The 57,671-nt window shown below is 73.5% G+C and carries 55 protein-coding genes (2 of these 55 only partly in view); 31 read left to right on the forward strand and 24 right to left on the reverse strand.

What is annotated here, in order from left to right:
• From ABEA81_RS03240 to ABEA81_RS03285, 10 genes are all read left to right on the forward strand, one after another.
• On the forward strand, window positions 1–1,181 hold the 3' portion of the coding sequence (locus tag ABEA81_RS03240; protein WP_345603108.1) for a hydrogenase maturation protein. The gene continues 523 nt to the left of window position 1, outside the view; only the last 1,181 of its 1,704 coding nucleotides appear in the window; its start codon lies off the left edge, out of view; it ends in the stop codon at window positions 1,179–1,181.
• Between the two features lie 37 nt (window positions 1,182–1,218).
• Window positions 1,219–1,848, forward strand: a complete 630-nt coding sequence (locus tag ABEA81_RS03245) for a Maf family protein (protein WP_345603109.1) — start codon at window positions 1,219–1,221, stop codon at window positions 1,846–1,848.
• Window positions 1,849–1,898: 50 nt separating this feature from the next.
• Window positions 1,899–3,479, forward strand: coding sequence for a cation:proton antiporter (locus ABEA81_RS03250; RefSeq protein ID WP_345603110.1), 1,581 nt, complete (start codon window positions 1,899–1,901; stop codon window positions 3,477–3,479).
• Between the two features lie 24 nt (window positions 3,480–3,503).
• Window positions 3,504–4,394 (forward strand): sulfurtransferase, encoded by an 891-nt coding sequence (locus tag ABEA81_RS03255; RefSeq protein WP_345603111.1) that lies wholly within the window; start codon window positions 3,504–3,506, stop codon window positions 4,392–4,394.
• Window positions 4,391–4,834: a SufE family protein gene (locus ABEA81_RS03260; RefSeq protein WP_345603113.1), complete on the forward strand. Its 444-nt coding sequence runs from the start codon at window positions 4,391–4,393 to the stop codon at window positions 4,832–4,834. Before ABEA81_RS03255 ends, ABEA81_RS03260 begins: the two co-directional genes overlap by 4 nt.
• A gap of 106 nt (window positions 4,835–4,940) precedes the next feature.
• Window positions 4,941–5,810: a TIGR04222 domain-containing membrane protein gene (locus tag ABEA81_RS03265; RefSeq protein WP_345603114.1), complete on the forward strand. Its 870-nt coding sequence runs from the start codon at window positions 4,941–4,943 to the stop codon at window positions 5,808–5,810.
• A gap of 247 nt (window positions 5,811–6,057) precedes the next feature.
• Window positions 6,058–7,827, forward strand: a complete 1,770-nt coding sequence (locus ABEA81_RS03270; RefSeq protein WP_345603115.1) for an acetyl/propionyl/methylcrotonyl-CoA carboxylase subunit alpha — start codon at window positions 6,058–6,060, stop codon at window positions 7,825–7,827.
• A gap of 87 nt (window positions 7,828–7,914) precedes the next feature.
• Window positions 7,915–8,379 (forward strand): GNAT family N-acetyltransferase, encoded by a 465-nt coding sequence (locus tag ABEA81_RS03275; RefSeq protein WP_345603117.1) that lies wholly within the window; start codon window positions 7,915–7,917, stop codon window positions 8,377–8,379.
• Between the two features lie 473 nt (window positions 8,380–8,852).
• Window positions 8,853–9,086 (forward strand): hypothetical protein, encoded by a 234-nt coding sequence (locus ABEA81_RS03280; RefSeq protein ID WP_345603119.1) that lies wholly within the window; start codon window positions 8,853–8,855, stop codon window positions 9,084–9,086.
• Window positions 9,087–9,213: 127 nt separating this feature from the next.
• Window positions 9,214–10,002, forward strand: coding sequence for an ESX secretion-associated protein EspG (locus tag ABEA81_RS03285; protein WP_345603121.1), 789 nt, complete (start codon window positions 9,214–9,216; stop codon window positions 10,000–10,002).
• 3 nt (window positions 10,003–10,005) lie between these two features.
• Here the strand turns inward: ABEA81_RS03285 and ABEA81_RS03290 are convergent, their stop codons facing one another.
• Window positions 10,006–10,365 carry a hypothetical protein gene (locus tag ABEA81_RS03290; protein WP_345603123.1) on the reverse strand — a complete coding sequence of 120 codons (360 nt, stop codon included), beginning with the start codon at window positions 10,363–10,365 and terminating at the stop codon, window positions 10,006–10,008.
• 686 nt (window positions 10,366–11,051) lie between these two features.
• Between ABEA81_RS03290 and ABEA81_RS03295 the strand changes: the two genes are divergently transcribed.
• On the forward strand, window positions 11,052–11,561 hold the full coding sequence (locus tag ABEA81_RS03295) for a DUF559 domain-containing protein (RefSeq protein WP_345603124.1): 510 nt from the start codon (window positions 11,052–11,054) through the stop codon (window positions 11,559–11,561).
• Between the two features lie 4 nt (window positions 11,562–11,565).
• Here the strand turns inward: ABEA81_RS03295 and ABEA81_RS03300 are convergent, their stop codons facing one another.
• Entirely contained in the window at window positions 11,566–12,015 is a 450-nt protein-coding gene (locus tag ABEA81_RS03300; protein WP_345603125.1) for a gamma-glutamylcyclotransferase, read from the reverse strand.
• A 74-nt stretch (window positions 12,016–12,089) separates the two neighbouring features.
• Between ABEA81_RS03300 and ABEA81_RS03305 the strand changes: the two genes are divergently transcribed.
• A complete protein-coding gene (locus ABEA81_RS03305) occupies window positions 12,090–13,493 on the forward strand; it encodes an NAD(P)H-quinone dehydrogenase (RefSeq protein WP_345603126.1) in 1,404 nt (467 codons plus the stop codon).
• Between the two features lie 101 nt (window positions 13,494–13,594).
• Here the strand turns inward: ABEA81_RS03305 and ABEA81_RS03310 are convergent, their stop codons facing one another.
• Window positions 13,595–14,830: an amidohydrolase gene (locus ABEA81_RS03310; protein WP_345603127.1), complete on the reverse strand. Its 1,236-nt coding sequence runs from the start codon at window positions 14,828–14,830 to the stop codon at window positions 13,595–13,597.
• Between the two features lie 425 nt (window positions 14,831–15,255).
• Here ABEA81_RS03310 and ABEA81_RS03315 point away from each other — a divergent pair, with 425 nt between their 5' ends.
• Genes ABEA81_RS03315 through ABEA81_RS03325 form a run of 3 tightly spaced genes read left to right on the forward strand, consistent with a single transcriptional unit; the run spans window position 15,256 to window position 19,275 of the window.
• Window positions 15,256–16,875: a serine/threonine-protein kinase gene (locus ABEA81_RS03315; RefSeq protein ID WP_345603128.1), complete on the forward strand. Its 1,620-nt coding sequence runs from the start codon at window positions 15,256–15,258 to the stop codon at window positions 16,873–16,875.
• 10 nt (window positions 16,876–16,885) lie between these two features.
• A complete protein-coding gene (locus tag ABEA81_RS03320; protein ID WP_345603129.1) occupies window positions 16,886–17,674 on the forward strand; it encodes a purine-nucleoside phosphorylase in 789 nt (262 codons plus the stop codon).
• On the forward strand, window positions 17,674–19,275 hold the full coding sequence (locus ABEA81_RS03325; protein ID WP_345603130.1) for a phospho-sugar mutase: 1,602 nt from the start codon (window positions 17,674–17,676) through the stop codon (window positions 19,273–19,275). Before ABEA81_RS03320 ends, ABEA81_RS03325 begins: the two co-directional genes overlap by 1 nt.
• Before the next feature lie 77 nt (window positions 19,276–19,352).
• Here the strand turns inward: ABEA81_RS03325 and ABEA81_RS03330 are convergent, their stop codons facing one another.
• Entirely contained in the window at window positions 19,353–20,102 is a 750-nt protein-coding gene (locus ABEA81_RS03330; protein WP_345603131.1) for a GDSL-type esterase/lipase family protein, read from the reverse strand.
• A gap of 63 nt (window positions 20,103–20,165) precedes the next feature.
• On the opposite strand from ABEA81_RS03330, the gene ABEA81_RS03335 reads away from it, so the two are divergent.
• Window positions 20,166–20,627: a flavodoxin family protein gene (locus ABEA81_RS03335; RefSeq protein ID WP_345603288.1), complete on the forward strand. Its 462-nt coding sequence runs from the start codon at window positions 20,166–20,168 to the stop codon at window positions 20,625–20,627.
• Here ABEA81_RS03335 and upp read toward each other — a convergent pair.
• The gene (gene upp, locus ABEA81_RS03340) at window positions 20,624–21,247 is read right to left on the reverse strand and encodes a uracil phosphoribosyltransferase (RefSeq protein ID WP_345603132.1); all 624 of its coding nucleotides are present in this window, start codon (window positions 21,245–21,247) and stop codon (window positions 20,624–20,626) included. The genes ABEA81_RS03335 and upp overlap by 4 nt on opposite strands.
• A gap of 10 nt (window positions 21,248–21,257) precedes the next feature.
• The gene (locus tag ABEA81_RS03345) at window positions 21,258–21,716 is read right to left on the reverse strand and encodes a winged helix-turn-helix transcriptional regulator (RefSeq protein WP_345603133.1); all 459 of its coding nucleotides are present in this window, start codon (window positions 21,714–21,716) and stop codon (window positions 21,258–21,260) included.
• Window positions 21,717–21,784: 68 nt separating this feature from the next.
• Between ABEA81_RS03345 and ABEA81_RS03350 the strand changes: the two genes are divergently transcribed.
• On the forward strand, window positions 21,785–23,197 hold the full coding sequence (locus ABEA81_RS03350; RefSeq protein WP_345603134.1) for an MFS transporter: 1,413 nt from the start codon (window positions 21,785–21,787) through the stop codon (window positions 23,195–23,197).
• Window positions 23,198–23,232: 35 nt separating this feature from the next.
• On the opposite strand, the gene ABEA81_RS03355 is transcribed toward ABEA81_RS03350, so the two are convergent.
• Entirely contained in the window at window positions 23,233–24,732 is a 1,500-nt protein-coding gene (locus ABEA81_RS03355) for a metallophosphoesterase family protein (RefSeq protein WP_345603135.1), read from the reverse strand.
• Between the two features lie 429 nt (window positions 24,733–25,161).
• Between ABEA81_RS03355 and ABEA81_RS03360 the strand changes: the two genes are divergently transcribed.
• From ABEA81_RS03360 to ABEA81_RS03370, 3 genes are all read left to right on the forward strand, one after another.
• The gene (locus ABEA81_RS03360) at window positions 25,162–25,398 is read left to right on the forward strand and encodes a hypothetical protein (RefSeq protein WP_075940218.1); all 237 of its coding nucleotides are present in this window, start codon (window positions 25,162–25,164) and stop codon (window positions 25,396–25,398) included.
• 188 nt (window positions 25,399–25,586) lie between these two features.
• Entirely contained in the window at window positions 25,587–26,549 is a 963-nt protein-coding gene (gene deoC, locus ABEA81_RS03365) for a deoxyribose-phosphate aldolase (protein WP_345603136.1), read from the forward strand.
• Window positions 26,546–27,979 carry an aldehyde dehydrogenase family protein gene (locus ABEA81_RS03370; RefSeq protein ID WP_345603290.1) on the forward strand — a complete coding sequence of 478 codons (1,434 nt, stop codon included), beginning with the start codon at window positions 26,546–26,548 and terminating at the stop codon, window positions 27,977–27,979. Before deoC ends, ABEA81_RS03370 begins: the two co-directional genes overlap by 4 nt.
• Window positions 27,980–28,119: 140 nt before the next feature.
• Here ABEA81_RS03370 and ABEA81_RS03375 read toward each other — a convergent pair whose 3' ends face one another.
• Entirely contained in the window at window positions 28,120–28,620 is a 501-nt protein-coding gene (locus ABEA81_RS03375; RefSeq protein ID WP_345603137.1) for an NUDIX hydrolase, read from the reverse strand.
• A gap of 117 nt (window positions 28,621–28,737) precedes the next feature.
• Here ABEA81_RS03375 and ABEA81_RS03380 point away from each other — a divergent pair, with 117 nt between their 5' ends.
• On the forward strand, window positions 28,738–29,232 hold the full coding sequence (locus ABEA81_RS03380) for a pyridoxamine 5'-phosphate oxidase family protein (protein ID WP_345603139.1): 495 nt from the start codon (window positions 28,738–28,740) through the stop codon (window positions 29,230–29,232).
• A 24-nt stretch (window positions 29,233–29,256) separates the two neighbouring features.
• Here the strand turns inward: ABEA81_RS03380 and ABEA81_RS03385 are convergent, their stop codons facing one another.
• Entirely contained in the window at window positions 29,257–32,064 is a 2,808-nt protein-coding gene (locus ABEA81_RS03385; RefSeq protein WP_345603141.1) for a M56 family metallopeptidase, read from the reverse strand.
• Window positions 32,065–32,130: 66 nt separating this feature from the next.
• Window positions 32,131–32,688 (reverse strand): hypothetical protein, encoded by a 558-nt coding sequence (locus ABEA81_RS03390; RefSeq protein ID WP_345603143.1) that lies wholly within the window; start codon window positions 32,686–32,688, stop codon window positions 32,131–32,133.
• 243 nt (window positions 32,689–32,931) lie between these two features.
• Between ABEA81_RS03390 and ABEA81_RS03395 the strand changes: the two genes are divergently transcribed.
• From ABEA81_RS03395 to ABEA81_RS03420, 6 genes are all read left to right on the forward strand, one after another.
• Window positions 32,932–33,213 (forward strand): NAD(P)H-dependent oxidoreductase, encoded by a 282-nt coding sequence (locus ABEA81_RS03395; protein ID WP_345603145.1) that lies wholly within the window; start codon window positions 32,932–32,934, stop codon window positions 33,211–33,213.
• Window positions 33,214–33,270: 57 nt separating this feature from the next.
• On the forward strand, window positions 33,271–34,620 hold the full coding sequence (locus ABEA81_RS03400; protein WP_345603147.1) for an MFS transporter: 1,350 nt from the start codon (window positions 33,271–33,273) through the stop codon (window positions 34,618–34,620).
• Window positions 34,617–34,877 (forward strand): helix-turn-helix domain-containing protein, encoded by a 261-nt coding sequence (locus ABEA81_RS03405; RefSeq protein ID WP_425570430.1) that lies wholly within the window; start codon window positions 34,617–34,619, stop codon window positions 34,875–34,877. The genes ABEA81_RS03400 and ABEA81_RS03405 overlap by 4 nt, the downstream gene beginning before the upstream one ends.
• Before the next feature lie 10 nt (window positions 34,878–34,887).
• Entirely contained in the window at window positions 34,888–35,760 is an 873-nt protein-coding gene (locus tag ABEA81_RS03410) for an aldehyde dehydrogenase family protein (protein ID WP_345603149.1), read from the forward strand.
• Window positions 35,761–35,785: 25 nt separating this feature from the next.
• Window positions 35,786–37,009: a primosomal protein gene (locus ABEA81_RS03415; protein WP_345603151.1), complete on the forward strand. Its 1,224-nt coding sequence runs from the start codon at window positions 35,786–35,788 to the stop codon at window positions 37,007–37,009.
• A 146-nt stretch (window positions 37,010–37,155) separates the two neighbouring features.
• On the forward strand, window positions 37,156–38,457 hold the full coding sequence (locus tag ABEA81_RS03420; protein WP_345603153.1) for a M20 metallopeptidase family protein: 1,302 nt from the start codon (window positions 37,156–37,158) through the stop codon (window positions 38,455–38,457).
• 13 nt (window positions 38,458–38,470) lie between these two features.
• Here ABEA81_RS03420 and ABEA81_RS03425 read toward each other — a convergent pair whose 3' ends face one another.
• Complete coding sequence (locus ABEA81_RS03425; RefSeq protein WP_345603155.1) at window positions 38,471–39,124, reverse strand: response regulator transcription factor; 654 nt, start codon at window positions 39,122–39,124, stop codon at window positions 38,471–38,473.
• An 11-nt stretch (window positions 39,125–39,135) separates the two neighbouring features.
• Window positions 39,136–40,326: a sensor histidine kinase gene (locus tag ABEA81_RS03430; RefSeq protein ID WP_345603157.1), complete on the reverse strand. Its 1,191-nt coding sequence runs from the start codon at window positions 40,324–40,326 to the stop codon at window positions 39,136–39,138.
• A 131-nt stretch (window positions 40,327–40,457) separates the two neighbouring features.
• Between ABEA81_RS03430 and ABEA81_RS03435 the strand changes: the two genes are divergently transcribed.
• Both ABEA81_RS03435 and ABEA81_RS03440 read left to right on the forward strand, forming a co-directional pair.
• The gene (locus ABEA81_RS03435) at window positions 40,458–41,924 is read left to right on the forward strand and encodes a glycosyltransferase family 39 protein (RefSeq protein WP_345603159.1); all 1,467 of its coding nucleotides are present in this window, start codon (window positions 40,458–40,460) and stop codon (window positions 41,922–41,924) included.
• A 28-nt stretch (window positions 41,925–41,952) separates the two neighbouring features.
• On the forward strand, window positions 41,953–42,915 hold the full coding sequence (locus ABEA81_RS03440; protein ID WP_345603161.1) for an ABC transporter substrate-binding protein: 963 nt from the start codon (window positions 41,953–41,955) through the stop codon (window positions 42,913–42,915).
• Here the strand turns inward: ABEA81_RS03440 and ABEA81_RS03445 are convergent.
• Entirely contained in the window at window positions 42,905–43,993 is a 1,089-nt protein-coding gene (locus tag ABEA81_RS03445; RefSeq protein WP_345603163.1) for an adenosine deaminase, read from the reverse strand. The genes ABEA81_RS03440 and ABEA81_RS03445 overlap by 11 nt on opposite strands.
• A gap of 170 nt (window positions 43,994–44,163) precedes the next feature.
• On the opposite strand from ABEA81_RS03445, the gene ABEA81_RS03450 reads away from it, so the two are divergent.
• Window positions 44,164–45,213 (forward strand): PA containing protein, encoded by a 1,050-nt coding sequence (locus ABEA81_RS03450; RefSeq protein ID WP_345603165.1) that lies wholly within the window; start codon window positions 44,164–44,166, stop codon window positions 45,211–45,213.
• Between the two features lie 18 nt (window positions 45,214–45,231).
• Here ABEA81_RS03450 and ABEA81_RS03455 read toward each other — a convergent pair whose 3' ends face one another.
• From ABEA81_RS03455 to ABEA81_RS03490, 8 genes are all read right to left on the reverse strand, one after another.
• Window positions 45,232–45,651 (reverse strand): nitroreductase family deazaflavin-dependent oxidoreductase, encoded by a 420-nt coding sequence (locus ABEA81_RS03455; protein WP_345603167.1) that lies wholly within the window; start codon window positions 45,649–45,651, stop codon window positions 45,232–45,234.
• Between the two features lie 101 nt (window positions 45,652–45,752).
• The gene (locus ABEA81_RS03460; RefSeq protein WP_345603168.1) at window positions 45,753–46,847 is read right to left on the reverse strand and encodes a F420-dependent hydroxymycolic acid dehydrogenase; all 1,095 of its coding nucleotides are present in this window, start codon (window positions 46,845–46,847) and stop codon (window positions 45,753–45,755) included.
• A 53-nt stretch (window positions 46,848–46,900) separates the two neighbouring features.
• Entirely contained in the window at window positions 46,901–48,175 is a 1,275-nt protein-coding gene (locus tag ABEA81_RS03465; RefSeq protein WP_345603170.1) for a thymidine phosphorylase, read from the reverse strand.
• A 95-nt stretch (window positions 48,176–48,270) separates the two neighbouring features.
• A complete protein-coding gene (locus ABEA81_RS03470) occupies window positions 48,271–48,669 on the reverse strand; it encodes a cytidine deaminase (protein WP_345603172.1) in 399 nt (132 codons plus the stop codon).
• Entirely contained in the window at window positions 48,662–49,921 is a 1,260-nt protein-coding gene (locus ABEA81_RS03475) for an ABC transporter permease (RefSeq protein ID WP_345603174.1), read from the reverse strand. Before ABEA81_RS03475 ends, ABEA81_RS03470 begins: the two co-directional genes overlap by 8 nt.
• 150 nt (window positions 49,922–50,071) lie before the next feature.
• Window positions 50,072–51,160 (reverse strand): ABC transporter permease, encoded by a 1,089-nt coding sequence (locus ABEA81_RS03480; protein WP_345603176.1) that lies wholly within the window; start codon window positions 51,158–51,160, stop codon window positions 50,072–50,074.
• Entirely contained in the window at window positions 51,157–52,710 is a 1,554-nt protein-coding gene (locus ABEA81_RS03485; RefSeq protein WP_345603178.1) for an ABC transporter ATP-binding protein, read from the reverse strand. Before ABEA81_RS03485 ends, ABEA81_RS03480 begins: the two co-directional genes overlap by 4 nt.
• Window positions 52,711–52,817: 107 nt before the next feature.
• A complete protein-coding gene (locus ABEA81_RS03490) occupies window positions 52,818–53,933 on the reverse strand; it encodes a BMP family lipoprotein (protein WP_345603292.1) in 1,116 nt (371 codons plus the stop codon).
• Window positions 53,934–54,166: 233 nt separating this feature from the next.
• Here ABEA81_RS03490 and ABEA81_RS03495 point away from each other — a divergent pair, with 233 nt between their 5' ends.
• Complete coding sequence (locus ABEA81_RS03495) at window positions 54,167–55,324, forward strand: D-alanyl-D-alanine carboxypeptidase family protein (protein ID WP_345603180.1); 1,158 nt, start codon at window positions 54,167–54,169, stop codon at window positions 55,322–55,324.
• Between the two features lie 99 nt (window positions 55,325–55,423).
• Here the strand turns inward: ABEA81_RS03495 and yhjD are convergent, their stop codons facing one another.
• The 3 genes in view from yhjD to ABEA81_RS03510 are tightly spaced (at most 31 nt apart) and all read right to left on the reverse strand, a layout consistent with a single transcriptional unit that may run on beyond the window.
• The gene (gene yhjD, locus ABEA81_RS03500) at window positions 55,424–56,458 is read right to left on the reverse strand and encodes an inner membrane protein YhjD (protein ID WP_345603181.1); all 1,035 of its coding nucleotides are present in this window, start codon (window positions 56,456–56,458) and stop codon (window positions 55,424–55,426) included.
• Between the two features lie 12 nt (window positions 56,459–56,470).
• The gene (gene trpS / locus ABEA81_RS03505) at window positions 56,471–57,490 is read right to left on the reverse strand and encodes a tryptophan--tRNA ligase (RefSeq protein WP_345603183.1); all 1,020 of its coding nucleotides are present in this window, start codon (window positions 57,488–57,490) and stop codon (window positions 56,471–56,473) included.
• A 31-nt stretch (window positions 57,491–57,521) separates the two neighbouring features.
• On the reverse strand, window positions 57,522–57,671 hold the 3' portion of the coding sequence (locus ABEA81_RS03510; RefSeq protein ID WP_345603184.1) for a hypothetical protein. The gene runs 24 nt beyond the window's last position; 150 of the gene's 174 nt are visible here — the last part of the coding sequence; its start codon lies beyond the right edge, outside the window — the gene reads right to left on this strand; its stop codon occupies window positions 57,522–57,524.

The following is a 57,671-nucleotide window of genomic DNA, read 5'->3' on the forward strand; positions in this document are numbered from 1 at the left end:
CGATGCGCCAGGTCGACCGCCGCTTCTCGTGGTCCGACCCCACCGAGGACGTGCTGCGGCGCATCCGGGCGGCCGACGGCTCGCCCGGCGTCCGCACCGAGCTGGCCGGGCTCCCGGTGTCGGTGTTCGACGCGCATCGCGGGCCTGCCACGCCCGGCGAGCCGGGCACGATCGCCCTGCGGCGCCACGGGGCGGTGCTCGTCCGCACCGGCGACGGAGCGCTCTGGATCGGGCACCTCCGCCCGATCGGCGACGGCCCCCGCGTCAAGCTGCCCGCCACCGCGGTTCTGCGGGACCGGCTCGGCGGCGTCCCGGAGTCGCTCGAGCCGCTCGGCGCGCCGGGCGGCGGCTACCGGGAGATCACCTACCAGCGCCACGGCCCGGTCGGCGTCGTCGGCTTCGACTTCTACAACGGCGCGATGTCCACGGCGCAGTGCCACCGGCTCGCGGCGGCGCTGCGGGCCGCGGCGGCCCAGGACACGTCGGTGCTGGTCCTGCGCGGCGGGCAGTTCTTCTCCAACGGGATCCACCTCAACGTCATCGAGGCCCGCCCGGACTCGGCCGCCGAGGCCTGGCGGAACATCAACGCGATCAACGACGTCTGCCGCGAGATCATCACGTGCACGCACCAGCTCGTGGTCGCCGCGGTGGGTGGCAACGCCGGTGCCGGCGGCGTGATGCTCGGCCTGGGGGCCGACCAGGTGCTGGTGCGCGCGGGCGTGGTGCTCAACCCGCACTACCGCACGATGGGCCTGTCCGGTTCGGAGTACTGGACGTACACGCTGCCCCGCCGGGTCGGGGCCGCCGAAGCGCAGCGGCTCACCGGGGAGTGCCTCCCGATCGGCGCCGCCGAGGCGGTGTCCACCGGCCTCGCCGACGCCGTGCTGCCCGGCTCGCCGGACGAGTTCGACGCCAGGGTGCTGGAGCACGCGTTCCGGCTGGCCACCGCCGACGGACTGGCCCAGCACCTCGCGGCGAAGGCGGCGGCCCGGGCGGCCGACGAGCGGCAGCGGCCGTTGGAGACCTACCGGATCCGCGAGCTGGCCGAGATGAGCCGCGACATCTTCGACGACCGGTACTGCTTCGCGTCCGCCCGGCACGCGTTCGTGACGAAACGGCCGGCACCCGCGGCGGAGCAAGCCCGGCACGCCGAGCTGGTGTCCCCGGCGGCGGGCTCGTAGCGGGCGGCGGGCCGGCGGTCTCGTAGGCTGACCGGCCGTGCGTGTCGTGCTGGCCTCCGCCTCCCCCGCCCGCCGGGCCGTGCTTCGAGCCGCGGGTGTCGACCCGCTGGTCGAGGTCGCCGACCTGGACGAGGACGCGCTGCTCGCGGCGATGCCGCAGGCCGCACCCGCCGAGAAGGTGACGCACCTCGCCGCCGCGAAGGCCACCACCGTCGCCCGGCGCATCGGCCACGACCACCCCGACGCGGTCCTGATCGGTTGCGACTCGATGCTGCACGTCGGCGGCGAGCTGGTCGGGAAGCCGGGTGACGCGGACACCGCCCGCCGCCGCTGGAAGGCGATGACAGGCGGCACCGGCGAGCTCGTCACCGGCCACGCCGTGCTCCGCTTGGAGGCGGGCGAGATCGACCGGGTCGCCGAGGGGCACGCCGTCACGACGGTCCGGTTCGCCGAACCGAGCGACAGCGAGCTGGAGGCCTACCTCGCCACCGGCGAGCCGCTCGTCGTCGCGGGCGCGTTCACGCTCGACGGCCTGGGCGGGTGGTTCGTCGAGGGCATCGACGGCGACCCGTCGAACGTGATCGGGATCAGCCTCCCGCTGGTGCGGCGACTGCTGTCGGCCGTCGGCGTCCGCGTCACCGATCTGTGGAGCGGACCCACCGGCTGATCCAGGACCTCCCGTCCGGGCAGGTCCGACGACCGAGGCAGGCTGTGCCCGTGGAGGTACTGCTGCTCGTCGTCGGCCTGATGCTCGCGGCCGTGCTCCTGGTCGGGGTCGGCGACCGGACGCGGCTGCCGTGGCCGGCGCTGATGGTGCTGCTCGGGGTCGTGGTCGCGGCCGTGCCGGGACTGCCGGACGCGTTCGACCTCGATCCCGACCTGATCCTCCCGCTGTTCCTCCCACCGCTGCTCTTCGCCACGGCCCAGCGCACGTCGTGGGCGCTGTTCCGGGCCCGCTGGCGCAGCATCGCGCTGCTCGCCGTCGCGCTCGTGGCCGTGACGATCGCGGCGGTGGCCGGCACCGCGCTCGCGCTCGTGCCCGGCATCACGCTCACCGCGGCCTTGGCGCTGGGCGCGATGGTCGCACCGCCGGACCCGGTGGCGGTCGAGGCCGTCGCCGGGCCGGTCCGGATGCCACGCCGGTTGCTGTCGGTGCTGCAGAGCGAGGGCCTCTTCAACGACGCCACGGCGCTCGTCGTGTTCCAGACCGCCGTGCTCGCCACCGTCCAGGGCAGCGAGCTGTCGCCCTCCGGCTTGCTGGTGCGGTTCGTGCTCGGCGTGGTCGCCGCGGCCGCGCTGGGGATCCTCTTCGCCGGCATCGCCCGCTGGATCACCGACCGGGTAGCCGACCCCACCGGCCGCAGCGCGCTCACCCTCGTGCTGCCGTTCGCGGTCTACCTCGCCGCCGAGGAGCTGCACGCGTCCGGGGTCGTCGCCGTCGTCGTGGTCGCGCTCCAGCTGCGCGCGGCCAGCGCCGTGGACGAGGCGGCGGAACGCCTCGTGCAGCGATCGTTCTGGGACGTGGTCGAACTGCTCGTCACGGGCGTCGCGTTCGGCCTCATCGGGCTGGACCTGCGGCAGGTGGTCGAGGCGGCCGGACCGGACCTGCCGCAGATGCTCGGGCACGCCGCCGTCGTCTGCGGGGTGGTGGTCGGCATCCGGGCGGCCTGGATGGCCGGAGCGTGGCTCCTCGTCCGGCGCGCGCCCACCGCGTTGGCCGCGCCCGTCACCGGCCGCGAGGCCGTGGTGCTCGGCTGGTGCGGGATGCGGGGCCTGGCGACCCTCGCCCTCGCCCTCGCGCTCCCGGTCGCCACCGTGGACGGACCGTTCCCGGCCCGCGCGGAGCTCGTGGTGATCGGGTGCTTCGTGCTGATCGTGACCTTGATCGGGCCCGGGCTCACGCTCCCGCTGCTCGTGCGGCTGCTCGGTGTGCAGGCGGACGCGGACGCGGAGCGGGCGGCCGAGGAGGAGCTCACCCTGCGGGCCCGCCGCGCCGCGCTCACCCGCATGTCGCGGCGTGAGCGCACCGCCGACCTGCCGGACGAGGCGGCCACGGCGCTGCACGAACGGATGGGGCGGCTCGAGGCGCTGCTACGCGGCGACCCGCCGACCACCGAGGAACGCGACCGGTTCGAGGCCCGGCGCCGCGGCCGGGCGCTCGCGATGGAGGTCCAGGCGGACGCGCTGGCCGCCGCCCGTGAGGAGGTGCTCGCGGCGCGCCGCGAGCCCGGTGTCGACCCGGAGGCGGCCGACCGGGTCCTGCACCGGCTCGACCTGCGGACGGTCCTGCTCGACTGAAACGACAGGACTAACCTCTCCGGCATGGGACTGCCCAACGACACCGACCCGAAGCTGGCCGTGTACGCGCACCCGGAGCGCCTGGTCACCACCGAGTGGCTCGCCCAGCACCTGGATGACAGCGGACTCGTCGTCGTGGAGTCCGACGAGGACGTGCTGCTCTACGACACGGGGCACATCCCGGGCGCGGTGAAGGTCGACTGGCACACCGAGCTGAACGACCCGGTCACCCGCGACTACGTCGACGGCGAGCGCTTCGCCCAGATCTGCGCGGAGCGCGGCATCGCGCGCGACACCACGGTCGTGTTCTACGGTGACCGCAACAACTGGTGGGCCACCTACGCGCTCTGGGTGTTCTCCCTGTTCGGGCACCCCGACGTGCGGATCCTCGACGGCGGCCGCGCCAAGTGGGTGGCCGAGGGCCGCGAGATGACCACCGAGCAGCCCAAGCCGACCCCCGTGGACTACCCGGTCGTGCAGCGCGACGACTCGCAGATCCGGGCGTTCAAGGAGCAGGTGCTCGACCACCTCGGCAAGCCGCTGGTGGACGTGCGCTCACCGGGCGAGTACTCCGGCGAGCTGCTGCACATGCCTGACTACCCGCAGGAGGGCGCCGTGCGCGGCGGCCACATCCCGGGCGCGGCGAGCGTGCCGTGGGCCCGCGCGGCGGCCGAGGACGCCACGTTCAAGCCGCGGGCCGAGCTCGAGGCGATCTACCAGCAGGAACAGGGCCTGTCGCCGGACGACGACGTCATCGCCTACTGCCGCATCGGCGAGCGGTCGAGCCACACCTGGTTCGTGCTGACCCACCTGCTCGGCTTCTCGAAGGTCCGCAACTACGACGGCAGCTGGACAGAATGGGGCAACTCGGTCCGCGTGCCGATCGTGCAGGGCTCGGAGCGCGGATCGGCATGACGGCAACCCTGCCTCCGCAGCTCGCGGAGCTGGTCGACGACTTCGCGGGCGTCGGGCCGAAGGACCGGTTGCAGCTGCTGCTGGAGCTCTCGCAGGAGCTGCCCGAGCTGCCGGACCGCTACGCCGACGCGGCCGACACGATGGAACAGGTGCACGAGTGCCAGTCGCCGCTGTTCCTGGCGGTCGAGGTGGACTCCGACCCCGAGCGGCGCGTGCACCTGTTCTTCTCGGCCCCGAAGGAGGCGCCCACCACGCGCGGCTTCGCGTCGATCATGCACGCCGGCCTGGACGGCGAGGCGGCCACCGACGTGCTCGCGGTCCCCGACGACTTCTACACCGCCCTCGGCCTCGGCGAGGCGGTGAGCCCGCTGCGGTTGCGCGGCATGGCCGCGATGCTCGCGCGGATCAAGAAGCAGGTCAGGGCCGCGACGGCAACCTGAGGCCGCCTTTCCCGCAACCTCAATTCCTTGTGAAGAACGTTCCGCGCACCAGGTGTGGGCCGCAACACTGTGGTCCGTCTCATGAAGACGGCCCAGGAGGTGTTCGATGGCCCTCGCAGCTACCGCTGAGACCTGGGGCATCGCCGGTTCGACCTTCCTGTCCGCCTACCTCCTGATCGCCACGACGGTCGGGGCAGGCGGCATCTGCGCGCGACGTGCGCTCGCCGAGCCGGGAGCCACGAAGCCCATCGACGACCTCACCGACCGGCCCCACGACGTCGCGTACCTGGCCGGCGGCGGCGAGCTGGCGGTCTGGTCGGCCCTGTGCGCGATGCACCTGCGCGGCACGCTCAGGGCCGCCGACGGCACGGTGCGGGCGGTCGGGCGCCTCGAGCCCGCCGCCGACCCGCTGGAGGAGGCGATCCACGACACGGCGGCCACCCCGGTCGGGCGGCGCCGCCTCGTGTTCCACCACTCGGTGCGGCCCGCACTCGCCGCGCTCGAGGAGCGGCTGGTGGCCGGTGGGTTCCTGCTGTCCGACGACCGCCGCAGGCGGATCCGGCGGGTCGGGTTCTGGATGCTCGGGGTCGCCGCGCTCGGGCTCCTGCGCGTGCTGGCCGACATCGCCGAAGTTCGACCGGTCGGGCTCCTCGTCACCGCGCTCCTGATCGTCACGGCCGTGGCCGTGGTGCAACTCACCCTGTCGCCCCGGCGCACCCGGCGCGGCAACCGCGCGCTTGCCGCGCTGCGCGACCGGCACCGTGCACTCGCACCGGACGGGGAACCGGACTGGCAGTCGCGAGGGCCCGCCGGCGCCGCACTGGGGATCGGGCTCTTCGGCACGGGGGCGCTCGCGGCGTCCGCGCCCGGTCTCGCCAGGGAGATCGCACCCCAGGTGAGGGCCACGCGGACCTCGGGTCTCGCCGTCAGCGGAGGGGGTGACGGCGGAGGTGGCGGTGGCGGCAACCGGGGGTGAGCCGCCGCCGCCGGGGGATCGGCCGAGGTGATCGCGACGCCTGACGCAACCGCACGTCGGGCACGGTCGCAACCACCTCGCCCCCGCAGCGTCGTCTCGAGGGGTGACGGGGCTGCGGGGGACGGGTCCGGCCGGACCGGCATCGGTCACACCACGGTCCGTTGATCGCGCATCGATCCCTAAACTCCCGGGTAACCACTGCGCCGGGGCACAGGTTCCCGGGGCACGCCACTCCAGGAGGCCGACCGTGCCGCGTTTGAGCAAGGTCCTCGTGGCCAACCGCGGGGAGATCGCTGTCCGGGTCGTCCGGGCATGTCGCGACGCCGGGATCACGAGCGTCGCCGTGTACGCGGACCCCGACCGCGACGCGCCGTTCGTCCGGCTGGCGGACGAGGCGTTCGGGCTGGGCGGCAGCACGGCGGCCGAGTCCTACCTCGACTTCGACAAGGTGATCGACGCCGCCCGCAAGGCGGGTGCCGACGGGATCCACCCCGGCTACGGCTTCCTCTCCGAGAACGCCGGCTTCGCCCAGGCCGTGATCGACGCCGGCATCACGTGGATCGGGCCCACCCCGCAGGCGATCCGCGACCTCGGCGACAAGGTCACCGCGCGGCACATCGCCACGCGGGCCGGGGCCCCGCTGGTGCCGGGCACGTCCGAGCCGGTCTCCGGCCCGGATGAGGTGGAGGCGTTCGCCGAGGAGCACGGGTTGCCGATCGCCATCAAGGCCGCGTTCGGCGGCGGCGGCCGCGGCATGAAGGTCGCGCGGGAGAAGAAGGAGATCCGCGAGCTCTACGAGTCGGCGGTCCGCGAGGCCGTCGCCGCATTCGGGCGCGGCGAGTGCTTCGTGGAGCGCTACCTCGACAAGCCGCGCCACGTCGAGGCGCAGGTGCTCGCCGACACCCACGGCAACGTCATCGTCGTCGGCACCCGCGACTGCTCGCTGCAGCGCCGGTTCCAGAAGCTCGTGGAGGAGGCGCCCGCGCCGTTCCTGTCCGACGAGCAGCGGGCCACGATCCACGAGGCCGCCAAGGCCATCTGCAAGGAGGCCGGCTACCACGGCGCCGGCACCGTCGAGTTCCTGGTCGGCCAGGACGGGCTCATCTCGTTCCTCGAGGTCAACACCCGGCTCCAGGTGGAGCACCCGGTCTCGGAGGAGACCTCGGGGCTCGACCTCGTGCGCGAGCAGTTCCGCATCGCCGAGGGCGAGGTGCTCAACCTGCTCTCCGACCCGGAGCCGCGCGGGCACTCGATCGAGTTCCGGATCAACGGCGAGGACGCGGGCCGCAACTTCCTGCCCGCTCCCGGCACCGTCTCCGCGATCACGCTGCCGTCCGGACCCGGCGTGCGGGTCGACGCGGGCGTCGAGGCGGGCTCGGTCGTCGGCGGGCAGTTCGACTCGCTGCTGGCCAAGCTCATCGTCACGGGTTCGGACCGGGCGCAGGCCCTGGAGCGCTCCCGCAGGGCGCTCGCCGAGTTCCAGGTGGAGGGCATGGCCACGGTGCTGCCCTTCCACCGCCTCGTCGTGGACGACCCGGCGTTCGCCGCTGCTTCCGACGAGGACTTCACCGTGCACACGCGCTGGATCGAGACCGAGTGGGACAACACGGTCGAGCCGTTCACCGGAGGCGAGGGCGCCGACGCCGAGGCGGCTCCGCGGCAGACGGTCGTGGTCGAGGTGGGCGGGCGCCGGCTGGAGGTGTCGCTGCCCGGCGACCTCGCGATCGGGGGCGGCCAGGCCGCTGCGGCGAAGGCCCCGCCCCGCAAGCGCGGCGGCGGCAAGGGCGGTTCGGCCGCGTCCGGCGACGCCGTCACCGCGCCGATGCAGGGCACGATCATCAAGGTCGCCGTGTCGGACGGCGACACGGTCTCGGCGGGTGACCTCGTCGTCGTCCTGGAGGCGATGAAGATGGAGAACCCGGTCACGGCGCACAAGGCCGGCACGATCACGGGCCTCGCGGCCGCACAGGGCAGCTCGGTGTCCCAGGGCACCGTCATCTGCGAGATCAAGGACTGAAGGACCTGGAACCGGTCGAGATCAACGCAGGTCTCTGGTACCTGCGCGCCCTGCGCTGCGACGAGAGGGTGGACGGACCGGCCTGCGGTGGTCGCCTCCAGCCTCGACCCGGAGATCGCGCGGTGGCGGCACCGGCCGCCTGCCGACCCCGCCGACGCGGAGGCCTACATCCGGCGGCGGGCGGCCGAGTGGCTGCGTGACGAGCGCTGCTCGTGGGCCGTGTGCGAGCCGACGACCGGCGAGATGCTCGGCGAGGTGGAGCTCGCCGAGCTGGACCTCTGCCACGGCACCGCGGATGTCGCCTGCCTGGCGCTCCCGGCGGCGCGCGGGCGCGGGATGACCGCCACCGCCCTCTCCGCCGTGCTGCGGTTCGCGTTCGGCGGGCTCGGCCTGCACCACGTCACCTACGCCTGGGCGGACGGCAACCTCGCCTCCGGACGCCTCGCGGAGAAGTGCGGATTCCGGGTGGAGGGGCGCAAGCGCGAGGCGTGGGTGGTCGACGGGCGCCGGGTGGACGTGCACATCACCGGCCGACTGGCGACTGACGGTTGACGATCGACTACACGCCGAATTAACGTCGACGGGCCAGGTGATTCCACAGCAACCCGCACCGTGCTGAACAAGTGCATAGCGGAAAGCAGTGACTACCCGTGTGACAACCGACCACGGGGCCCGGTGATCCCGCCACGCGGAGCGCCGCGCCGCGGATCCGTTCACCACGCTGGCTCAGGCCGCGCCGTGAACACGCCAGCAGTCCCCTCCGGCGACCAGGATCCGTCATGCCCCCCGACACCTACATCACTAGTCATATCCATACCGACGGGCCGATTCCCGGCCCCCACTCCCTGCTCACCCTCGTCTCCGCTGCGTACCCGCGCAGCGACGGGCGACCGACCTCCGTGTTCACCACCAACGTCCGAGAGCTGCCCGGAGCCACCCTCCACCCGCTCGCCCTCCAGTCCTGGAGGCGTCGGTCGGAGGACTGGCTCTCCACCCGGCGGGCCAGCCGACCCCCTGCCCCTGCGATGAACGCCTACGCCAGCTGGGTCCGCCGGCTGCCGGGGCGTCCGGTGTTCGTCACCGACACCGCTGACCCGGACTACCTGTTCCTCTACTGGTACCTGCAGCGGTTCACCGGGAGCTGGCCCTTCGCCGGCACCCGCGGCGACGCGGAGCTCCACCGCCGCCTCGCCTGCACGACGCTCTGCCCGCTCACCGGGTGCCGCACCACCGACGCTGCGCTGGCCCGGACGAGCTGATCGACCTGCCGACGGCCGGTGTGGGGCCCCGCACCGGCCGTCGGCGTGTTCACCGCCGTTCGCACTCGCACACGTTTCCGCGCGAACGGCCGTCCCGGGACGAACCGGCCACCTAGCGTCCCGGCTCGTGGCCGAACCCATACCCGTCCTCTCCCACGACACCCGCCGGCACGTCCTCACCACCGCCGAGTTCGACGTGCTGTGGGAGTGGCTCGGGCTGGCGCCCACCCCGGTCGTCCTGCAGCTCGCCTCCCCCGGGCGCACCCACGCCGAACGGCGGTCGGTGCAGGGCACCGCGTGGCGGGCACTGCGCGAGCGCGGGCTCGGCGGGTCCGACGGCCCCGACCCGGAGCTCGCCCGGCTCCTGCACCTGCTCGCGCGTCCCGACCAGCAGCTCGAGTTGCGGGCGTGGTGGGGCCGCGAGGTCCGGGTGCTCGCTGCCGGCCGGCACGGCACCGGCGCCCTCGCGCTGCGCGAGGGCGACACGGTCACCGTCACGGCGTGCGGCTCGCTCCCGATCGGGCTGCTCGGGGCGTTCCCGCCTGCCGACCGCGGCCCCGGCCGGGCGTGCACGGTGCCCAGCGCGGTGCTCGCCACGGCGCCCGCCGCCCGGGCGCGGCCGGCGCTGGTCGATGCCGGGGTGGCGCCGCCCGACGCGGCGCTGCTCACGGCGATGGTCGCAGGCACCCGGCGGCGGGCCCAGGTCGTGGCGCTCGGCTCCGATCGGTGGGGCGTCCTGCGCCGGGCGGGCGGCGTGATCGGCGTGCTCGACGGGCCGCGGGGCCGCTACCTGCTCACCCGCAGCACCGGCGAGGACGGCGTCGAGTGGGCGACCATCGCCCCGGCCGACGACCGGCAGCTGCGGCACCGCATCGCCGACCTGCTCGGCACCGCCGTCGCCGCGGCGCGCGGCTGAGCGCTACTCGTCGAGCCCTGCCGCCAGCCCGCGCCCGGCGACGGCCCCGGCCACGCCGGCGAGCACGGTCAGCCCGGCGAGCACGATCGCCAGGAACCCGAGCCCGGACACGAGGAGGCCCACGCCCGCCGACACCGCGCCGACGGCGAGCCCGGTGCGGGCCACGGCGGCCCCGGTGCGGTTGCGGGTGACGACACGGGCGGCGGCCGCGGTGAGCAGGATCGCGACCAGCCCGCTCAGGGGGGCCAGCAGCGCGGTCGGCGGGAGCACGAAGTAGGCGACGTCGTCCACGAGCTGCGCGCCGACCCCGGCGAGCAGCGCGGCGCCGACGGGTACGCGGGACGTGGCAGGCAGGGTGGTCATGCCTGCGATGCTCCGCCGCGGCGCACTCCCGGGCATCGGGGATCGCCCGGAGCCACCCCCGACCCACCCGCGAGTCCCCCATCCTCGAGGGGCGAGTTCCCCGCTCCGATGGGCGAGGCCCCCAGGAGCCAGCGAGTCTCGCATCGAACGGGCGAGTTCCCGTGTCATCCGCCGAGACGCCACGCTCTGAGAAGGGTCCGCCCAGCGGAACGCCACGAGTTGTCCACATCACCGCCCAGTTGTCCACAGCTCCGTGGAAGCTCCACCAGACCGACCTCGACCAGCGCATCGTTGTCGCCATGGCACTTCCGGTTCCCGGCCTGCACGGCGCACACCGGCGCTCCGACCTGGTCGCTCGCTTCGGAGCGACGAGGATCGCGAACGCCGTCCGCGGCGGCGAGCTGCAGAAGCTGTGGCGGGGAGTGCTGGTCGACCCGTCCCGGCTGCTCGACCCACGCACACGGGGAGCCGCTGCACTTCTCTCCGCGGGGCCCCGTTCGGTTCTCACCGGCGTCACAGCGGCCGCCGTCCACGGCTGCGACGCCGTCGAGTCGACAACGACGCACATCCTGCTCCCTTACGGGTGCCGCACACGCAGCCGCGAGGGTCTCGTCGTCCACCACGGATCGGGATTCGCACACGACGTCGAGGAGGTCGACGGACTGCGCGTACTGCCGCTCGACCGGGTGATCGCCGACCTGCTCTGCGGGCTCCGCCCGCAGGACGCGCTCGCCGTCGTCGATCAGGCTCTTGCACGAGCGCGCGAGGCCCACCCGGTGTTCCGCAAGCAGGTCGCCATGCGGCTGGAACAACGCCTGGATCCGCGTGGCACCGTACGCGCGGCAGGCTTGCTCGACCTCGCCTCGGAACGCGCCGACTCACCTGCCGAGAGCTGGATCCGGCTGCTCGTGGTCGAGAACGGGCTTCCTGTACCCGAGGTGAACTGGCCGATCGCCGACGCGACAGGGCGGGAGATCTACCGGCTCGATCTCGCCTGGCCACAGCTGCGCATCGCGCTCGAGTACGACGGCATCGCCGCCCACGCCGGGCGGGAGGAGCACGATGCGCTGAGGCGGGCCGACCTCACGCGTCGCGGCTGGATCGTCGTGGTTGTCACGAAGGAGGATCTGCGCTCGTTCACCCGGGTCGTGGTTGCCCTGCGGGCGGCTTTCGCCACTCGGGGCCATACGTGGTGAGGCGTCAGAGCGACTTGCGGCTCGGACGGCTGCGCAGTGCCGCGACGTAGTCGTCGGGCGCGCCGGCCTGCTCGGCGGCGTCCGCGATGACCCCCAGGTAGCGCGCGCTCGGGAGCCCACCCTCGTAGGCGTCCAGCACGTAGATCCAGGCGAGCACGTCGCCCTCCAGGGTGTGCACCCGCAACCGCAGCTTCTTGTGCAGCCCGAGCTCGCCGCCCTCCCAGCGGTCGAGCTGGGCGGCATCGAGCTCGGAGACGTCGTAGAGCACGACGAACACCTGCGAGCCCGGGTCCTCGACCACGGTGGAGAGCGCGCCCTCCCAGCCGAAGTCCTCGCCGCCGAATGTGAGCCGCCATCCCATGAGCCACCCGGTACCCGCCATCGGCGAGTGCGGGGCACGCTCCTTCATCTGGGCGGGATCCATGTTCGACCCGTAGGCGGCGTACAGCGGCACCGCCACAGAGTAGAGCGGCGCCTCCCGCGTACCGTGCTCGGGGAACGAAAAACGGACAGGAAGGGCGTGCTCCGGTGACGCGGATCGTGATCATGGGTGGCGGACCGGCGGGCTACGAGGCCGCCTTGGTGGCTGCCCAGCACGGCAGCGACGTCACGCTCGTGGAGCGCGCAGGCATGGGCGGCGCGTGCGTGCTCGACGACTGCGTGCCGTCGAAGACCTTCATCTCGTCCGCGGGGGTCCGGGTCGACATGCACCGGGCGCCCGACCTCGGTGTCACGACGGATCCGCACGCGATCGGCGTGGACCTGCCCACGGTGCACGCGCGGGTCAAGGGGCTCGCGCTCGCCCAGTCGGCCGACGTCCGGGCCCGGGTCGAGCGGGAGGGCGTGCGGATCATCCGGGGCACGGCCGCCTTCAGCGAGAAGGCCTCGGCACACGCGCCGCACCTCGTCGATGCCCGCACGGCCGACGGGGCGGGCGAGGAGCTCCCGGCCGACGTCGTGCTCGTCGCCACCGGCGCCACGCCGCGCGTGCTGCCCGACGCCGTGCCCGACGGCGAGCGGATCCTGACCTGGCGCCAGCTGTACGACCTGCAGGAGCTGCCCGAGCACCTGATCGTGATCGGTTCGGGGGTCACCGGTGCCGAGTTCGTCTCGGCGTACGTCGAGCTCGGGGCCCACGTCACGTTGGTGTCGAGCCGCGACCGCGTGCTGCCCGGTGAGGACGCCGACGCGGCCGCCGTGCTCCAGGACGTCTTCACCGAACGCGGCGTCGAGATCCTGTCCCAGGCCCGCGCCGACTCGGTGAAGCGCGACGGCGACGGCGTCGTCGTCACCCTCGCCGACGGCCGCACGGTCACGGGATCGCACGCGCTCATGACGGTCGGCTCCGTGCCGAACACCGCCGACCTGGGCCTGGAGAAGATCGGCGTCGAGACCGGGCGCGGCGGGTTCATCCCGGTCGACCGCGTGTCACGCACCTCCGTGCCCGGCGTGTACGCGGCCGGCGACTGCACGGGCCTGCTCATGCTCGCGTCGGTCGCCGCCATGCAGGGCCGGATCGCCATGTGGCACGCGCTCGGTGAGGGCGTGGCGCCGATCAAGCTCAAGACGGTGGCGGCCGCCGTGTTCACCCGTCCGGAGATCGCCACCGTCGGGATCAGCCAGCGGGCGATCGACGCAGGCGAGGTTCCGGCCCGCACGATCATGCTCCCGCTCTCGACCAACCCGCGCGCGAAGATGCAGGGGCTGCGTCGCGGGTTCGTGAAGCTGTTCTGCCGCCCGGCCACCGGCGTCGTGGTCGGCGGTGTCGTGGTCGCTCCGGTCGCGAGCGAGCTGATCCTGCCGATCGCCCTCGCCGTGCAGAACGGGCTGACGGTGGCCGACCTGGCCCACACGTTCTCGGTCTACCCGTCGTTGTCGGGGTCGATCACCGAGGCCGGGCGGCAGCTGATGCGCCACGGCGACCTCGACTGACGTCGAACAGCGCATCGACGCTCGCCGCGAGCGCGGAACTCCGGCCACGGAACGCGGGACTCGCCCCCACGGTGTGGGGGCGAGTCCCGGCGCGCCGCAGGTCAGGCCGTCAGGGCGGTGAGGGCGGCGTGGGTGAGTACGCGGACCCCGAAGGGGAGGGCGCGCTCGTCCAGGTCGAACGTGGGCTGGTGGATGTCGCGCATCGCGCCGTGACCGGGCCAGACGCCCAGCCGCGCCATCGCCCCCGGGACGTGCTCGAGGTACCAGGCGAAGTCCTCGCCACCGCTGGACTGCTGCGTCTCGGCCGAGGCGTCCGGGCCACCGACGGTGACGGCGGCGCCGGCGAGCATGCCGGAGCTGACCGCCTCGTTGACGACCGGCGGGACGCCGCGGATGTGCTCGAGCTCGTAGGTCACTCCGGTGGGGGCGAGCACGGACTCCACGAGCCGCTGGATGGTGTCCTCCAGCTCACCCCACGTGGCGTGGTCGGCCGTGCGCAGGGTGCCCCGCAGCACGCCGTGCTGCGGGATCGCGTTGGCCGCCTCGCCCGCCTGCACCGCGCCCCAGACGAGGACGGTGCCGGAGCGGGGGTCGACCTGCCGGGTGAGCAACAACGGGACCTGCGTGATGAGCAGGCCGATGGCCTCGACGAGGTCGGCGGTGAGGTGAGGGCGCGAGGTGTGGCCGCCGGGCGACGTGAGCCGGACCTCGACGACGTCGCAGGCGGACGTGATCGGGCCGACCCGGGTGCCGAGCCTGCCGACCTCCAGGCGCGGGTCGCAGTGCAGCGCGAAAACCCGGTCGACACCCTCCATGGCGCCGTCGGCGACCATGTCGATGGCGCCCCCGGGCTGCACCTCCTCGGCGGGCTGGAAGATCAGCCGGACCCGGCCGGGCAACGCGGGCGCCGAGGCCAGCGCGAGGCCGGCGCCGAGCAGCATCGCGGCGTGGGCGTCGTGGCCGCAGGCGTGCATCACGCCGTCGACCGTGGAGGCGAACGGGAGCCCGGTGTTCTCCTGGAGGGGCAGCGCGTCGAGGTCGGCGCGCAGCGCTACGCAGCGCCCGCCGAACCCGATGTCGCAGACGAGGCCGGTGCCGCCCGGAAGGGTGCGGGGCTCGAGGCCGGCCGCCATCAGACGTTTGGCGATCATCTGCGTGGTGCGGAGCTCGGTGCGGCCGAGCTCCGGTACCGCGTGGAACGATCGACGCCAGCCCACGACGTCGGCGCGGTGGGCGTCGAGCCAGGCATCCAGCCAGGCAGGGCCGCTACCCGCACCGAGGTCGGGAACGTCGAGGTCGGCGACGGCGAGGTCGGAATGCGCCTCCAGGAGGGTCACCGGGCACCACCGGCCCGGCCGACCCCCGGTCGGTCTGCCACGGCGCGGTGCGTCAGCGGACCGCGCATCGAGGCTGCTCTCACGTGCATCTCCCAATCGTGCTCACCCGGACAGCGGTAGACCAACCGGAACTGGGTCTGTTCGCGGGTTCGGCGCCGAGGTGTTGCCGATCTGAGGCGGGCGGGCCCGTAGTTGCTGACGAACGGTCGTCGAGCCGCGCGCCGAACGGGGACTCGTGCCGTTCGTCGCGTCTGTTACGCGCGCGAGGGGCCTCCGGATGCCGCCCGGAAGGGCGCTGCGGGGCCCGTACATGAACCGGCGTTACCCGCTGGAGGGCCCGTGACGCCCGTCGCGGCCGACACCACCCGGATCGGGGATCGGGGGCCGGAGGCGCAGCGTGCGCCCCGACTGGCCAGAATGGGTGGGTGGGACAGGACGGCTCGGACGGCGAGCGGGTGCGGCGGATCGGCGGCCGCTACACGCTGTCCGGCCAGCTCGGCGCGGGTGCCATGGGCACCGTGTGGTCGGGCTTCGACGAGGTGCTGCAGCGCCGGGTCGCGGTCAAGGAGCTGAAGGTCCCTCCCGGTGTGCCCTCCCACGAGGCCGCCGAGGCGCGGGAACGGATCATGCGCGAGGCACGTGCGCTCGGCGGTCTGTCCCACCCCAACATCATCACCGTCTTCGACGTGGTCGACGTCGAGGGCGAGCCCGTGGTCGTCATGGAGCTCGTGCCCTCGCGCAACCTCGCCACGATGATCAGTGAGCACGGCACGCTCACGATGTCGCAGGTCGCGGTCGTCGGGTTCGCGACGGCGGGCGGGCTGCGCGCGGCGCACCGCAGCGGGATCACCCACCGCGACGTGAAGCCCGGCAACGTGCTCATCGCCGACGACGGCCGCGTCAAGCTCACCGACTTCGGCATCGCCCGCAACGTGGCCGACGCACCGATGACGAGCGCGGGGCTGGTGCTGGGCTCGCCCGCGTACATCGCGCCCGAGGTGGCGATGGGCAAGGCCGTCACGCCCGCTGCGGACCTGTGGGGACTGGGCGCCACGCTGTTCGCCGCCGTCGAGGGCCGCCCGCCCTACGACGTGGGCGGCGACCCGGTCGCCACGATCACCGAGGTCGTGGACGGCGACGTGCCCCGGCCCCGCGGGTCCGGGCCGGTCGCGGACGTGATCGTCGCGTTGATGCGCAAGGAGCCCGAAGCGCGGATGCCGCTCGAGGAGGTGCGCCAGCGCCTGCGGCCGCTCATCGAGGACCCGGACGACCCGGTCTACCCCGGCTCGCCGGACGCTCCCACGATCGGGGCCGGCATCCACGTACCCGCACCGGCGCCGCGCAGCGAGATGTCCGGTCCGCGCCCGGCCCCGGCGCCCCTGGCGCCCGACCCGACGGGTGCGCGCGCCCCGGTCGGCGGCGCACCGCTCGCCCCGGCGCCGGGCCCGCTGCCGGGCCTGCCGCGCTCGTCGTCGAGCTCCGGGGGCTTCGTCGCGGAGCCCGCTCCACGCGGCGGGGTCACCGGCCTCGCCGCGGTCGGGTACGTCCTCGCCGGGGCGGCCGTCGTGCTGGCCGGGATCCTGGGCGGCTGGACCGCCACCCGCCTGCTGGGCGGCCAGTCCCCCGAGACCACGCTGAACGTGACGTCGGCGAGCACCGAGCTCGCCCAGCACAGCGACCAGCTCGGCTTCACGATGCCGGTGCCCCGCGGCTGGACCGCGTTCCCGCACGAACCGGCGGACGGGCAACCGTCGGTCAGCTTCGTGAGCCCGGACGGCAGCGAGGAGCTCACGGTGCAGCGGACCGCGTCCGCCGAGGCGGGCCAGGAGGTGTCCGGCACCGTGCTGGACGGCCCGACCGAGACGGCCGACGGCGCCGTCCAGCTGCGGTACACCGACACCGAGCGCACGTCGTGGCGGCACATCGAGCCCGCGGGGAAGGGCGCGTGGACGGTCACGCTCACCGTGCCGCAGCGCGCCGCGGGAGAGACGTCGGCCGACCTCTTCCAGCTGCTCGTGGAAGGGTTCGCCCCGACCACCGCATAGGCTGCCGGCCATGAACGCCGACGACCCCGCCGCCGCGGCTGCGGCCATCGCGAAGGCCACCGGTGTGGACAGCCACGACGTCGCCGTGGTGCTGGGCTCCGGGTGGCGCCCCGCCGCCGACGTGATCGGCACGCCCGAGCACGAGCTCGCGATGGCCGACCTGCCCGGCTTCCGCCCGCCGGGGGTGGCCGGGCACTCCGGCACCGTGCGGTCCGTGCCCGTCGGTGGGCGCAGCGCCCTCGTGCTGCTCGGACGCACCCACCTCTACGAGGGCCACGGCGTCGAGCCCGTGGTGCACGGCGTGCGCACGGCCGCCGCGGCGGGCTGCCGAACGGTGGTGCTGACCAACGCCGCAGGCGGGATCCGCGACGGCATGCGCGTCGGCGAACCCGTGCTGATCTCCGACCACCTGAACCTGACGAGCCTCTCCCCGCTCTCCGGCCCACGCTTCACGGACCTGACGGACCTGTACTCGCCGCGGCTGCGCGCGATCGCCCGCGAGATCGACCCGGAGCTCGCCGAGGGCGTCTACGTCGGGCTGCCCGGCCCGCATTTCGAGACGCCCGCGGAGATCCGCATGTTCCGCCTGCTCGGGGCCGACCTCGTCGGCATGTCGACGGTGCTGGAGGCGATCGCGGCGCGGGCCGAGGGCGTGGAGGTCTTCGGCCTGTCGCTCGTCACGAACCTCGCGGCGGGCATCACCGGCGAGCCGCTGGACCACCACGAGGTGCTGGCCGCCGGTGCCGCGGCGGCCGGGCGGATGGGGGCGCTGCTGCGCGACCTGATCGAGCGGGCCTGATGCTCCGTCCCGAGCTGCGCGTCGCCGCGATGCGCTGGATCGCCGACGACCCCGACCCGGCCACCCGCACCGAGCTGCAGCGCGTGCTGGCCGCGGCGATGGTCGGAACGGCGGACGCGGCGGAGGAGCTCGCCGACCGCATGTCCGGGATGCTGCGCTTCGGCACCGCGGGCCTGCGCGGCCCGGTGCGCGCCGGACCGGCCGGGATGAACGTCGCCGTCGTCCGGCGGGCGACGGCCGGGTTGGCCGCGTGGCTCGCCCGCGGGGGCGAGCGGGGCACCGTCGTGGTCGGCCGGGACGCGCGGCACGGGTCGGCGGCGTTCGCGACGGCGGCGGCCCAGGTGCTCGCGGGCGCCGGGTTCGCGGTGCGGGTGCTGCCCGGCCCGCTGCCCACGCCGGTGCTCGCGTTCGCGGTCCGGGAGCTGGGCGCCGTGGCGGGCGTGCAGATCACGGCATCGCACAACCCGCCCGCCGACAACGGCTACAAGGTCTACCTCGCCGACGGCGCGCAGCTCGCCCCGCCGTCCGACGCCGAGATCGAGGCCGCGATCGCCGCGGCGCCCCACGCCGTCGCGATCCCGACCTCCGCGACGACCACCGAGGTGGACGTCACCGACGCCTACCTGGAGCGCGTCGCCCGGCTGCCCCGCGGGACGGTCCGGGACCTGCGCGTGGCGCTCACCCCGATGCACGGCGTCGGGGGCGCCACCGCCGTGCACGCGCTGCACCGGGCCGGCTTCACGAACGTGCACGTGGTCGGGTCGCAGGCCGCGCCAGACCCCGACTTCCCCACGGTCACCTTCCCGAACCCGGAGGAGCCCGGGGCCACCGACGCACTGCTCACCCTGGCCGCCGACGTCGACGCCGACCTGGCGATCGCCCTCGACCCGGACGCTGACCGCTGCGCACTCGCCGTGCCCACCGCGAGCGGGTGGCGGCTGCTCAGCGGCGACGAGACGGGGGTGCTGCTCGGCGACCACCTGCTGCGCTCCGGCGGCTACGCGGACCCGCTCGTGGCCACCACCGTGGTGTCGTCGTCGATGCTCCGGCTGGTGGCGGCGGCGCACGGCGCGCGGTACGCCGAGACGCTCACCGGCTTCAAGTGGATCGTCCGTGGCGGGCCGGGCCTCGTATACGGGTACGAGGAGGCCCTGGGGTACTGCGTCGACCCGGACACCGTGCGCGACAAGGACGGCATCGCGGCGGCCGTACTGGCCTGCGATCTCGCGGCCACGCTGAAGGCCGCGGGGCAGGCCCTGCCGGACCGGCTCGACGAGCTGGCCGTCGCCCACGGGGTGCACCTGACGGAAGGCGTGTCGCTGCGGATGGACCCCGCGGCGCGGGACGCGGCCGCGGCGCGGCTGCGCGCGACCCCGCCCGCGGGCTGGGCGAGCGAGCTGCCCGCACCGGACGTGCTCGTGCTGCGCCGCGAGGGCGAGCGCCTCGTCATCCGGCCGTCCGGGACCGAGCCCAAGCTCAAGGCCTACCTGGAGGTGGTGGAACCGGTCGCGGGCGCCGCCGCGCTCCCCGCGGCGCGGGCCGTCGCCCGGTCACGGCTCGACGGCCTGCGAGCGGAGGTCACCGCCCTGCTCGGCGCCTGACGCCGGGTCGTGAGTGGAAACGGGGGACGGTGGCCGGCGGAGCCGGCGGGGTGGGTAGATACAGCACTCGTACCCACTCACGGGTGGTTGCGGACGTCCAGGATCTGGCGCTCCCACATCGCGGCGATCACGCGGTAGCCCGCGGCGTTCGGGTGCAGCCCGTCGGCCAGCTCGTCGGGCTCCAGCAGCCCGGAGGTGTCGGCGTAGCGCACCGGGTGGCCGCGCTCCCGGAAGCCCGCGACGACGCCGGCGGCGAGGCGCTCGAACTCCGTCCGGTCCCGCGTGTCGCCGCTGAGCGGTGCCCACACGCCGGCGACGATCACGTCCGCGTCGGTGACCTGCACGATCCGGGCGATGACGGCGTCGAGGCGGCGGGCCGACTCCGCTGCCGAGGCGCCCTTCAACAGGTCGTTCGTGCCGGTGTGCAGCAGCACGACGTCGGGGTCGGCACGGCGCACCAATCCCGCGACGCGCGGGAGCAGGTCCTCGAGCGTCATGCCACCGTAGCCCTCGTAGTCGAGATCGGGCACCGAGGCGGGGCCGCCGTGCTGCGAGCCGACCATGTCGACCACCACGCCGTCGCGCGCGAGCAGCGCCTGCAGCGGCCCCCGGTACCCCGCCGTCTCCGGGCTGCCGGCCCCCACCGTGCTGGACGCGCCCAGTGGCATGACCCGCAACACGGCCGGCCGCGATGCCGGCGGCGGTGCCGGCACCGCCGCGGCGCTGCGCTGCACCGGGACGGCGCCCGCGCTCACCCCCACCAGCACCATCCCGAGCACCACGATCACGAGCAGCCCACGACCGACCAGAGAACCGACGCCCGCCATCCCGCCCCTTCGTCCGCCCGCAGGCCAATCTATCCGCCGGGCGGGGATGGGAGCATGCCTTTCGTGGCCCGGTTGCTGATCGTCCACCACACGCCGTCGCCCGCCACCGCGGAGCTGCTCGACGCGGTCGTGCGCGGCGCGTCCGACCCGGAGATCACCGGCGTCGACGTGGTCCGCCGCGCCGCGCTCGCCGCGACGGCCTCGGACCTGCTCGCCGCCGACGCGGTGGTGCTCGGCACGCCGGCGAACATCGGGTACATGTCGGGCGCTCTCAAGCACTTCTTCGACACCGTCTACTACGTCTGCCGCGACGACACGCGCGGCCTGCCGTACGGCTGCTACGTGCACGGCAACCTCGGGGTGGAGGGTGCGGTGCGGGCCATCGGGTCGATCACCGACGGCATGGGCTGGACGCGCGCCGCCGCGCCCGTCGAGGTGATGGGCGCGCCCGACAAGGCGGCGCTGGACGCGTGCTACGAGCTGGGTGCGGTCCTGGCGGCGGGGGTCGCGCCGGAAGGGTCCTAGATGGCGCCGAACTGACGGTCCCCCGCGTCGCCGAGGCCCGGCACGATGAACGCGGAGTCGTTCAGGCGCTCGTCGATGCTGGAGGTGATGACCCGCACCGGGAGACCGCTGTCGCGCAGGTGGGCGATGCCCTCCGGCGCGGCGAGCACGCAGATCCCGGTGACGTCGGTGGCGCCGCGCTCGGTGAGCAGCCGGATGGTGTGGGCCATGGAGCCGCCGGTGGCGAGCATCGGGTCGAGCACGAACACCGGCCTGCCCTCCAGCGAGGCGGGCAGCGACTCCATGTACGGCACCGGGCGGTGGGTGTCCTCGTCGCGCGCGAGGCCCACGAAGCCCATCTGCGCCTCCGGCATGAGGCCCAGCGCGGCGTCGGCCATGCCCAGCCCCGCCCGCAGCACGGGCACGAGCAGCGGCGGCGTGGCGAGCCGGTATCCGGTGGTGCGGGCCACCGGCGTGTGCAGCGGGGCCGTGGCCAGCGGGGCGTCGCGGGTGGCCTCGTAGATCAGCATGAGCGTGAGGTCGCGCAGTGCGGCGCGGAACGCCGCGTTGTCCGTGCGCGCGTCGCGCAGCTCCGAGAGCCGGGCCTTGGCCAGTGGGTGGTCGACGACCTGCACGTCCATGCCGCAGAGGCTAGCCGGGGTTCAGGACACCGGGTTCTGCCGCGCGGGCGTCGTAGGCGCTGCGCGCGGCCGCGATCTCGCGCTGGTGGCTCTCGGTCCACGTCACGAGCGCCTGGATCGTCTCGTGCAGGGAGGCACCGAGCGGCGTGAGCTCGTAGTCGACGCGGGGCGGCACGACGGGGTGGACGGTGCGGCGCACCAGCCCGTCGCGCTCGAGCTGGCGCAGTGTGACGGTGAGCATCCGCTGGCTGACGCCGTCGATCTCGCGGCGCAGCTCGGTGAACCGCAGCCGCCGCCGGTCGAGCAGCGCGATGACGAGCAGGGACCACTTGTCGGCGATGCGGTCGAGGATCTGGCGGACCTCGCAGTCCTCGCGGGTGTCCCACTGGTAGGCGTCGTCCCACTCGCAGCAGCCGGCGGACCCGGTGCCTCCCGGGTGCGTCGGTGACTTCGAAGTGCCTTCTTCCACGGCTGTCGATGGTGACGCACGATGCGGTCAGTTACAAGAGGGAACCGACCGAAAAGGGAGAAGACGCCGTGTCCGCACGAACCGCCCCGCCGCGCGCCCAACGGATGACCGCGCGCGCATGGGGCCTGCTGCTCGTCCTGTCGGGGGCAGCCTTCCTCGAGGGCATCGACGTCTCGATGATGGGCGTCGCGCTGCCGTCGATCCGCGCCGAGCTGGACATGTCGGTCAGCGCACTCCAATGGATCGTCAGCGCGTACGTACTGGGCTACGCCGGGTTCGTCCTGCTCGGCGGGCGTGCCGCCGACCTGCTGGGCCGCCGCCGGATGTTCCTGACCTGGCTGGTCGTGTTCGTGGCGTTCTCCGGCCTCGGGGGCCTCGCCACCGAGGGCTGGGTGCTCGTCGTCGCCCGGTTCGTCACCGGGGTCGCGGCCGCGTTCCTCACCCCGGCCGGCCTGTCGATCATCACGACGACGTTCGCCGAGGGGCGGGTCCGCAACCGCGCCGTGCTCGTCTACGCGGGTGCGGGTGCCGGCGGCTTCTCGCTCGGCATGGTGGTCGGCGGCCTGCTCACCGCCGCGCACTGGCGCTGGGTGTTCTTCGCGCCGGTGGTCGTGGCCGCGGTGCTGCTCGTCGCGGCCGCCGCGCTCGTCCCGCGCGAGGAACGGCGTGAGCGCGCCGCGGGCGGTGTCGACGTCGCGGGCACGCTGACGCTCACCGGCGCGATGTTGCTCATGGTGCTCACGGTGGTGCACGCGCCCGAGGTCGCGCTCACCACCACGCTCGCGACGCTCGCGGGCGCCGTCGTGCTGCTCGCGGCCTTCGTCCGGATCGAACAGCGCTCGGCCGCCCCGCTCGTCCGGCTGGGGATCCTGCAGTCCGCTCCCCTGCTCCGGGCCAACGCGGGCGCGGTGCTGCTGCTCGCCTCCTTCATGGGTTTCCAGTTCATCGCCGTGCTCTACCTGCAGGAGCTGCGGGGGTGGTCGACCGTGGAGACGGGGCTCGCGCTCGCCGTCCTCGGCATCGACGCGGTCCTCGCGCCGACGCTGACACCGGTGTTGGTCAACCGGTTCGGCAACTCTCGGGTCCTCGTCGTCGGGATGGTGTTCGCCGCGCTCGGCTACCTGGTCTTCCTCCCGGTCGGCCCGGACTGGACCTTCTTCGCGATGCTGCCCACCTTCCTCGCGCTCGGGATGGCGTTCACGCTCGCCTACGGGACGCTCACGATCGCGGCCACGGACGGGGTCGCCGACGAGGAGCAGGGGCTCGCGAGCGGGCTGCTGACCACGTCGTTCCAGTTCGGGGCCGCGCTGGGCCTCGCGGTCGCGACCGCGGTGATCGTCGCCGCCACCGCGGGCACCACACCGCAGGCCGTGCTCGAGGGGTACCGGGCGGGGCTGGTCGTGCCGGTGGCCGCGGCGGTGCTCGGCACGCTGCTGATGGCGGCGGGCCTGCGCGGGCGCACCCCGGTGCGCCGGGCCTGACCCGGCTCAGTGACGATGCCCGGGCAACGTCGGCCTCATGGGACGGCGCGCCCCGGCGTCTCGCTGCGCCACTCCCAGCGGCCGTCGTCCGCCCGGGCGGCGCGGAGCCGGTCCTCCAGCACCGGGTTCAGCTCGTGCTCCCGGCAGCCCGTGGCCGCCCAGCAGGAGACGACGATCTCGTCGCCCTCGACGTCCAGCCGCAGGAAGCTCTTGAACTGCGGCACGGCGTTCGAGTCGAACAGCAGCGACATCAGGTTGTGCGCGGGCGCCGAGCCGCGCGCGGGGAGCGGGAAGACGCGGTCGGCGGCGCGGCGGGCGCGGGCGCTGACGGTGGTCGGCGACGAGCGCGGGGGCTCGATGCCCACCCGCTCGGCCATGATCACCGTGGCCTCCTCGGGGGAGATCACGAGGCGGCCCAGCCCGAACCCGAGCAGCTTGTCGTAGCGGCGGCTGAAATGCGCGAGCGAGTCGCCGCGCAGCGGGTAGCAGCGGAAGTCCTCCTCGTGCACGGCCGGGGCGAGCCGGTCGACGTTCGGGATCTGGTGCGTGGCGGACAGGTAGGCGCCCGACCCGCCCGCCACCAGGTAGAGGATGGTGCGCCCGTCGCGCTGGAGCACGGGGTAGCGCTGGTAGTTGTGGTCGTCACCGCCGATGCACGCCACGTAGTTGAACGCCGGGTCCGTGACGATCTCGTTGACGTCGCCGCCGCCCTCGATCGGGCTGTCCTGGCGCTGCGCGTACGTGTAGAGGGGCCGCCCGGTGAGCAGGATCTTCGGGCGGTCGCCCGCGGAGATCTCCCGCAGCCACTCGCCCTGGTCGCGGTCGATGTGCCCGTTGATGCCGGTGTCGATCAGCACCAGCCGCACGGGGCCCGCGTCGATCGCGCAGTACGGCCCGGGCTGGCCGGCCTGCTGCGACTCGGCGTCGCGGTACCAGCGCATGTCGGCGACGTCCTCGACGGTGGCGGCGGGCGCCCGGCGCCACAGGCGCTCGAGCAGGATCCGCTTCCACCACGAGCCGGTGAACACGGGCTCCGGATCGCCCGCGTCCGGCGGGGCGTCGCAGAAGGTGGTCATGAAGCCGGAGAGCCCGTCGTACCAGTCGTGGTTGCCCGGCAGCGCGTAGATCGGGCCCCGGTAGTCGGCGTACGGGCGGTAGAAGCGGTCGGCGTAGGCGCGGACCCCACCGGCCGGGTAGACGACGTCGCTGCACAGCACGGCGAAGTCGGTGTCGTCGGCGACCCGCTCCAGCACCGGCACCACCACGTACTGCGAGGCATCGCCCTCGCCCGGATCGCCCAGCACGGCCACCGACACGCGCTCGCGGTCGGCGTAACGGGTGACCAACCGGTCGCGCGGCGGGGGCGGCGCCCCCGTCGCGCGCGCGTACCCGTCGAGGCGGCGCAGCCACTCGCGGCGCTGGTCGTCGGTCGGGTCGCCGAACCTGCGGGCCAGCACGTCGTTGCGCGACGCGATCAGCGGTCCCGGCCGGAGCCAGGAGAAGCGGCTGTCCCGGGGCGCGAGCCGAGCGCCCACCCCCGGCGTCCGGCAGCCCCACCCGGCCCCGCGGGTGGAACTGCGGGAGGGCCCTGCGATGTCTGGGTCGGGGAGCGAGCACATGATCCGATCCTGGCAGCGGCGGCGCCGATCGGTCACCCTTCGCAACATCGGCGACCCGACGTGCGGCCGCCGGCCTCGCGTTCACCGGCGCCGCGGGCCTGCCCGGTGAGCCGTCACACGACGAACTGCACCCCGGGGCCACTCGGCCGCCCATCGATCACGGAGCGTGCCGAGTGCGTGACGGAAACGACCTTCGCGCCCCGCGGCCCGTGCCCACCGTGCTTCCCGCGACACGCGGCGTGATCAAGACGAACTTTCACCCTGACCCGAACGGGTGGTCTGGCACGAACACTGTCACGCAGGAAGCCTCCCCGACGCTGTACTTAGTGACTAGGAGGTGATCCGGTGCCGGAGAACACGACTTCCGACGAGGCGACGCTGGTCGCAGCGGCGGAGAAGCTCACACAGTGCGACGGATACGTTGTGCTGGCCGTCGACCCCCAGACCGGGGAGGTCGACGCCCACGGCCCGTTCGACGGGCTGACGGCCACCGTCAAGGCCGACCAGCTGCGCCGCGACTTCGACCGCGGTGGGCTGGAGGACGTGACCGTGGGCGTCGTGCGGCTGCACAGCTCCACCTGACCCGACGGAACGATCCGCGCAGCTCCCCGTTGGCGCGGAAGCACGACCGCACAACTGCACGACAGAATTACCCCCGCTCCCCCTGCACTCATCCCCGCCCGCCGCACCTCCCGCGCGGCGGGCGGCGTGCTGTCCAGGCGTCCTTCGGGCAGGATCCAGATGCGTCGTCCCCGCCTAGACTCGCCCGCGTGACCACGACCGTTACCGCCCAGCGCGACGGAGCGTTCGCCGACGCGGGCCGCGACGACACGTCGTTGAGGCGGTTCCTGCACGGCCTGCCCGGCGTCGACCACGTGGGCGTCGAGCGGCGCGCGGCGACGCTGGCCACCCGGAGCATCAAGAAGGAGTCCAAGCTCCACGCCCTCGACATGGCGATCTCGATGATCGACCTCACCACGCTGGAGGGCGCCGACACCCCGGGCAAGGTGCGCTCGCTGTGCGCCCAGGCCCGCAGGCCGGACCCGGACCACGCGGACGTTCCCACGGTCGCCGCGGTCTGCGTCTACCCCGACCTCGCCGGGGTCGCCGTCGAGGCCCTGCAGGGATCCGGGGTGGCCGTCGCGGCCGTGGCCACCGCGTTCCCGTCCGGACGGTCGTCGCGCGCGGTCAAGCTGGCCGACACCGCGCTCGCCGTCGAGGCGGGCGCGAGCGAGATCGACATGGTGATCGACCGCGGTGCGTTCCTCACCGGCCGCTACGGCGCCGTGTACGACGAGATCGTCGCCGTCAAGGAGGCCTGCGGCAGCGCGCACCTCAAGGTCATCCTCGAGACCGGCGAGCTCGGGGGCTACGACGACGTGCGGCGCGCGTCCTGGCTGGCGCTGCTCGCCGGCGCCGACGTCATCAAGACGTCCACCGGCAAGGTCTCCCCCGCGGCCACCCTGCCCGTCGTGCAGGTGATGCTGCAGGCCGTCCGCGACTGGCACCGCGCCACCGGCGAGCACCGCGGCGTCAAGGCGGCGGGCGGCATCCGCACGGCCAAGGACGCCATCCGCCACCTCGTGGCCGTCAACGAGGTGGCCGGGCCCGCATGGCTCACCCCGCAGCTGTTCCGGTTCGGGGCGTCGGCCCTGCTCGGCGACCTGCTGCGGCAGCGGCGCACCCAGCTCGAGGGCCACTACACCGACCGCGACCGCATCGGAGGGGCCTGATGGCCTGGGAGTACGCGCCCGCGCCCGAGTCGGCCTCGCTCGCCGATCTCAAGCCCGCCTACCGCCCGTTCGTCGACGGGGAGTTCGTCGACGGCGGCGGCGAGCCGCTCAAGACGCTGAACCCGGCCACCGAGGAGGTGCTCGCCGAGGTCGGCACGGCGGGCCCCGAGGACGTCGACCGGGCCGTCGCCGCGGCGCGCCGCGCGTACGAGCAGGTGTGGGGCCCGATGCCCGGCGCGGAACGCGCCAAGTACCTGTTCCGCATCGCGCGGGTGGTGGCCGAGCGGGCCCGCGAGCTCGCCGTGCTGGAGACGCTCGACAACGGCAAGCCGATCCGGGAGTCCCGCGACGTGGACGTACCCACGGCGTCGGCGCACCTGTTCCACCACGCGGGCTGGGCCGACAAGCTGGGGTACGCGGGCCTCGGCCCGGACCCGCGGCCGGTCGGCGTGGTCGGCGCGGTGATCCCGTGGAACTTCCCGTTGCTCATGGCCGCCTGGAAGATCGGCCCGGCGCTGGCGTGCGGCAACACGATCGTGCTCAAGCCCGCCGAGACCACCCCGCTCACCGCGCTCGTGCTCGCCGAGATCGCCGCCGACGCCGGGCTCCCGCCGGGCGTGCTGAACGTGCTGCCGGGCGCCGGTGACGTCGGCGCCGCGGTCGTGGGCCACGACGGCCTGGACAAGGTGGCCTTCACCGGTTCCACCGACGTCGGCAAGGAGATCCAGCGCAGGCTCGCCGGCACCGGGCGCAGGCTCACCCTCGAGCTGGGCGGCAAGGCAGCCAACATCGTCTACGACGACGCACCCCTGGACCAGGCCGTCGACGGCGTCGTCGACGGGATCTTCTTCAACCAGGGCCACGTGTGCTGCGCGGGCTCCCGGCTGCTTGTGCAGGAGTCGATCGAGCAGGAGTTCACGGAGCTGCTGCAGGCCCGGATCGAGACGCTGCGCGTCGGCGACCCGCTGGACAAGAACACCGACGTCGGCGCGATCAACTCCCGTCCCCAGCTGGACAGGATCGTCGACCTCGCGGCGGCAGGCGACGCAGAGGGCGCCCGGCGCTGGACCAGCTCGTGCCCGCTGCCCGAGCGCGGGCTCTTCTTCCCGCCCACCGTCTTCTCCGGGGTGGAGCAGACCATGCGCGTGGCGCGGGAGGAGATCTTCGGGCCCGTGCTCTCCGTGCTGACCTTCCGCACGCCCGACGAGGCCATCGCGAAGGCCAACAACACGCCCTACGGCCTCTCCGCCGGGATCTGGACGGAGAAGGGCTCCAAGGCGCTGTGGACGGCCCAGCGGGTGCGGGCCGGGGTGGTGTGGACGAACACCTTCAACCGCTTCGACCCCACCGCGCCGTTCGGGGGGTACCGGGAGAGCGGGTTCGGGCGTGAAGGCGGCCGGATCGGTCTGGAGGCGTACCTCGACGCCTGACGCCGGGGAGCCTCGAGCCGCCGCACACATCTCCCCGGCACGGCACACATGCCCGGGCCCGTGTGCCGCTCCCCGGCGATGTGTGCCGTCGGGCCTGCCCCGACCACGTCGGAGAACGACCAGCCACCGCCCCCACGACCTCAGTCGATCAGCCGGAGCCTGCCGTCCCACCCGTCGGCCAGCAGGCCGGGCAGGAGCTCGGCGAGCTGGAGCGGGTAGACGGTCTCGGTGGTGCGGCGCAGATCGTCGGCGCCCCACCAGCGGTGCCCGCGGACGGTGCGGTTCTCCAGGTCGGTGAAGCCCGCCGTGTCGACCTCGGCCGGGTCGGTCAGGGCGGCCAGGAAGAACCACTCGTCGCTGTCGTACTCCACGCCCTCGAAGCTGAACCGCACCCGGCGCAGCCACACCGGGCCGACGAGCCGGTCCGGCGGCAACCACAGGCCGGTCTCCTCCCGCAGCTCCCGGCGGGCCCCGGCGAGCAGGTCCTCCCCCGGCTCCACCCCGCCGCCCGCCGTGAACCAGAACGACTCGTCGGGCACGTGCGGGTCGACACCGTGGAACAGCAACAACCGCTGCGCCGGGTCGACGAGGAGCACGCGCGCGGCCACCCGGACGCCGGGGCGAGAGATCGGCTCCGCCACCCCGGCGACGCTACGCCTGCGATCCACATCACATTCCTCGCTCGGTCGCCGATCCTGTCGAGAACGTGCGGCCTGCTCCGTCCGAGCCGCGAAGGCCCGACGACAGGAGGAACCACGATGGACCACAACGACGTCATCGAGGTGCTGAGCAAGCCGATCTCGCAGGAGCTGCTGGGTTCGCCGATCCCCGCGCGGCTGGCGTACTCGGCCCTGGACGGGGACCCCCGGGTCGTCCCGGTCGCGTTCTGGTGGAACGGCGAGCAGCTGCTGGTCTTCACCGTTCCTTCCGCGGCGAAGGTGCGGGCGCTGCAGCAGAACCCGCGCGCGGCGATCACGATCGACACCCAGGAGCAGTGGCCGCCGCGCGTGCTGCTGATCCGCGGTGCGGCGAGCGTCGGGGACGTCGACGGCGTGCCCGACGAGTACGTCGAGGCGTCCCGCAAGGTCACGCCGGCCGAGGTGTTCCCGGACTGGGAGGCCGGGGTGCGCGGGCTGTACGACCGGATGGTGCGCATCACGATCGAGCCGGACTGGGCGAAGCTGCTGGACTTCGAGACCACGATCCCCAAGGCCGTCGAGGACCTCATCCACGCGAAGACCGCACAGCGGTGAGCGCGACCACCCGCTCCCCGGTGCTCACGACGGCATCGCCTTCTCGGCCACTTCGTTGAGCCGCCGGCCGAACAGGCCGCCGGTGGCGCCGGCCCGTTCGAGCTCGGCGACCGCCGTGCCCAACAGGTCTGCGTTGCGCTCGTCCAAGGCCTGCACGCAGTCGGCACCGCCGGCGGCGGCTTGCGCGGTGAGGGTCTGCCAGAGCAGTTGGGCCTGCGGCTCGGGCACGCGGAAGTAGCGGTCGGCGTCCTGCGCGAACCGGCCGATGTCGGCGCAGAGGGGGCGGACGCGCGACACGGGGACGTGATCGACCAGCGTGCCGTCGGGCGCGGCGACGGCGTCGCCGACATCCCGGAGGTCGGCGACGAAGCGGGCCATGAGCTCCTGCCCACCGACCCTGAACCACGAGACCACCTGCATCGCCGTCATCTGCGGGGACGCCTCTTCTCCGGGGACGCGCAACGACAGCCGGTGGTCCGGGGCGTCCTGCGCCGTCGCGGCGGCGCCCACGAGATGCGTCTCGCCGGACGCGGTGATCCCCACGGCAACGGCGCACAGCGCAGCGACGCCGACGCGCCCGGCCAGGGGACCGCGTCGCTCCGCCCGGGTACGCCCGCGGGCCGGCGGGGCCGGGGGCGACCGGAACCCCCTGACCACCGTCCCGACCGCCGCCACGACGATGGCGATGAGGCCGGGGAGCACCACGCCGAGAGCCAGGAACGGCCGCAGGAACGACCACGAGGACCCGGGATCCCAGTGGCAGGTCGTGCGGAGCGTGTTCAGCGGCGGCACACAGCCGTCGACGGACAGGAGGACGAGCATCCCGGCCAGGCCCACCACCGCGGCCGTCTCCGCCGCGATGAGCACCGTGAGCAACCGGTAACGGCGCACGAACGCGCCGGCGACGACGGCGGCCGCCCCCGATGCCACGAACAGTCCCACGAGCAGCCAGACCGCGTAGATCAGCCGATACAAGGCCGACGGCTGCCCGGATGACGGCGGGTGGGCGTGCATGTACGCCTGCACGACGACGGCGGCGGCCCACGCCAGTGCCCCGCCCCACAAGCCGGGGACCAGCACCCGCCCCAGCGGTGGTGGTTCCCGGGCCGGCCCGCTCGCGTCCCCGGCGTTGCCCACCGCCGCCCGGGCCCATCGGGGCACGCCGCCGGTGGGGCGGATCGCGAGGGCCGCCACGGGCACCAGCCACAGGACGGCGACAGCGGTGGGGGCGAGGGGCCGGAAGGCGATGCCGGTCAGCAGCGGATCGACGGTGGCGACCGCCCACAGCGTCGCCCACCGGTCTCCCGGCGGGCCGGGGAAGAACTCCTCCAGCAGCCGGACCTCGTCCGCCACGGTGGCCGGCGGACCGAGCGCCAGCTGGGCCCCCTCGCTCCGCCACCACCCGAACCACGAGCTCAAGGCCAGTCCGGCCGCGGCCAGGCTCAGCAGCATCGCAGGGCGCAGGGACGGGCCCCACCACCGCCGGGCCCACAGGTGGGCGCATTGCGCGACCCACCAGGCGAACACGATGCCGGCGACCACCCCGAGCAGGAGCACCTCGGGGTGAGGGGGCAACCACTCGAAGACCGCGATCCGGCTCATGACCAGCTCGCCGGCGACCATCCCGCAGCCCAGCCCCAGCCCGGCCCGCACCCAGGTGGAGGCGGGCCGCGAGGTGAGCATCGCGTACACCGTCGCGCGCCACAGCGCGATCCCGGCGACCCCGGCGACCAGACCCGCCGAGATCATTCCCGCCGTCAGGGTCCACCAGGCGCCGAGCCCGCCGTACTGCGTCAAGGACGCCGAGAGCTGGGCGTTGATCAGCGTCGCGGCGGCTCCGGTCAGGAACATCGGCAACGCGGGTACGTCGAACAACGCCGACGGGTCGGTCAACGCGTCGCGGCGCAGATCCCAGCGCGGGTGGGTGCGCCACAGCTCGATGAACGAGCCGAGCGCTCGCGCCGGCGCACCACGTGCCGGTCCGGATGCCGGGCTGACCCAGTGCTCGGGGCCCGCGCCCCACAGCACCGCGGCGCGATCGGCGTAGATCTCCCGGCTGCGCAGCACGTCCGACCGCGCGAGGTGGACCAACACGATCAGCACCACGGTGAAGAGGAGCGCGCGCGTCAGGACCGGCAGCGCGGGGACGGCCGCCGGTGACCGCAACGACGAGACGAGCTCCCCGATGCACCACGCGGCGAACGGGAGGAGCACAGCGGCGACGAACACCCGCCACACCGCGACCGTGGCGTAGGTGATCGTGACGTCCCCGTAGCGGATGTGGGCGAGCTCGTGGAGCAGCACCGCACGGAACCGTCCGTCGTCGTTGCGAGCCCGGGCGAGCAGGCCGCCGTGCAGGCACACGGTGGGGCTGCGGTTGCGGCCGAAGACGACCGCACCGACCGACGCGGCCGCCGGGTCGACCACGAAACGCGGGGGGCGGGCCAGGCCGGCCACCGACACCAGGTCCGCCAGGACCCGACGAAGATCACCGCTGTGGTCGATCGCGTCCAGCGGCACGACCCGGCCACGCCGTGCCTTCCAGGCCGGCAGGGCGAAGAACAGGACCGCGGCGACGGCCGGCAGCAGCGCGGGCCAGGCGATGGCGACCCACCACGGCGGTGGGGGCCCGACATAGCGCGCCAGGCAGGCCTCGTAGGCGGCGTTCTGGGTCTGGAGGGTGAGGAAGGCTCGTAGCGTTCCGGCGTCGGGATCGGCACCCGCGGCGAGCAGGCAGCCGACGTCGTTCCGGCCCAGCAGGTCGCTCAGGACGGTCAGCACCATCTCGCTGCTGGCCACGAGCAGCAGGACCACGAGCAGCGCGAAACGCACGGTGGTTCCCGCGCCTATCACCTGCTCGTCGACCTGTGGCCGGGAAGGCCCGACGGACATCGCCGGCTATTCCGCGGTCGCCCCGTCACCGCCCGCCGGGCCGTCGGCATCGAGCGGCGGCTCGTCGCCGTCGCCTGCGGCCAGCGCCATCCGCACGACGACCGCGTCGGCGATCGCAGCCGCGCGCTCCGGCTCCAGGCCTCGCTGTTCCGCGGTCTCGCGCACCTGCTGCCGGACCTCACGGAGCTGCTCACGGGTCAGCGCGGGAACGACCACCGGCGCGGCCGGCCTGCGCATGACCCTGCGGAGCAGTGCCTTGGTGCCCCTGGCCGCACCGTCGACGGCCGATTCCGCAGCACGCTTCGCCGCCTCGTCCACCACCAACCACACGACGGGAGTCACCAACGCCGCGATCTCGCCCACACCGAAACCCAGCGGTTCGCGCCGCCCGCCGGAGCGGGCCAGCCGGCGCACGACGGTGTCGTCGTCGAACCGGGCCAGCCCCTGCACCACGGCGGACTCCTCCGGAGCGACCTCGGCCACCACATCGCGGACCACGTCGCGCACCCTCATGCCGTCGGCCGGGCCCGGCCGCCCGCCCGACGACGTCGTTCCAGCGTCCACCGTGTCCCCCACGGGCCGTAGCATTCCGATCCGCTCGGCCGGCGCGCAAGCTCCCGCGACGACCCGTCGAACCCGGTGGGCCTGCGAAGTCCGGTCACCTGACTGATTCGGGCGGGGCCGTCCCGTTCCTGGCGTCGATCACATCGGTCGACGGGAGGAGCATCCGATGGACGCGACACCGCTGCGGCTGGTCGTCGTCATCGCCAGCACCCGGGAAGGCCGGTTCGGGCCGACCGTCGGGGAGTGTTCGCCGAGCAGGCCCGCGGCCGCGCCGACCTCGACCTCGACGTGCTGGACCTGGCCGGGGCCGCGCTGCCGGACCGGCTCACCGGGCACGGGACGCCGACGCCGGACGCGGTCGCGGCCGTGACGCCCCGGCTGACCGCCGCGGACGCGTTCGTCGTGGTGACGCCGGAGTACAACCACAGCTACCCCGCGCCGGTGAGGACGCTGATCGACCAGCTCGCCCGGTGGGCCCACGCGCTGCGGGAGGCGCGGTCCGCGCGCCCGTGCCTCGCGTCTTGACCTCGACCGAACTTCAGCTCTTAGCGTCACCTCGACGCACGAGGAGGTAGGACGACCATGGTCTCGGAAGCGGTGGCGCCCCAGCGCACCAACTGGGCACCGGTGACGGCGCTCGGGCTCGCGATGCTCGTGGTCACGTCGGAGATGAGCATCGCCGCCGTGACGTTGCCCGGCATCGGCGCCGACCTCGCGGTCTCGCCGGCGGCGACGGCATGGGTCCTGCTCGCGTACGCGCTGCCGATGGCCGCGCTCGCGATCCCGGCCGGACGCTGGTCCGACGGCGCGGACGTGCGCGCCGCGTTCGCGCTGTCCATGGTGGGGATCACCGTCGCGAGCGTGCTGGTCGGCCTGTCACCCGTGTTCTGGCTCGTCGTGGTGGGCCGGCTGCTGCAGGGCGCGGCCGGAGCGCTGATCATCGCGGTCTACATGCCGATCATCACCAGGAGCGTGCTGCCCGAGCAGCGCGGCCGGGCGATCGGCTTCGTCATCACGATCATGACCGTGGGCGCGATGGCCGGTGTCCCGATCGGTGGCTTCATCGCCGATGCGTGGGGATGGCGCGCGGTGTTCGTGGTCAAGCTGCCGGTGGTGATCGCCGTGCTCTGGGTGGGGCTGCGCACGATCGCGCGCATCCCCGGCCGCGGCCTGCCCCTGCCGAGCCCGGTCCTGGTGCGGGAGGCCCTGCTCCTGGGCGGGGCGGTGGCCGTGCTGCTGCTCGCCTTCGAGCTCGTGGCCGGGCAGCCGCTCCTCGCGGCGGTGCTGGCGGTGGGTGCGCTCGCGCTGGGGGTGTGGTGGTCCCGGCTGGCCGCCTCCCGCCCGGTGCTCGGCCTCCTGCGGAACCCGGCGTTCGGCATCACCCTGGTCTCCCTGCTGACCGTCTCGCTCACCGGCGGTCTGGTGGCGTTCCTCCTGCCCTACTACGTGGCCGACGTCCTGCGTGCCGGTCCGGACGTCACGGGCGTCGCGCTGCTGTTCTTCGTGGGGGCGATGGCACCGTTCTCGGCGGCCGCAGGCGCCCTTGCCGACCGGTTCGGCAACCGGGTGATGGCGATCATCGGAAGCGCCGTCAGCGTCGTGGCGATGACCCTGATGCTGACCCTCGACGAGACCGCGGAACTGGGCGACCTGGCATGGCGCCTCGTCGTGCTCGGCATCGGCGCCGCGCTGTACAACCCGGCGGTCAACGCGGCGATGCTCGCCGCCGCGCCCGCAGGGTCGGAGGGTGTGGCCGGCGGCACCGGCATGACGGTGCGGACGATCGCGATGACGGTCGCTCCCGCGGCATCCGCCCTCGCATGGACGGCCGCAGGCGGTGGGGTGCCCGGCTTCCGCTCCGGGGTCATGGTGATCACCGCCGGGGTCGTGGTCGGGCTGCTGGTCCTGCTCGTCCCGGTGCGACGGCCGTGAGCACGGGTACCGCCGCGCAGGCGCTGCGGGCCACCGGGGCGACCGGCGCCACCGGACCGGGCCCCGATCCGGTGGCGGAGCTGACCCCGCAGGAGCTGCAGGTCGTCCGGCTCGCCGCGGCGGGACTGTCCAACCGCGACATCGGCGCGCAGCTCTTCCTGTCCCCGCGCACCGTCGGCCACCACCTCTACAAGGCGTTCCCGAAGCTCGGGGTGGCCTCGCGCGCACAGCTGGTCCGGCTGGATCTGCCCGCGTAGCCTGCGCCCCGTGACGACCACCGACCGGCTCGCCGTCGCCAAGACCTACAAGCTGTACGTCGGCGGCGCCTTCCCGCGGTCGGAGTCCGGCCGCAGCTACCCGGTCACCGGCACCGACGGCACGCTGCTGGCGCATGCGGCCCTCGCGTCGCGCAAGGACGTGCGCGACGCGGTGAGCGCGGCGCGCGCGGCGTTCCCCGGCTGGGCGGGCGCCACCGCCTACAACCGCGGCCAGGTGCTCTACCGGGTCGCCGAGATGCTGCAGGGCCGCCGCGCGCAGTTCGTCGACGACGTGGTGGCCGCCGAGGGCGCGCGGAAGGGGCAGGCCGCGGCGCTCGTCGACGCCGCGATCGACCGCTGGGTCTGGTACGCGGGGTGGACCGACAAGATCGCCTCCGTGCTCGGGTCCGTGAACCCGGTGGCCGGGCCGCTGGTGAACTGGTCCACCCCGGAACCCACCGGCGTGGTCGGGGTGCTGGCGCCGCAGTCGTCGTCGCTGCTCGGGCTCGTCGACGTGCTCGCGCCCGTGCTCGCCACGGGCTGCACGGCCGTGGTCGTCGCCTCGGAGCTGCGACCGCTGCCCGCCGTGGAGCTGGCAGAGGTGCTCGCCACGTCCGACGTGCCCGGCGGGGTGGCCAACGTGCTCACCGGGCGCACCGCCGAGCTCGCGCCGTGGCTCGCCGCGCACGGCGAGGTGCAGGCGCTCGACCTGGTGGGCGTGCCCCCCGACCTGGCCGCCGACCTGGAGCGCGCCGCGGCCGAGGGGGTCCGGCGCGTGCTGCCGAGGCCGGCCGCCGAGCCCGATTGGACCCGGCAACCCGATCTTTTGCGGCTCCGCGCCTGGACCGAGATCAAGACGGTGTGGCACCCGGTCGGGCGTTGACGACCCGGCCTCCTAGGCTTTGCCCGTGGCCAGCGACATCGTCCCGATCCAGCTCTCGCTCACGGCGGGCGACCTCGTCACGCTGTGGGCCCCCCGGTGGCGGGAGGACGGCGAGGAGTGGGAGGCCTTCCTCGGCGACGACGACTCGTTGTTCGCCTTCCCGGAGGTCGCCCAGCTCGCGGCGTTCGTCCGCACGGCCCCCGAGCACGACCTCGTCGACCACCCGGCGTGGTCCGTGGTGCCCGACCTCACGGTGCCGGAGCTCACCCCCGACGACACGCAGCGCTACGACATCGTCGGCGTGCCCGAGCTGGTCGCCGACGACCCCGACACCTGGACGGTCGGCGAGCTCGCCGAGATCACGGAGATGATCCGCTCGATCGCCGAGGTCTGCGAGCTGAACGCGGTCACCGACGTGCTCGGCGCCGCGCCCGCGTTCAACCTCCTGCGCCAGGGCACGCTGCCGTTCGCGGGGCGCGAGGGCCAGCGGCTCTGGACGCAGATGGTGGAGACCATCGCGGAGCGCTGGGACGAGGTCATCGACGCGCTCGACGACATCGTCGAGACGCCGGAGGTCGACGCCGCCGCGCTCGCGGCCGCCGAGAAGGAGATCGTGGTCGTCGACGACACCGACGAGCCCACGATCAGCGAGGCCGACGAGGACGGTGCGGACGACGAGGAGGAGGACCAGGAGCCCGGGTTCTGGGAGGAGGTCGGCATCGACCCCGTCCGGATCACCACGCGCGAGGGCGACCACTTCACCCTGCGCTGCTACCTCGACGACAAGGCCGTCTTCCTCGGCTCGGAGGGGCGCATCGACGTCTTCCGCAGCGAGCGCGCCCTTGCCCGCTGGCTCGGCGAGGACGGCGCCAGCGGGCACGACCTCGCCACCGTGTCCACCTGGCCGGAGATCGTCGAGCGGGCCGGGGTGGGCGAGCTGGAGGTGCAGGTCGACGACCTCAACGCCTACACCCTCACCGGCCTGCCCGACGACCTGGCCGAGGGACCGACCGCGGTCGACCCCTCCCAGCTGGAGCTGGCCAGCGAGCTGCTGCTCGACGTCGGCGACTGGGCGGGCGACGACGAGGCCCGGCGCGCGCTCGCCGAGTCGCAGGCCCTGGGCTGGCTCGTCTCCTTCATCACCAAGCCCGACCCCACCCGCCTCGCACCGAGCCCACCGTTCGACACCGAGGCTGCGCGCTTCGGCGAGCTGGTCGAGGACGTGACGAACCGCTTCCGCACGCACTAGCCGCGGTCCGGGACCGACGGGGCCTTGATCAGCACGGCCCGCGCCCCGTGTGACCGGGGGCGGAGCGGGGTACTGGGGAAAACCCCACCACACGAGGGGAGTCCTCACCAGCGCGTCCCTCCCCCCGCCCGCTCGACGATGACCGGGTGATCGGTAGACGTGCACTACTCGGCGGCGCAGCCGCGGTCGTGGCAGGAGCGGGGCTGGCGCTCACGCCGGTGTGGCGGTCGACGGCCGAGCCGGTCGACGAGGCGGCCATCGACGAGGCGGCCATCGACGACGCCGCCATCGACGAGGCGGCCATCGACGACGCCGCCACCCGGCTGGACGGCAGCCTGGTCGAGCTGCGGCGGGACATCCACCGCCATCCCGAGACCGCGGGCCAGGAGCAGCGAACCGCCGAACTGGTGGCGGAGCGACTCCGGGCCGCCGGTCTCGACGTCACCACGGGCGTCGGCGGGTACGGGGTCGTCGGGGTGCTCGAAGGCGCCCGCCCCGGCCGGGCGGTCGCCTACCGGGCCGACATGGACGCGGTGCCGCCGGACGGCCAGATCGTGGGCGGTCCCGCTGCCGCCCACGTGTGCGGACACGACCTCCACACCACGATCGGGGTCGGCATCGCGGAGGTGCTCGCGAGCCTGCGGGACCGGCTCGGCGGAACCGTCGTGTTCGTGTTCCAGCCGGGCGAGGAGGCGTTGACGGGCGCCGCAGCGATGCTCGACGACGGCGTGCTCGCCGGCACCCGGCCGGCGGAGATCCACGCCCTGCACTGCGGCCCGTTCCCCGTCGGCCGGTTCGCCACCGCCCCCGGGTACGGGCTGCCGGGCCAGGATCGGGGCACCGTCACGCTCACGGGCCCCGACGCGGCGGAGCAGGCGCGGCGGCTCGCGGCCGAGATCGGCGGGCTCGGCACGGTCTCGCCACCCGGGTCGAGCGCGGACCTCGAACGGCTCGTCGCGGACATCCAGACGCCCGACGGTCCGTTGGCGACGTTCGTGTTCATGCGGGCAGCCGTGTCCGAGGCGGCGAACGAGGTAGCGGTGTCGTACCGGTGCTGGCCGGAGGAGCGCCACGTCGAGGTCCGGGAGAGCATCCGCCGGCTCGCACGGCCGTACGACGGGGCGAGCGTGGACTTCCCCGGCGGCCCGTTCCCGGCGATGGTCTGCCCCGAACGGCAGGGCCAGGACCTGACGGAGTACCTGCGCGGCACGCTCGGCGCGGACCGGGTGGTGACGCTGCACGCCGCGATCCCGTTCAGCGGCGAGGACTTCGCGCTGTTCCTCGACCGGCTTCCCGGCACCTTCACGTTCCTCGGCGTCCGCGCGCCCGGGTCGGCCCTGGAGTCCAGCTACCCGCACTACGGCGTCTTCGAGCCGGACGAGCGGGCCATCGGGTACGGCGTGCGTGCCATGGCCGGCTGGCTGGCACGGAGGGCGCGCACGGAGTAGCCGGCGGATCGCCTCACGGCTGCCGGAGGCCGGCCTCGCGGGCCAGGAGGCCCAGCTGCGTGCGGTTGGTGCAGCCGAGCTTGTCCAGCGCGTTGGAGACGTAGCCCTTCACCGTGGCCTCGGTGAGGGGCAGCCGCCGCGCCACCTCGGCGTTGGAGCAGCCCTCGCCGAGCAGCGCGACGACGTCGCGCTCCCGATCGGTCAGCGGCGCCAGGCGGGCCGCGGCGCGGCGGCGGGCAACGTGGGCGTCCCCGGCCCGGTCCACCAGGCGGCGGGCCGCCGACCGCGACAGCACGGTGTGCCCCTGCGCGGCCACCCGCACCAGCGCGGCCAGCTCGTCCGGGGGCGTGGACTTGAGCAGGTACCCCGCTGCACCGGCGCGCAGTGCCCGGTGCACGTGCTCGTCAGCGTCGAACGTGGTGAGCGCGACCACCGGCGGCGGGGACGGGAGCTCGACGATCCGCGCCGTCGCGGCGATCCCGTCCACCCCGGGCATCCGCAGGTCCATGAGCACGACGTCCGGCTCGTGCAGGACGACGGCCTCCACGGCCTCCGCCCCGTCGGCCGCCGTGGCGACCACCTCGATCCCATCGGCCGCACCGAGGATCGTGCGCAGGTGGGCGCACACCATCGGCTCGTCGTCGACCACCAGCACGTGGACCGTCACGGTCTTCTCCTTCACCGCCCCACCGGGAGCCGGGCGCGCACCGCAAACCCGCCCTCGGGGCACGGCCCGGCCTCCAGGGTCCCGCCGATGATCGCCACCCGCTCGCCCAGGCCGCGCAGCCCGCTCCCGGAGCCGGTCGGGGCGAGCACGGGATCGGCGGTGGCGGCGGTGTTGGTCACGGCCACGGTCACGGCATCGCCGGCGTACCGGACGTCGACGTGCACCCGCCCGCCGGGCGCGTGCTTGTGCACGTTCGTCAACGCCTCCTGCACGACGCGGTGGGCCGTGCGCAGCACCGCCACCGGTACCGCGTCGGCGTCCCCGGTGCAGCGCAACCGCACGTCGACCCCGGCGGCGCCGGACGCGTCGACGAGCTCGCGCAGCTCGACGCGCGGCGCGGGCGGGCCCACCGACGGCGACTCCCCCGTCCGCTCCCCACCGAACACCCCGACCAGGTCGCGCAGCTCGTCCAGGGCCTGCATGCCGGCGTCGCGGAGACCCTCGGCGGCGCGGCGCGTCTCCGGGTCGGTCGCGGTGACCTCGATGGCACCGGCCTGCAGCACCATGAGGCTCACGCGGTGGGTCACGACGTCGTGCATCTCGGCCGCGAGCCGGGCCCGCTCCTCGGCGCGGGCCTGCTCGGCGAGCAGGCGCTGCTCCCGGTCGGTGCGTTCGGCCCGTTCGCGCAGGTTCGCCATCAGGTTGCGCCGCGCCACCAGGTAACGGCCGAGCAGCGCGGGAACCCCCGTGATCAGCAGCCCGAGCGAGACCGTGAGCCACGACGGGTCCCACGGCCGCGTCGCGAGCAGCGTGAGGATCCCGACCAGCACCCACGTGGACCGCTGGTTGCGCACCTGGACCACGACGTTGACCACGACCGGGGTCACGCTGAGCGTCAGCGGGTCGCCGCCGATCACCGGGGTCGCGACGAGCAGCCCCGGGCTCACGAGCTCGCTCAGCTGCAACGCGCCGGCGCCGGCGATCATGAGCCAGGTCACGAGGATCGGGGCCCGCAGCGCCGCGAGCACCGCGACGTCGAGGACGAGCCGCAGCGCGAGCCCGGCCCACGGGCCGGCGGGACCGGTGGTCCGGGAGCCGAGCAGGGCGTAGAGCACGTCGAGGCCGGCGAAGAGCAGCACGGCAGCGACGAGCAGGAACACCGCCTCGGTCGGGTGGTCCTGCTCCTTCGCCTGCTGGCGCACCAGGACACGGTATCCGCGCCCGGCCCTGCCGATCACCTGCGTGGAGGGGGTTGCCGCACCGACTTCCGTAGGGGGCGTGGCCATCCGTCGACGCTGGTCAGGAGGCGACTCGGGCCGGTCTGATGGAGATCGTGACCACCCTCGAGGCCGCCGTGACGCGACCACTGCCCCGCACCGTGCCGTTCGCCCGCGGCCCCGTCCTGTCGGTCGCGGCGGTGGTCGCGGCGGCGCAGCTGGCCGCGAGCCTCCCAGGCGGCTACTGGTTCGACGAGATGTACATGCTGGCGATCGGGCGCCACCACCTCGACTGGGGCTCGGCCGACCAGCCCCCGGTGGCACCGCTGCTCGCCGCCCTGATGGACGCGATCGCCCCGGGCTCGATCGTCGCGCTGCGGTTGCCCGCGGTGCTCGCCACGGTCGCCGCGGTCGTCGTCGCCGCGCTCGTCGCCCGCGAGCTCGGCGGCGACCGGCGAGCGCAGACGCTGACAGCGGGCGTGCAGGCCACCGGGCTGTGGACCACGCTCGCCGGGCACTGGCTCACCCCGTACGCGCTCGAGCCCGTCCAGTGGCTGGTCGTGGGGTGGCTGCTGGTCCGCTGGATCCGGACGCGCGACGACCGGCTCCTCATGGTGCTGGGGTTGGTGATCGGCGTCGCGGCCCAGACCAAGTTCCAGGTGCTGCTGCTCGCCGCCGTGCTGCTCCTCGCCGTGCTCGCCTGCGGTCCGCGGGAGCTCCTGCGCCGCCCGATGCTGTGGGTGGGTGCCGGCGCCGGGCTGCTGATCGCGCTGCCCACCCTCGTCTGGCAGGCGCTGCACGGCTGGCCCCAGCTGAAGATGACCGCCGTGGTGGCCGCCGAGGCCGACGCGCTGTACGCCGGGAGACCGGGAGTCGCGGTCACGCTGATCGTCATGGCCGGGGTGGCCGGCACCGCGCTCCTGCTCTACGGCCTGTGGGTGCTGGTGCGTTCCGGGGAGATGCGCCCCTACCGCTTCTTCGCCGTGACGTTCGTGGCGCTGTACGCCGTCTTCGCGCTCACGCCGGGCCGTCCCTACTACCTGTGCGGGCTGTACGGGATCATCGCCGCGGCCGCGGCGCTCGGCCTGCAACGGCGCCGCGAGGCCGGACGGCGCCGCTTCAGCTGGGTGGCGTGGCCCGCCTACGCGGTGAGCGCCGCCGCCGCGGGCGGCCTGCTCCTGTTCACGGCCACGACCATCACCGCCGCGTCGGACGACATCGGCGAGGCGATCGCGCAGCGCGCCTCCGCCGCCTACCACGACCTCCCGCCCGGCGTGCGCGAGCACACGGCCCTGATGGGCGGCTCCTACATCGTCGCCGCCTACCTCGACGGCTACTCGCTGCAGTACGACCTCCCGCAGGCCCACAGCGGCAACCGCGGGTACGGCTGGTTCCCACCCCCGTCCGAGGACGAGGACACCGTGCTGTTCGTCGGCAGCGACCCCGAGCCGCTGCGGCCGTACTTCTCCGACGTGCGCATGCTGGCCGACGGCGGGCCGGACGCGAGCGTCTGGCTGTGCAGCGGCCGGGAGCTCCCGTGGGACGAACTCTGGCCGCGGCTGCGCACCCTCACCGTCGGTTGATCCTGTTAGGCCAGGCTAACATCACCGGGTGAAGCTCATCCCCGCCGTCGCGCTCGGCGCGCTGCTCTCCCTCGCCGTGGCCGCGTGCGGTTCCGCCACCGACGAGTCCGCGCCGCAGGGCGCGCCCTTCCGGGTGGTCACGCACGCCATGGGAGAGACCGCGATCCCCGCCCCACCGAAGCGGGTGGTCGCGCTCGACCAGAGCTTCGTCGACGCCGTGCTGACGCTGGAGACGCCGCTCGTCGGCTACACGACCTACCGCGCGATCACCGACGGCCTCCCGGACTACCTCGGCCCGCTCGCCGGGACGTACGCAGGCGACGCCATCCCGGTCGGCGCACTGGAGGACCCCAGCCTCGAGCAGGTGGCCGCGCTCCAACCGGACCTCATCGTGTCCGCGAAGGTCCGGCACGAGGCGCTGTACGAGCAGCTCTCCCGGATCGCGCCCACCGTCTTCAGCGAGACGACGGGTGCCACCTGGAAGGACAACCTGCGCCTGGTGGGGCGTGCCCTCGGCGAGGAGGAGCTCGCGGAGACCAGGATCGGTGAGTACGAGCAGCGCGCGGCGACCATCGGCAGGAAGATCGGGGAGGCGTCCGGCGGCACGCTCCCGACGATCTCGGTCGTCCGCTTCGCCGGCGAGGACACCGTCCGCCTCTACGGGGAGAAGTCCTACTCCGGGGTCGTCCTGCAGGACGTCGGGTTCCCACGCCCCGCGAGCCAGCCCACCACGGACGAGATCGCCGTGGACGTCTCGCAGGAACGCATCCTCGACCTCGACGCCGACCACATCTTCGTCGCCACCTACCCCGACACCACGACCGACGGGCCGAAGGCCCAGTTCACCGGCAACCCGCTGTGGGGCAGGCTCCGCGGCGCCCGGCACGAGGTCAGCGACCTGACGTGGATGAGCGCCGTGGGGATCCAGGGTGCGCACGCGATGCTGGACGACGTCGCCCGCACCTTCTCGGTGGATCCGGTCAGGCCATGAGCGCGGCGTAGCCCGGCTTGATCACGTCGTTGATCAGCGCCAGCCGCTCGTCGAAGCCGATGAAGGCCGACTTCATGGCGTTCACGGTGAACCACTGCAGATCGGCCCACCCGTAACCGAACGTGTCGGCGAGCGCGGTGAGCTCGCTCGTCATCGAGACGTCGGACATCAGGCGGTTGTCGGTGTTGACCGTGACGCGGAACCGCAACTGCGTGAGCAACCCGATCGGATGGTCCGCGAGGGATTTCGCGGCGCCGGTGTGCACGTTCGACGTGGGACACATTTCGAGCGGGATCCGCTTGTCCCTCACATAGGCGGCGAGCAGACCCAACCGGGGCGTTCCGTCGGCACCCAACGTGATGTCGTCCATGATGCGGACGCCGTGCCCGAGCCGGTCGGCGCCGCACCACTGCAGAGCCTCCCAGATCGACGGCAACCCGAAGGCCTCACCCGCGTGGATCGTGAAATGGGCGTTCTGCTGGCGCACGTACTCGAACGCGTCCAGGTGCCGCGTGGGCGGGAACCCGGCCTCGGCGCCCGCGATGTCGAACCCGACCACGCCGAGGTCGCGGTAGCGCACCGCCAGCTCCGCGATCTCGCGCGACCGCGCCGCGTGCCGCATGGCGGTGAGCAGGCAGCCCACCCGGATCCGCCTGCCGTGTTCTGCCGCACGCGCCGTACCCACCCGGAAGCCCTCGAGCACCGCCTCGACCACGGCGTCCAGCTCGAGACCCGCCTCCACGTGCAGCTCGGGCGCGAACCGCACCTCCGCGTACACGACGCCGTCGGCGGCGAGGTCCTCCGCGCACTCGGCGGCCACGCGGACCAGCGCGTCGACCGTCTGCATCACGCCGACCGTGTGCCCGAACGTCTCCAGGTAGCGCACCAGCGACCCGGAGTGCGCCGCGGCGAGGAACCACCCACCCAGCTCGGCCGCGTCCGTGGACGGCAGGCCGTGGTAGCCGGCGGCGTCGGCGAGCTCGATCACGGTGGCGGGCCGCAACCCGCCGTCGAGGTGGTCGTGCAGCAGCACCTTCGGGGCATCGCGGATGGTGTCGACGGTCAGGGGCGCAGGCACGCGGCAACGCTAGAACACGGCCCCACCTCGGGATGCCCGGGCGCAATCAGCTGGTCCGATCGAGGTATGACACCTCCGATCGGGGAGCCGCGGACGGGTGACGCACCGTGGTCGCTACCCTCATTGCCGCACTACCCGATGTCCGGCTCAGAGGAAGCTCCCCCGCCGCCATGAGCAATGACTCCACCCTCTCGTTCGACCGCATGCGCGGAATGCTGATGCGCGCAGCGGAGATCCGCGACAGCGAGCAGCAGCAGATCTTCGATTCGCTCGACGAGATCCACGCTCGGCTCGCGGCCCTGGACGCCCTCGGCACGGTGCGCAAGCGCCTCACCGAGCTCCCCGACCGCACCGAGGTCAGCGTCCTCGCCGAGCGCCTCGACGAGACGGTCGCCAAGCTCGACGCCCAGGACGCCTCGATCGCGTCCGTCCTGAGGGCGGTGGAGGCGATGCCGGACAAGCTGGCGAAGCCGATCGCGCAGCTCGACGGCCGCCTCGACGGGATGGCAGGCCGCCTGGAGGGCGTCTCCGGGCGGATGGACGGGCTGGACGACCGGCTCGGCGGCCTGCACAAGCGCCTCGACGACCTCGACAACCGCCTCGACCGGCACGAGATGCGCCTCGACGCGATGCCGTCGTCGGTGGGCGCGCCGATCAAGGAGCGCGTCGACGGGATCGAGCGCATCGTCCGCGAGCAGCTCGACAACGCCATCCGCTCGGTCGACGAGTCCGGCGAGGGCCTGCGCAACCTGCTCGGCGACACCAGCGTCGGCCTGCACCGCAGGCTCGAGGACCTGGCCGCCCGCCCCGCCGTCGACCCGACGGAGCCGCTGAACGGCCTGGAGAGGCGCCTCGAGAACCTCGCCGCCCGCCTCGACGCGATCGAGGAGAGCATGTCCGGGCGCCTCGGCAACCTCGGCGGCACGATCGACGAGAAGCTCGGCAAGCTCGACGCCGCGATCGTCGAGCGCCCCGACACCAGCTCGCTGCGCTCGCTCGTGGAGCGCGCGAACGCCGAGTCGGAGCGGCGCAACGCCGGTCAGCTCGACGAGGCCATGGCCACGTTCGCCGAGCTCATCCTCGGCCGCGGCCCGTCGGTGCACCAGATGCCGCCGCCCCCGCCGCGGCAGACCCCGCGCCGCAACCGCAGCAAGGTCGCGGTGAAGAGCCCCAACGGCGCCTCGGCGCACGACACGGTCACCGACGACCCCGACGTCTGACCGCCCGCCGGAGCGTTCTCAAGAGGGTTGGACGCGGAACACGGCGATCCGGTCCGCGGCAGCGGCCACCGCATCGGGTGTGGGTGCGGCGGCCAGCCCGTTCGTCACGAGGCGTTGTGCCGCACTCGCTGGTTGGCTCGCCACGACCTCGCGCAGCAGCGGGCGACGTTCCTCCACAGGCACTTCGACCAGCCGCACCGTCCGGCTGCGGCGGCCGCGCGTCAATGTGACCGTGTCCGCCGCTCGCACGTTGGCCACCCAGGCGGCATTCGGGAACGCCTGCATGATGTACCGGCCGCCGGTCAGTGGGATCACCGCGATGGGAAAGGTGCGGGGCCGGCCGGTGCGGCGGCCGGGAACGGTGAGGAGCTCCATCGGTCCGAACGCGATGCCGATCCTCTGGAGACCCGTGATGATCTTGTTGATCCGGTTGACCATCCGGCGGTAGCGCTGCGCGGTGTGCGTGTCCTGGCTCACGCCATCACTGTACCGAACTCGTATGGATCTCATATGAGATGAGACTCATACGAACGCATCGCTCATCTCAGCCGGGGCAGCACCTGGGTGCGGTAGAAGTCGATGGCCGCACCGGGATCGTCCTGCGGGAAGTGGAGGAACGGCGTCCTACCGCCATCGATCATGCGCTGCACGGCCCCGATGTGAACGGCCGGGTCGGTGCCGGTCACCCAACCCGCGGCCACCTGCTCCGGCGGGGTGCGCTCGGCCGCCTGCTGGATCGCCTCCGGGTTGGGCTGGTCGATGGACCCGGCGGCGGTGAAGCTCCACAGCCGCGCGGCGCGGTCGATCTCGTCCTGCTCGCCCGGCACGGCGAACAGTTCCGCCCATTTGGGCATGGCGTCCGGGTCCTTGCCCGCTGCGCGCGCGCCGTCGATGAAAGCACCCACGAGCTGCGGATTCGTCGCCGACGATGCCTGGGTGATCCAGCCGTCGCCGTACTGGCCGGCCAGCCGAGCGCTCTTCGGCCCGCCGGCGGCGACGTAGATCGGCGGAGGTTTCTCCGGCAGGTCGTACAGCTCGAGCTGCTCGGTCTGGAAGTAGCGGCCGCGGTAGGAGACCCGCTGCCCCGTCCAGAGTTGCCGGATGAGATGGATCGCCTCGATCAGCCGGTCGTGCCGCTCCGAGTAGGGGCCGAACTGCGTCGTGGCCGCCTGCTCGTTGAGCCGCTCGCCGGTGCCGACGCCGAGGAAGACCCGTCCGGGGGCCAGCAGCTCCAGCGACGCGAAGGCATGCGCGACCTCCACCGGGTGGTGGCGGTAGATGGGGCAGGTCACGCCGCTTCCCAGCGGGATCCGCTGTGTGCGTTGGCCGGCCAGGGCCAGCGTGAGCCAAGGGAACATCGAGTGTCCCTGGTCGTGCTGCCACGGTTGCACGTGGTCGCTGGCCCACAGGTACCCGAAACCGGCCTGCTCGGCCTGCTCGGCGTAGGAGACCAGTTCCTGGGTCGGGAACTGCTCGTGGGACAGGACGAACCCGACCGGAGCGGCCTTGGCGGCGCCGCCACCCGCGGCCGGGACGCTCGAGGGCCGACCGCCGCTGCACGCCGCGGCGACCCCGGCGACCCCGGCGGTCACGGCCCACCGCCCGAGCCGGCGACGCGAGATTCGCCACGTCATGCCGTGGTCCTACCCGGCCACGCCGCCACTGATACGGCCCGGCTCCCGCGGTGTCAGGAGCGGATCGCGTCCCTCACCAGCGCGCACCGGGCAGCGGGCTCGTCGGTCAGAACGACGCCCCCGTCCAGCGCCGCACGGGCGCCGGCAACGGCGGCGGGGGTGTCCGTGTGCAGCTCCAGCAGCGGCTGCCCGGCCTCGACCTCGTCGCCGACGCCTACCAGCAGCCGGACGCCCGCGGCGGCCTGCACCGCGTCCTCCTTCCGGGCTCGGCCGGCCCCGAGCCGCCAGGCCGCCACACCGACGGCGTAGGCGTCCAGCCGGCCGAGCACCCCGGACCGGTCGGCGACCAGCTCCTCGACGTGGGCCGCGCTCGGCAGCGGGGCACCCGGGTCACCGCCCTGCGCGGCGATCATCCGCTCCCACACCTCGTGGGCCTTGCCGGACGCGAGCACCTGCGCCGGGTCGGCGTCGCTGATGCCGGCGAGTGCGAGCATCTCGCGGGCCAGCGCCACGGTCAGCTCCACGACGTCGGCCGGCCCGCCGCCGCGCAGCACCTCGACGGACTCGGCCACCTCCAGGGCGTTGCCCACGGCCCGCCCGAGCGGCACGGACATGTCCGTGAGCAGCGCCGTCGTCGCCAGGCCGTGCGCCGAGCCGATCGCGACCATCGTCTCGGCCAGTTCCCGCGCGCGCTCGGGCGTCTTCATGAATGCCCCGGATCCGAACTTCACGTCGAGCACCAGCCCGTCCGTGCCCTCGGCGATCTTCTTGCTCATGATCGAGCTCGCGATCAGCGGGATCGACTCGACCGTGCCCGTGACGTCGCGCAGGGCGTACAGCTTGCGGTCGGCGGGGGCGAGCGTCGGGGTGGTCGCGCAGATCACCGCGCCCACGTCGGCGAGCTGCGCCGCGATCTCCTCCTCCGACAGCGACGCGCGCCAGCCGGGGATCGCCTCCAGCTTGTCGAGGGTGCCACCGGTGTGGCCGAGCCCGCGGCCGGACAGCTGCGGCACCGCCGCCCCGCAGGCGGCCACGAGCGGGGCGAGCGGCAAGGTGATCTTGTCGCCGACCCCTCCGGTCGAATGCTTGTCCACCAACGGTCGCCCGACGTCCCCGAGCGCCAGCACCTCGCCGGAGTCGATCATGGCCTGGGTCCAGCGGGCGATCTCACCCGCCTCCATGCCGTTGAGCAGGATCGCCATCGCGAGCGCCGCCATCTGCTCGTCGGCGACGCTCCCGCGCGTGTAGGCGTCGACGACCCAGTCGACCTGCTCGTCGGTGAGCCGCCGGCCGTCCCGCTTCGCCTGGATGATCTCGACGGCGTGCATTCGACCGACTCTATGCCCACCCCGCGCACCGTGGAGCCATGGTGGCGTCCGAGCGACTGCTGGGCAGCAGTACGGCTCCACGGTGCGGTCTGTGGTTACGTCGGCAAGTCGTCCGGGCCGAAGGCGTCGGGGAGGACCTCGCTCAGCGGGAGGATGCCCCTGGGCGTGTCCAGGAGGCAGCCCGGGCCGCCGAACTCGTAGAGCACCTGGCGGCACCGGCCGCAGGGCATCAGCAGCTCGCCGGTGCCGGAGCGGCAGGTCACCGCGGTGAACCGGCCGCCTCCGGTGAGGCGCAGCTGCCCGGCCATCGTGCACTCGGCGCACAGCCCGAGGCCGTACGAGGCGTTCTCGACGTTGCACCCGGCGACGACGCGCCCGTCGTCGCAGAGCGCGGCGGCGCCCACCTGCAGCCGGGAGTAGGGCGCGTAGGCCGAGCCCGCGGCCGCGACCGCCGCGTTGCGCAGGGCCGGCCAGTCGGCTTCGAGTTCAGTCACCTTCACCTCGGCGGTACTCGAGCCCGACCGCGGCGGGCGGCCGCAGCCGTTGCGAGGCCACTGCGAGCACGAGCAGCGTGACCAGCTGCGGCGCGTAGGAGGCGAACTCGCGCGGCACCTCGGGGATCACCCAGTACACGGCGTAGACGACCACGCCCGCCGCCAGCGCGACCACGGCCGAGCGCCAGTTCCGCCGCGCGGCCCAGAACACCGCCAGGAGCACCGCGAGGATCGTGGTGGTGTAGAGGAGCGCGTGCACCGCCTCGCCGCCCGCGCGCAGCTGCACGCCGTCGACGTACCCGAACAGGGCCGAGCCGGCGAGCAGGCCGCCGGGACGCCAGTTTCCGAAGATCATCGCAGCCAGGCCGATGTAGCCGCGCCCGCCCGTCTGGCCCTCCAGGTAGCCGAGCTGACCCGGGTTGAGCGTGAGGGCCGCGCCGCCGAGCCCGGCGAAACCGCCCGAGGCGATCACCGCGATGTACTTGTAGGTGAACACCTTCACGCCCAGCGACTCGGCCGCCACCGGGTTCTCGCCGCACGAGCGCAGCCGTAGCCCGAACCGCGTGCGCCACAGCACGTAGTAGCTCACGGGCACGAGCAGGAACCCGAGCACGACGAGCGGGGTGAGCCCGGAGATCAGGCCGCCGAGCAGGCCGGCCACGTCGGAGACCAGCACCCGCTGCTGGTCCTCCAGTGCGGCGAGCCAGTCGGCGAACGGCTGGATCGAGAACGTCTCGAAGCCCTCGATGCGCGGCGACTGCCGCGGGTTCCGCGAGAGCGGCACGAAGACCAGCTGGGCGAGGTACTGCGTGACGCCCATCCCGAGCAGCGTGATCGCGACGCCGGAGACGATGTGGTTGACCCCGAACGTCACCGTTGCCACTGCGTGCAGCAGGCCGCCGAGCGCGCCGAACACGAGCCCGCCGATGACCGCGGCCCACGGACCCCAGTAGAACCCGGCCCACGCCGCGCCCCAGGTGCCGAGGATCATCATGCCCTCGAGCCCGATGTTGATGATCCCCGAGCGCTCGGACCAGAGCCCGCCGAGCGCGGCGAAGAGGATCGGCAGCAGCAGCCGGACGGCGGCCTGGGTGGTGCCGCTCGAGGTGAGCTGGATCTGCCCGGTGAGCGTCGTGGTGATCGTCAGGACCCCGACCCCGATCGCGACGACGATCGCGGCCCGCGCCCAGCCGGGCAGCCGCCGCCCGTTCCGGGCGCCCGCGGGGGCGGGCGCGGTCTCGACCGCCGTCACGACGCCACCTCGCTGACGCTCGTCGGCGCCGTGCCGGGCCGTGCTGTGTTCGATGGTGACCTCGCAAGCTCGGTCACGACGCCACCTCGCTGACGCTCGTCGGCGCCGTGCCGGGCCGTGCTGTGTTCGATGGTGACCTCGCAAGCTCGGTCACGACGCCACCTCCGCCGGCACGCCCGCCGCGGCGCGCAGCTGCGCGGCGACCCGCCGCTGCTCGGCCGCGAGCTCGTAGCGGCGCACGATCTCGTAGGCGACGATCACGGAGAGCACCACCGATCCCTGCATGATCAACACGATCTCGCGCGGCACCCCGACGTTGTCGAGAGCCAGCGCCGACTTGTCCAGGAACGCCCAGAGCAGCGCGCCGAGCGCGATGCCGACCGGGTGGTTGCGCCCGAGCAGCGCCACCGCGATCCCGGTGAAGCCGTAGCCGGCGGGCGAGGTGAGCGTGTAGGCGTGGTCGCGGCCGACCAGCTCGGGCAGGCCGACGAGGCCGGCCATCGCGCCCGAGAGCAGCAGCGCCACGATCACCATCCGGCGCGCGTCCACCCCGCCCGCTGCGGCCGCCGTGGGCGACTCCCCCGAGGCCTTCAGCTCGAACCCGAACCGCGTGCGGTTCAGCATGAACCCGTAGGCCACACCGAGCGCCGCGGCAACGAACACGAACCCGAAGACCGTCCCCCTGTCCCCGAACGAGATGCCGGGGAAGTGGCCGGTGGGCTCGATCGGATCGGTCGAGATGTTGTTGCCACGCAGCACGCCGAACCCGTCGGTGCTGATCAGGTAGGCTATCAGGCCGGTCGCGACGAAGTTCATCATGATCGACGCGATGACCTCGTGCACGCCGCGGTAGGCCTTGAGCAACGCCGGCACCGAGGCCCAGAGCGCGCCCACCGCAGCCCCGACCAGGATGATCACCAGCGTGTGCAGACCCGGCGGCAGCGAGATCGCGCCGCCGACGATCGCGGCCACGCACGCGGCGAGCCGGAACTGGCCCTCGATGCCGATGTTGAACAGCTTCATCTGGAAGCCGATGGCCACGGCGAGCCCGGCGATGTAGTAGATCGCCCCGGTGTTGACGATGTCGACGGCCGTGGTGCCCGTGCCCACCTGGGTGACCATCACGGTCAGGGCCGTGATCGGCGAGTCGCCGTTGATCAGCAGCGCCACCGCGCACAGCAGTGCGGCGAAGACGATCGCCAGCACGGGTGGCAGCAGGACCGTCCGGATGCGGGTCACGCGGCACCCTCCGCGTCGGCACCGGTCATCGCGGCCCCCAGCTCCTCCGGCGTGACGGTGGCCGGGTCGGCGCCGGCGACGAGCCGTCCCCGCAGCATCACCTTGATCGTGTCGGACAGCCCGATCAGCTCGTCCAGGTCGGCGCTCACGAGCAGCACCGCGAGGCCGCGGGCCCTGGCGCGCCGCAGCACGTCCCAGATGCCGGCCTGCGCGCCGACGTCCACGCCGCGGGTGGGGTGGGCGGCGATGAGCAGCACCGGTTCGCCGGAGAGCTCGCGCCCCACCACGAGCTTCTGCTGGTTCCCCCCGGACAGCGCGGCCGCCGGCACGTCGACGCCGGGCGTGCGCACGTCGAACTCCTCGACGATGCGCTCGGTGTCGCGCCGCGCGGCACCGCGGTCGAGCACGCCGAGCGGCCCGCCCGATGCCACCGGCTTGCGGCTCTGGTAGCCCAGGATCCGGTTGGCCCACAGCGGCTGGGTGGCGAGCAGCCCGTGGCGGGTGCGGTCCTCCGGCACGTAGCCGATTCCCGCCTCCCGGCGCTGCAGCGTGTGGGCACGGGTGATGTCCCTGCCCTCCAGCACCACCGTGCCACCGCTCGCCCGGCGCATCCCCATGATCGTCTCGACGAGCTCGGTCTGCCCGTTGCCCTCGACGCCCGCGATCCCGAGCACCTCGCCCGCCCGCACCACGAGGTCCACGCCGTCGAGCACCGGGCGCCCGCCGCCCTCGGCATCGAGCGTGAGCCCGGTGACGCGCAGCACCTCGTGGTCGGTGACCGTGGACTCCCTGGTCTCCGGGCTGGGCAGCTCGCTGCCGACCATCATCTCCGCGAGCTGGCGGCTCGTGACCGTCTTCGGGTCGGCGCTGCCGACGCAGGTGCCGCGGCGGATGACGGTGACGCGGTCCGCGATGGCCCGCACCTCGTCGAGCTTGTGGGAGATGAAGACGAACGTGTACCCCTCCCCTCGCATCCTGCGCAGCGTGGCGAACAGCTCGTCGACCTCCTGCGGCACCAGCACGGCCGTCGGCTCGTCCAGGATCACGGTGCGCGCACCGCGGTAGAGCACCTTGAGGATCTCGACGCGCTGCCGGTCGGCCACCCCGAGCCGCTCGACCAGCACGTCCGGCCCGGCCCGCAGCCCGACCGTGCCCTCGAGCTCGGCGATGCGCCGCCGCGCCGCGGCACCCATGCCGTGCAGGGCCTCCGCGCCGAGCAGGATGTTCTCCGCGACGGTGAGGTTGTCGGCGAGCATGAAGTGCTGGTGCACCATGCCGATCCCGGCCTTGATCGCATCGGCGGGCGAGCGGAAGTGCACCGCCTCGCCGTCCACCGAGATGGAGCCCTCGTCGGGCTGCTGCATCCCGTAGAGGATCTTCATCAGCGTCGACTTGCCCGCGCCGTTCTCCCCGCACAGCGCGTGCACCTCGCCGCGGCGCACCTGGAGCGAGATGTCGCTGTTGGCGACCACACCGGGGAAGCGCTTGGTGATGCCCGCCAGCTCGACGGCGTACTCGCCGCGAGGTGGCGCGGTCTCGGCTACGGCCATACCTCCAGCCTTCCGGGGGTCGCCGGTGTTCGGGCGGACTACGGCGCGGGGGCCGGGATCCGTGCGGACCCGGCCCCCGATGGTGCCTCAGACGCGAGGAGACCGCGCTACTGCGGCTCGCTGGGCACCGTGATGTCGCCGTTGATGATCGCGGCCTTGTAGGCGTCCAGCTGGTCGGTGATGTCGTCGATCTTGCCGCCGGACGTCGAGTAGCCCACGCCGTCGACGGAGAGGTCGAACGCCTTCGGGAGCGCGTCCCGGTGGCCACCGGCCACCGCGTTGATGTAGTTGAACACCGCGACGTCGACGCGCTTGAGCATCGAGGTCATGATCACCTCGTTGACCGGCGGCGCGACGGTGTTGTACTGGTCGGAGTCGACGCCGATCGCGAACTTCGGGGCGTCCGCCTTCGTCGCCGCGTTCACGGCCTCGAACACGCCCTGGCCGGATGCACCCGCGGCCTGGTAGACGATGTCGGCGCCGCCGTCGAGCTGGCCGCGGGCCACCTCGGTGCCGCGTGCCGAGTCGTTGAAGCCGGAGAAGTCACCCGCCGGGCTGATGTAGTCGACGTCGACCCGGACGTTCGGCGCCACCGCCTTGGCACCCGCCACGTAGCCCGCCTCGAACTTGTGGATCAGCGGCGTGTCCACGCCGCCCACGAAGCCGATCCGGCAGGCCTTCGTCTTCAACGCGGCCGCGGCACCCACGAGGAACGAGCCCTGCTCCTCGGCGAAGACCAGCGGGGTGACGTTCGGCAGCTCGACCGTGGAGTCGTCCACGATCGCGAACTGCACGTTCGGGTTCTCGGTGGCGACCGTCTTCAGGGCCGTCGCGTACTTGAAGCCGACCGCGATGACCGGGTTGAAGCCGTCGGCCACGAGCTGGCGCAGCCGGGTGGCGGCGGCGTCCTCGCTCTCGTTCTCGGCGGCCGCGAGTTCCCGGGTGTTGGACTGCTGCAGGCCGATGTCGCTTATCGCCTTCTCGAGCCCGGCGGCCGCGGAGTCGTTGAACGACAGGTCGCCGCGGCCTCCGATGTCGTAGGCCATCCCCACGCGCAGCGCGCTGGCGTCGGCGTTCGGGGCGACCGGCGCGGGGGTGGGAACGCCGCCCGCCGCGGCGGGCGCGGGATTGCGGGTGCACTCGGTACCCCCGGCGCCACCACCGCCCTGCTGCGTGGCGCCGGTGTCACGAGCGCAACCCGTCACCACCAGCGCGCTGGTCAGCACGGCTGCTGCCAGAACGAAACCTCGACTGAACCGCAAGGGAGACCTCTCCTGATCCGGCGGGACGACGGTGGGGAACCGTATCCGAGGGTCCTGGGTGTTCACATGATCGACCGATGGGCGTGACCGAATCGTCGACTCCGGAGCGTGACCACCCGACCGCGTCCCCCAATGGATGATCGTCACGGCTTCCGGTCGACGCATGCGGACTGAACCGATCTACAGTCGAGGACGTGCGATGGGTCGCGGCGGTGACGCTGGTGCTCGCACTGGCGTGCCCGGCCGTCCCGGCGGCGGCCCCGCAGCCGGTGGCGAGCGTGACGGGGGGCTGCGCGGGTCAGCAGGCCCCGCCCGGCCCACCCGTCAAGGAGGAGAAGGCGGACCCGCCACCCGCCCCGCTGCCCTGGCCGCCGGAACCGGTGGGCGGGCCGCAGATGGGCACGTGCGGGCAGATCGGCCCGGACGGTGCCCCCGACCTCACCGCCCAGTCGTGGGTGCTCGCCGACCTCGACACCGGAGCCGTGCTCGCCGCGCGCGCCCCGCACGCGCGGCACCGCCCCGCGTCCACGCTCAAGGTGCTCACCGCGATCACCGCCCTGCGGTCGCTCGACCCGGACCAGGTGGTCGCCGGCACGGCCGAGGACCAGGCGATCGACGGCAGCAAGGCAGGCGTGGGCCCCGGCGGGCAGTACACCGTGCGGCAGCTGCTCGCCGGCCTCCTGCTCAACTCCGGCAACGACACCGCGGAGGCGCTGTCCCGAGCGATGGGCGGCGACGCCGCCACGGTCGCCAAGATGACCGACATCGCGCGCGAGATGGGCGCGCTCGACACCCGCCCCGCCACCCCGTCCGGGCTCGACGGGCCGGGCATGGCGTGCTCGGCGTACGACCTCGCGCTGATGTTCCGGGCGGCGATGCGCGAACCCCTGTTCGCCGAGACCACCGCCCTGCACTCGACGCCGTTCCCGGGCTACGGCGACCACCCCGGGTTCGTGCTCTACAACAGCAGCAAGAACCTCGCCCACTACGCGGGCACGATCGGCGGCAAGACCGGCTTCACGCAGGCCGCCCGGCACACGCTCGTCACCGCGGCCGAGCGGGGCGGGAGACGTCTCGTCGTCGTGCTGATGAGGGGCGAGCAGACACCGGTGCCCATGTGGAAGCAGGGCGCCCACCTGCTGGACTGGGGATTCGAGCTGCCCGCCGACACCCCCGCCGTCGGGCAGCTGGTGGAGGCCGCGCCCGCCCCGCCGCCGACACCCCCCGAGGCGGACGCGGGGGTCCAGACCCTCGCCCTCCGGCCCGTCCCGCCGATGCTCCCGATCGGCCTCGGCGCCATCGCGGTCACCGGGATGGTCATCGGAGGCCTCGCCCTGCGCCGCCGCCGCTGATCCCGGCCCGCCTCGGGCGCGCTGCGGTGGCTCCCGCGGAGCGAACGGCACGTTCGGGTGCTAGGAGGGAGAGCGCCGCTCGCTTCGTGCGCGCCGACGCTAGCGCTCGACGCGGCGACGACCGAGCAGGCGACGGCTGCTCAGCCAGCCGGTGAGCAGGCCGGCACCGAGCAGCCCGACGGCGACGCCGCCCGTCGGACCGCGGCGCACCACCACCTCCGAGTGCAACACGGGCGGCTCCGGCACCGGTACCGGCTCCTCCTGCTCGTTCTCCCGCGCGGTGGCGGCCCACGCCGTGACGAAGAGGACGAAGCGGGACGCGAAGAACACGAAGACCAGCAGGCCGAGGAACGAGCCGAACACGGCACCGCTGGGCGACGCCGTCACGGATGCGAGGTAGTAGGTCATGATCAACTTCAGCGCCTCGAAGCCGATCGCACCGAACAGCGCTGCCTTCACCGCGCTGCGCAGCGTCACGTGCCGGCGCGGGAGCCGGGCGATCACCCACAGGAAGATCAGCCAGTTCGCGAGCAGGCCCAGCAGGAACCCGACGACGCCGAGCAGGAACCGCGCCCACTCCTCGTCGGCCAGGCCCACCAGCTCCAGCAACGTCGCGGCGAAGCCGTTCGCGACGCCGGTGATGGCGAACGACCCCACGAGCGCCAGGCCGAGGCCCGCCAGCGCGAGGAGGTCGAGGAACAGTCGCTTCACCATCGCGGGCGTGGCCGGGACCTGGGCCCACTGCTCGGACAACGCCTCGCGCAGGTTCGACATCCAGCCGATCCCCGAGTAGAGCGCCGCCAGCAGACCCACCGCGCCGACGGCCGCGCGGGACGCGATGGCCTGTTCGATCGTCGGGTTGATGATCTCGCCGAGACCGGGCGGGACGTTCTCCGCGATGCCGGCCTGCAGCTCGCGCAGCAGATCCGGGTTGAAGAACAGCACGTACCCGGCGACGGCGAACGCGATCATCAGCAACGGCACCAGCGACAGCACGCTGAAGAACGTGATCGCCGCGGCGTAGTGGTCCCCGTGCCGCTCGGTGTAGCGGGTGGCGGCCCGCATGACGTGGTCGAGCCACGCGTACCGCGCCCGCAGCCGCTCGATCCTGGACGGCTTCTCCGGTGCGGCCACGGTGTCACCCCATCACGTCGGCGGCAGGAAGCCGATCCTCTCGTGGACGGCCGCGAGTGTCGCGCCTGCGATCTCGCGCGCCCGGGTGGCTCCGCGGGCGAGCACCCGGTCCAGCTCGGCCGGGTCGTCCCGGAAGGTACGTACCCGCTCGCGCAGCGGTTCCACGAACTGCGCGACGACCTCCGCGAGATCCTTCTTCAGATCGCCGTAGCCCTTGCCGGCGTAGTCCGCCTCGAGCTCGGAGACCTTCCGGTCGGTGAGCGCCGAGTAGATCGTGAGCAGGTTGGAGATGCCCGGCTTGGCCTCCGGGTCGTAGCGGATCTCCCGCTCCGCGTCCGTGACGGCCGACCGGATCTTCTTGGCGTTCACCTTGGGGTCGTCGAGCAGCTCGACGATGCCGGCCGGGCTCGACGCCGACTTGCTCATCTTCGCCGTCGGGTCCTGCAGGTCCTGGATCTTCGCGATCCCGGTGGGGATGACCGGCTCGGGCACCGTGAACGCCTTGCCGAAGCGGGTGTTGAACCGCTGCGCGAGGTCGCGGGTGAGCTCGAGGTGCTGGCGCTGGTCCTCGCCCACCGGCACGCCGTCGGCCTGGTAGAGCAGGATGTCGGCGGCCTGCAGGATCGGGTAGGTGAACAGGCCCACGGTGGCCCGGTCGGCGCCCTGGCGCGCCGCCTTGTCCTTGAACTGGGTCATCCGGCTCGCCTCGCCGAAGCCCGTGAGGCAGCCCAGCACCCACTCGAGCTGGGCGTGTTCGGGCACGTGGGACTGGACGAACAGCGTGCAGCGCTGCGCGTCGAGGCCTAACGCGAGCAGCTGGGCCACCGCGTTGCGGGTGCGGTCGGCGAGCGTCTTCGGGTCGTGTTCGACGGTGATCGCGTGCAGGTCCGGGATGAAGTAGAAGGCGTCGTAGGAGTCCTGCATCGCCACCCACTGCCGGACCGCGCCGAGGTAGTTGCCCAGGTGGAACGAGTCCGCGGTGGGCTGGATGCCGGAGAGCACCCGCTGGCGACGGTCGGTGGGGGCGGTCATGCCCCCGATTCTCCCAACCCGCGTGGACGCGCTACGCGGGGGCGGTGTCGTCCTGCTCGGGTTCGTCGGCCGCCACGCGCTGCACCTGAACGGTGCGGTTGTCCAGGTCGATCGGCCCGAGCTGGAAGTGCTCCTGGCCGTCGCCCGCCTCGGTGGACTCGTCCCGGATCTTCCGCCCGGG

The sequence above is a fragment of the Pseudonocardia adelaidensis genome (genome assembly GCF_039543345.1).
GTDB classification, from domain to species: Bacteria; Actinomycetota; Actinomycetes; order Mycobacteriales; family Pseudonocardiaceae; genus Pseudonocardia; species Pseudonocardia adelaidensis.

Excerpts from the sequence above, each read along its gene's own strand:
- ABEA81_RS03255 (WP_345603111.1), top strand. The coding sequence starts at position 3,504 with ATGGGACTGCCCAACGACACCGACCCGAAGCTGGCCGTGTACGCGCAC.
- ABEA81_RS03260 (WP_345603113.1), top strand. The coding sequence starts at position 4,391 with ATGACGGCAACCCTGCCTCCGCAGCTCGCGGAGCTGGTCGACGACTTC.
- ABEA81_RS03265 (WP_345603114.1), top strand. The coding sequence starts at position 4,941 with ATGGCCCTCGCAGCTACCGCTGAGACCTGGGGCATCGCCGGTTCGACC.
- ABEA81_RS03280 (WP_345603119.1), top strand. The coding sequence starts at position 8,853 with ATGAACGCCTACGCCAGCTGGGTCCGCCGGCTGCCGGGGCGTCCGGTG.
- ABEA81_RS03290 (WP_345603123.1), bottom strand. The coding sequence starts at position 10,365 with ATGACCACCCTGCCTGCCACGTCCCGCGTACCCGTCGGCGCCGCGCTG.
- ABEA81_RS03320 (WP_345603129.1), top strand. The coding sequence starts at position 16,886 with ATGAACGCCGACGACCCCGCCGCCGCGGCTGCGGCCATCGCGAAGGCC.
- ABEA81_RS03325 (WP_345603130.1), top strand. The coding sequence starts at position 17,674 with ATGCTCCGTCCCGAGCTGCGCGTCGCCGCGATGCGCTGGATCGCCGAC.
- ABEA81_RS03330 (WP_345603131.1), bottom strand. The coding sequence starts at position 20,102 with ATGGCGGGCGTCGGTTCTCTGGTCGGTCGTGGGCTGCTCGTGATCGTG.
- upp (WP_345603132.1), bottom strand. The coding sequence starts at position 21,247 with ATGGACGTGCAGGTCGTCGACCACCCACTGGCCAAGGCCCGGCTCTCG.
- ABEA81_RS03380 (WP_345603139.1), top strand. The coding sequence starts at position 28,738 with ATGGACCACAACGACGTCATCGAGGTGCTGAGCAAGCCGATCTCGCAG.
- ABEA81_RS03400 (WP_345603147.1), top strand. The coding sequence starts at position 33,271 with ATGGTCTCGGAAGCGGTGGCGCCCCAGCGCACCAACTGGGCACCGGTG.
- ABEA81_RS03450 (WP_345603165.1), top strand. The coding sequence starts at position 44,164 with ATGAGCAATGACTCCACCCTCTCGTTCGACCGCATGCGCGGAATGCTG.
- ABEA81_RS03455 (WP_345603167.1), bottom strand. The coding sequence starts at position 45,651 with ATGGTCAACCGGATCAACAAGATCATCACGGGTCTCCAGAGGATCGGC.
- ABEA81_RS03460 (WP_345603168.1), bottom strand. The coding sequence starts at position 46,847 with ATGACGTGGCGAATCTCGCGTCGCCGGCTCGGGCGGTGGGCCGTGACC.
- ABEA81_RS03465 (WP_345603170.1), bottom strand. The coding sequence starts at position 48,175 with ATGCACGCCGTCGAGATCATCCAGGCGAAGCGGGACGGCCGGCGGCTC.
- ABEA81_RS03485 (WP_345603178.1), bottom strand. The coding sequence starts at position 52,710 with ATGGCCGTAGCCGAGACCGCGCCACCTCGCGGCGAGTACGCCGTCGAG.
- trpS (WP_345603183.1), bottom strand. The coding sequence starts at position 57,490 with ATGACCGCCCCCACCGACCGTCGCCAGCGGGTGCTCTCCGGCATCCAG.